General features: G+C 61.0%; 45 protein-coding genes, 1 pseudogene and 1 riboswitch. Of the genes and pseudogenes, 25 read left to right on the top strand and 21 right to left on the bottom strand.

Annotation, left to right across the window (positions count from 1 at the left end; translation table 11 throughout):
* Positions 1-145: 145 nt before the first annotated feature.
* Together RRF55_RS06225 and dld are read right to left on the bottom strand one after the other, a co-directional pair.
* Complete coding sequence (locus RRF55_RS06225) at positions 146-700, bottom strand: GNAT family N-acetyltransferase (RefSeq protein ID WP_002912829.1); 555 nt, start codon at positions 698-700, stop codon at positions 146-148.
* An 85-nt stretch (positions 701-785) separates the two neighbouring features.
* Positions 786-2,531: a D-lactate dehydrogenase gene (gene dld / locus RRF55_RS06220; RefSeq protein ID WP_004200481.1), complete on the bottom strand. Its 1,746-nt coding sequence runs from the start codon at positions 2,529-2,531 to the stop codon at positions 786-788.
* 194 nt (positions 2,532-2,725) lie between these two features.
* Here dld and bglX point away from each other — a divergent pair, with 194 nt between their 5' ends.
* The 5 genes from bglX to RRF55_RS06195 all read left to right on the top strand — a co-directional run bounded on the left by bglX (position 2,726) and on the right by RRF55_RS06195 (position 8,903).
* Positions 2,726-5,023, top strand: a complete 2,298-nt coding sequence (gene bglX / locus RRF55_RS06215; protein ID WP_083565406.1) for a beta-glucosidase BglX — start codon at positions 2,726-2,728, stop codon at positions 5,021-5,023.
* A gap of 136 nt (positions 5,024-5,159) precedes the next feature.
* On the top strand, positions 5,160-6,077 hold the full coding sequence (gene osmF / locus RRF55_RS06210) for a glycine betaine ABC transporter substrate-binding protein OsmF (protein WP_002912823.1): 918 nt from the start codon (positions 5,160-5,162) through the stop codon (positions 6,075-6,077).
* Between the two features lie 7 nt (positions 6,078-6,084).
* Positions 6,085-7,242 (top strand): ABC transporter permease, encoded by a 1,158-nt coding sequence (locus RRF55_RS06205; protein WP_004144224.1) that lies wholly within the window; start codon positions 6,085-6,087, stop codon positions 7,240-7,242.
* Positions 7,235-8,182 carry an ABC transporter ATP-binding protein gene (locus RRF55_RS06200; RefSeq protein WP_038435518.1) on the top strand — a complete coding sequence of 316 codons (948 nt, stop codon included), beginning with the start codon at positions 7,235-7,237 and terminating at the stop codon, positions 8,180-8,182. Before RRF55_RS06205 ends, RRF55_RS06200 begins: the two co-directional genes overlap by 8 nt.
* Entirely contained in the window at positions 8,166-8,903 is a 738-nt protein-coding gene (locus RRF55_RS06195) for an ABC transporter permease (protein WP_004151128.1), read from the top strand. The genes RRF55_RS06200 and RRF55_RS06195 overlap by 17 nt, the downstream gene beginning before the upstream one ends.
* Here the strand turns inward: RRF55_RS06195 and RRF55_RS06190 are convergent.
* On the bottom strand, positions 8,878-8,991 hold the full coding sequence (locus tag RRF55_RS06190; RefSeq protein ID WP_002912762.1) for a protein YohO: 114 nt from the start codon (positions 8,989-8,991) through the stop codon (positions 8,878-8,880). The two genes, RRF55_RS06195 and RRF55_RS06190, sit on opposite strands and share 26 nt — an antisense overlap.
* Positions 8,992-9,220: 229 nt before the next feature.
* On the opposite strand from RRF55_RS06190, the gene RRF55_RS06185 reads away from it, so the two are divergent.
* From RRF55_RS06185 to RRF55_RS06175, 3 genes are read left to right on the top strand one after another with little or no spacing between them, the layout of a single operon-like run.
* Entirely contained in the window at positions 9,221-10,909 is a 1,689-nt protein-coding gene (locus tag RRF55_RS06185) for a sensor histidine kinase (RefSeq protein ID WP_002912760.1), read from the top strand.
* Complete coding sequence (gene btsR / locus RRF55_RS06180; RefSeq protein ID WP_004144215.1) at positions 10,903-11,622, top strand: two-component system response regulator BtsR; 720 nt, start codon at positions 10,903-10,905, stop codon at positions 11,620-11,622. Before RRF55_RS06185 ends, btsR begins: the two co-directional genes overlap by 7 nt.
* 47 nt (positions 11,623-11,669) lie before the next feature.
* The gene (locus RRF55_RS06175) at positions 11,670-12,140 is read left to right on the top strand and encodes a DUF1456 family protein (RefSeq protein ID WP_002912756.1); all 471 of its coding nucleotides are present in this window, start codon (positions 11,670-11,672) and stop codon (positions 12,138-12,140) included.
* 114 nt (positions 12,141-12,254) lie between these two features.
* Here RRF55_RS06175 and metG read toward each other — a convergent pair whose 3' ends face one another.
* Positions 12,255-14,288: a methionine--tRNA ligase gene (gene metG / locus RRF55_RS06170; protein ID WP_040181413.1), complete on the bottom strand. Its 2,034-nt coding sequence runs from the start codon at positions 14,286-14,288 to the stop codon at positions 12,255-12,257.
* Positions 14,289-14,441: 153 nt separating this feature from the next.
* Between metG and apbC the strand changes: the two genes are divergently transcribed.
* A complete protein-coding gene (gene apbC / locus RRF55_RS06165; protein WP_002912751.1) occupies positions 14,442-15,551 on the top strand; it encodes an iron-sulfur cluster carrier protein ApbC in 1,110 nt (369 codons plus the stop codon).
* Here apbC and RRF55_RS06160 read toward each other — a convergent pair.
* A pseudogene (locus RRF55_RS06160) lies at positions 15,548-16,012 on the bottom strand (GNAT family N-acetyltransferase). The gene apbC and the pseudogene RRF55_RS06160 overlap by 4 nt on opposite strands.
* Positions 15,984-16,301 (bottom strand): RcnB family protein, encoded by a 318-nt coding sequence (locus RRF55_RS06155; protein WP_032104243.1) that lies wholly within the window; start codon positions 16,299-16,301, stop codon positions 15,984-15,986. Before RRF55_RS06155 ends, RRF55_RS06160 begins: the two are co-directional and overlap by 29 nt.
* Before the next feature lie 183 nt (positions 16,302-16,484).
* On the opposite strand from RRF55_RS06155, the gene RRF55_RS06150 reads away from it, so the two are divergent.
* A complete protein-coding gene (locus RRF55_RS06150; protein WP_004149074.1) occupies positions 16,485-17,384 on the top strand; it encodes a LysR family transcriptional regulator in 900 nt (299 codons plus the stop codon).
* On the opposite strand, the gene RRF55_RS06145 is transcribed toward RRF55_RS06150, so the two are convergent.
* Positions 17,374-18,717, bottom strand: coding sequence for an NCS2 family permease (locus RRF55_RS06145; protein WP_002912743.1), 1,344 nt, complete (start codon positions 18,715-18,717; stop codon positions 17,374-17,376). The two genes, RRF55_RS06150 and RRF55_RS06145, sit on opposite strands and share 11 nt — an antisense overlap.
* 2 nt (positions 18,718-18,719) lie before the next feature.
* Complete coding sequence (locus RRF55_RS06140; RefSeq protein WP_032415250.1) at positions 18,720-20,531, bottom strand: adenine deaminase; 1,812 nt, start codon at positions 20,529-20,531, stop codon at positions 18,720-18,722.
* A gap of 120 nt (positions 20,532-20,651) precedes the next feature.
* Here RRF55_RS06140 and RRF55_RS06135 point away from each other — a divergent pair, with 120 nt between their 5' ends.
* Entirely contained in the window at positions 20,652-21,566 is a 915-nt protein-coding gene (locus RRF55_RS06135) for a LysR family transcriptional regulator (RefSeq protein WP_004175111.1), read from the top strand.
* Here RRF55_RS06135 and RRF55_RS06130 read toward each other — a convergent pair.
* On the bottom strand, positions 21,563-21,985 hold the full coding sequence (locus tag RRF55_RS06130; protein WP_004189084.1) for a universal stress protein: 423 nt from the start codon (positions 21,983-21,985) through the stop codon (positions 21,563-21,565). The two genes, RRF55_RS06135 and RRF55_RS06130, sit on opposite strands and share 4 nt — an antisense overlap.
* A 185-nt stretch (positions 21,986-22,170) precedes the next feature.
* Positions 22,171-22,268, top strand: a riboswitch (TPP riboswitch).
* A gap of 34 nt (positions 22,269-22,302) precedes the next feature.
* On the opposite strand from RRF55_RS06130, the gene thiM reads away from it, so the two are divergent.
* From thiM to fbaB, 3 genes are all read left to right on the top strand, one after another.
* Complete coding sequence (thiM, locus tag RRF55_RS06125) at positions 22,303-23,076, top strand: hydroxyethylthiazole kinase (protein ID WP_004175113.1); 774 nt, start codon at positions 22,303-22,305, stop codon at positions 23,074-23,076.
* Entirely contained in the window at positions 23,073-23,873 is an 801-nt protein-coding gene (gene thiD, locus RRF55_RS06120) for a bifunctional hydroxymethylpyrimidine kinase/phosphomethylpyrimidine kinase (protein ID WP_002912707.1), read from the top strand. The genes thiM and thiD overlap by 4 nt, the downstream gene beginning before the upstream one ends.
* Before the next feature lie 147 nt (positions 23,874-24,020).
* Positions 24,021-25,073: a class I fructose-bisphosphate aldolase gene (gene fbaB / locus RRF55_RS06115; protein ID WP_002912704.1), complete on the top strand. Its 1,053-nt coding sequence runs from the start codon at positions 24,021-24,023 to the stop codon at positions 25,071-25,073.
* 58 nt (positions 25,074-25,131) lie between these two features.
* Here the strand turns inward: fbaB and RRF55_RS06110 are convergent, their stop codons facing one another.
* From RRF55_RS06110 to RRF55_RS06100, 3 genes are all read right to left on the bottom strand, one after another.
* Complete coding sequence (locus RRF55_RS06110) at positions 25,132-26,415, bottom strand: RbtT/DalT/CsbX family MFS transporter (RefSeq protein WP_004175116.1); 1,284 nt, start codon at positions 26,413-26,415, stop codon at positions 25,132-25,134.
* 81 nt (positions 26,416-26,496) lie between these two features.
* On the bottom strand, positions 26,497-28,104 hold the full coding sequence (locus tag RRF55_RS06105; protein WP_048332205.1) for an FGGY-family carbohydrate kinase: 1,608 nt from the start codon (positions 28,102-28,104) through the stop codon (positions 26,497-26,499).
* A gap of 26 nt (positions 28,105-28,130) precedes the next feature.
* Positions 28,131-28,880: an SDR family oxidoreductase gene (locus RRF55_RS06100; RefSeq protein WP_004175119.1), complete on the bottom strand. Its 750-nt coding sequence runs from the start codon at positions 28,878-28,880 to the stop codon at positions 28,131-28,133.
* A 254-nt stretch (positions 28,881-29,134) separates the two neighbouring features.
* On the opposite strand from RRF55_RS06100, the gene RRF55_RS06095 reads away from it, so the two are divergent.
* Complete coding sequence (locus tag RRF55_RS06095) at positions 29,135-30,136, top strand: LacI family DNA-binding transcriptional regulator (protein ID WP_064153689.1); 1,002 nt, start codon at positions 29,135-29,137, stop codon at positions 30,134-30,136.
* A 22-nt stretch (positions 30,137-30,158) separates the two neighbouring features.
* Here RRF55_RS06095 and RRF55_RS06090 read toward each other — a convergent pair whose 3' ends face one another.
* Entirely contained in the window at positions 30,159-31,100 is a 942-nt protein-coding gene (locus RRF55_RS06090) for a sugar-binding transcriptional regulator (protein WP_002912679.1), read from the bottom strand.
* Positions 31,101-31,306: 206 nt separating this feature from the next.
* On the opposite strand from RRF55_RS06090, the gene dalD reads away from it, so the two are divergent.
* The 10 genes from dalD (at position 31,307) to RRF55_RS06040 (ending at position 42,952) form a co-directional block, all read left to right on the top strand.
* A complete protein-coding gene (gene dalD, locus RRF55_RS06085) occupies positions 31,307-32,674 on the top strand; it encodes a D-arabinitol 4-dehydrogenase (RefSeq protein ID WP_004184846.1) in 1,368 nt (455 codons plus the stop codon).
* 9 nt (positions 32,675-32,683) lie between these two features.
* Complete coding sequence (gene xylB / locus RRF55_RS06080; protein ID WP_064153690.1) at positions 32,684-34,147, top strand: xylulokinase; 1,464 nt, start codon at positions 32,684-32,686, stop codon at positions 34,145-34,147.
* A 70-nt stretch (positions 34,148-34,217) separates the two neighbouring features.
* On the top strand, positions 34,218-35,492 hold the full coding sequence (gene dalT, locus RRF55_RS06075) for a D-arabinitol transporter (protein ID WP_064153691.1): 1,275 nt from the start codon (positions 34,218-34,220) through the stop codon (positions 35,490-35,492).
* Positions 35,493-35,540: 48 nt separating this feature from the next.
* The gene (locus tag RRF55_RS06070; protein WP_014343330.1) at positions 35,541-36,203 is read left to right on the top strand and encodes an HAD family hydrolase; all 663 of its coding nucleotides are present in this window, start codon (positions 35,541-35,543) and stop codon (positions 36,201-36,203) included.
* A 297-nt stretch (positions 36,204-36,500) separates the two neighbouring features.
* The gene (locus RRF55_RS06065) at positions 36,501-37,655 is read left to right on the top strand and encodes a mandelate racemase family protein (protein WP_064153693.1); all 1,155 of its coding nucleotides are present in this window, start codon (positions 36,501-36,503) and stop codon (positions 37,653-37,655) included.
* Positions 37,656-37,774: 119 nt separating this feature from the next.
* Positions 37,775-39,397, top strand: coding sequence for an ABC transporter substrate-binding protein (locus tag RRF55_RS06060; protein WP_004180553.1), 1,623 nt, complete (start codon positions 37,775-37,777; stop codon positions 39,395-39,397).
* A complete protein-coding gene (locus RRF55_RS06055) occupies positions 39,394-40,431 on the top strand; it encodes an ABC transporter permease (RefSeq protein WP_004149062.1) in 1,038 nt (345 codons plus the stop codon). The genes RRF55_RS06060 and RRF55_RS06055 overlap by 4 nt, the downstream gene beginning before the upstream one ends.
* On the top strand, positions 40,428-41,333 hold the full coding sequence (locus tag RRF55_RS06050; protein ID WP_004200464.1) for an ABC transporter permease: 906 nt from the start codon (positions 40,428-40,430) through the stop codon (positions 41,331-41,333). Before RRF55_RS06055 ends, RRF55_RS06050 begins: the two co-directional genes overlap by 4 nt.
* Complete coding sequence (locus RRF55_RS06045; protein WP_004180551.1) at positions 41,305-42,168, top strand: ABC transporter ATP-binding protein; 864 nt, start codon at positions 41,305-41,307, stop codon at positions 42,166-42,168. Before RRF55_RS06050 ends, RRF55_RS06045 begins: the two co-directional genes overlap by 29 nt.
* A 10-nt stretch (positions 42,169-42,178) precedes the next feature.
* A complete protein-coding gene (locus tag RRF55_RS06040) occupies positions 42,179-42,952 on the top strand; it encodes an ABC transporter ATP-binding protein (RefSeq protein WP_004899467.1) in 774 nt (257 codons plus the stop codon).
* A 242-nt stretch (positions 42,953-43,194) separates the two neighbouring features.
* Here RRF55_RS06040 and yegS read toward each other — a convergent pair whose 3' ends face one another.
* From yegS to RRF55_RS06000, 8 genes are all read right to left on the bottom strand, one after another.
* Positions 43,195-44,091, bottom strand: coding sequence for a lipid kinase YegS (gene yegS, locus RRF55_RS06035; protein ID WP_004151134.1), 897 nt, complete (start codon positions 44,089-44,091; stop codon positions 43,195-43,197).
* A gap of 242 nt (positions 44,092-44,333) precedes the next feature.
* Positions 44,334-45,695 carry a prephenate-dependent tRNA uridine(34) hydroxylase TrhP gene (gene trhP / locus RRF55_RS06030; protein ID WP_004144192.1) on the bottom strand — a complete coding sequence of 454 codons (1,362 nt, stop codon included), beginning with the start codon at positions 45,693-45,695 and terminating at the stop codon, positions 44,334-44,336.
* 318 nt (positions 45,696-46,013) lie between these two features.
* Positions 46,014-46,736, bottom strand: coding sequence for a two-component system response regulator BaeR (gene baeR / locus RRF55_RS06025; RefSeq protein ID WP_004175198.1), 723 nt, complete (start codon positions 46,734-46,736; stop codon positions 46,014-46,016).
* A complete protein-coding gene (baeS, locus tag RRF55_RS06020) occupies positions 46,733-48,211 on the bottom strand; it encodes a two-component system sensor histidine kinase BaeS (RefSeq protein ID WP_032412692.1) in 1,479 nt (492 codons plus the stop codon). The genes baeR and baeS overlap by 4 nt, the downstream gene beginning before the upstream one ends.
* Positions 48,208-49,623: an MFS transporter gene (locus RRF55_RS06015; protein ID WP_004151136.1), complete on the bottom strand. Its 1,416-nt coding sequence runs from the start codon at positions 49,621-49,623 to the stop codon at positions 48,208-48,210. The genes baeS and RRF55_RS06015 overlap by 4 nt, the downstream gene beginning before the upstream one ends.
* 1 nt (position 49,624) lies before the next feature.
* Positions 49,625-52,702 (bottom strand): multidrug efflux RND transporter permease subunit MdtC, encoded by a 3,078-nt coding sequence (gene mdtC / locus RRF55_RS06010; protein ID WP_064153694.1) that lies wholly within the window; start codon positions 52,700-52,702, stop codon positions 49,625-49,627.
* Entirely contained in the window at positions 52,703-55,825 is a 3,123-nt protein-coding gene (locus RRF55_RS06005) for an MdtB/MuxB family multidrug efflux RND transporter permease subunit (RefSeq protein ID WP_064153695.1), read from the bottom strand. It lies immediately after the preceding gene.
* On the bottom strand, positions 55,825-56,932 hold a 1,108-nt coding region (locus RRF55_RS06000; protein WP_439419104.1), incomplete at its 5' end, for an MdtA/MuxA family multidrug efflux RND transporter periplasmic adaptor subunit. The genes RRF55_RS06000 and RRF55_RS06005, both read right to left, overlap by 1 nt.

Here is a 56,932-nt window from a genome sequence, read left to right as displayed (position 1 = left end):
AGGCCCGGCAAGCGCAGCGCCGCCGGGCAATCAGGCCGAGTGCCGGTGTTTGTGCAGGATGGCGGCTGACGCCTCTACGGAACCGCGCTGAACGGTAGCCCGGCTAAGGCGTTTACGCCGCGAGCCGGGGATTTGGCGCCGGATATCACTCCGGTAGCGTCCAGTCGCCGTCACCCAGCGCGCGCTGCATAATCAACGTATCCCGCCAGTCGCCCATCTTGTAGCCGACGCTGCGCAGCTGACCCGCCACGGTAAAGCCGAACTTTTTATGGATCGCCAGCGAGCCGGCATTGTTATGGCCATCGCCGATGATCGCCAGCATCTGCCGCCACGGGCCTTTCTCGCACTCAGCGATTAGCCTGGACAGCAGCGCGCTGCCGATGCCGCGTCCGCCCATTCCGGATTCCACGTATATCGATTCCTCGAGGGTGTAGCGATAGGCCGGACGCGGGCGATAGAAGGTGGCATAGCAGTAGCCGACGATAGCCCCGCGCCACAGTGCTACCAGCCACGGCAGCCCGTTGTCGCGCACGGTCTGGATCCGTTTACGCATTTCGTCAACGGTGGGGGGGATCTCTTCGAAGGAGGCGCGGCCATTAAGTACGTGCCAGACATACAGCGCGGCGATGGCGTGCGCATCGTCGGGCAGCGCTTCGCGAATTTCTAAATCACTGTCGAGTAACGGGGCCTCTGCGGGCATGGCGGCGCTCCTGAATCTGCCGGAGAAACATTCTCCGGCGTGCAGCGTAATACAGAAGCGCCAGGCTGAATAGTCCTGCCGTCGATTATTGCGGATCCGCCGGAGAGGCTGGCGTCGGGGCCGCTTCACCCCAGTATTTCTGCTTGCTGGTTTTACCAATCCCCGGGTTCATGCTGTTGGTGGGATCGTTCTGGCGATAGAACTGCTGCAGGCTCTCCGGGGCCTCATACAGATGACCCACGTTATGCTCCGCCGGATACTGGGCGCCGCGCGCTTTCAGTAACTCCAGCATTTTTTCCTTCAGCGCGTGGGCGTCGACCCCTTTCCTGACGATGTAATCCTGATGGAACACATGGCACATAAAGTGGCCATAGTAGAGCTTATGCACCAGCTGGCTGTCGATCTCCGGCGGCAGATGTTCGAACCACTCGGTATCGTTACGCCGCAGGGCGATATCCAGCGCCAGAATATCTTCGACTTCGTCGGCATGCACCGCCTGATAGCGGATCGCCGCGCCGGCGGCGGCAAAGCGATGGAGGAACGCCTTGCTGCCTTCCTCCGGCGTACAGGCGAAGAAATCCCCCTCGGCCTGCTGAAAGTACTCCGTCAACCAACGCTGCGCTTCTTCGATGCCGTCGCCAGCCATCTTCAGCAGCAGATGATGTTCATATTTATCACGCCAGGTTTTCATCCGCTCCGGTAAATGCGCCGGAAAGACGTGGCCGAGTTTCTGCATAAAGCGGTCGGTAAAGTGCGGCTTAAACAGCGAGACTTTCTCCAGCATCGCGTCGGTGCGCCCCTTCATGGTGAAGAAGAACGGCATTTTGTCGGTGCCGAGCTTGTCGATCATCAGGAAGGTGTCTTTGCCATACTTCTCGGCGATATCGTAAATATCGCGGTGCATATATTCCCCCGCCACCGGCAGATGCTGGAACTCGGCGAGGATATGGCGGCGGATCTCGGTCAATACCTGCGGCTGGTTGGTGCCAATGTAAAACACCTGCTGGCGCTTTTCCGCCGGGAAAGTATCGAGACGCACGGCGAAAACCGCCAGCTTGCCGGCGCAGCCGGAGGATTCGAACAGGCGGTCCGGGTCGGCGTTATAGCGCGCCGGGGTGTCGGCATCGACATCGCGCACGCGGGTGACATAGTCGTGATCGTGGGCGTGGCGGCCGTCGTGCAGGACATCGCTATCGCTAATCCGTTCGTCGTCGAGGCGGCTGAGGATCTGTTCCGGCGTGCTGCCGAGATCGATGCCCAGATGATTGACCAGCTTCAGCTTGCCGTCGGCGTCAATCTGCGCGAACAGCGACATCTCAGTGTAGGCCGGCCCGCGCTGCACCAGCGAGCCGCCGGAGTTGTTGCAGATCCCGCCGATGACCGATGCGCCGATGCATGACGAACCGATCACCGAGTGCGGTTCGCGTCCCAGCGGTTTGAGCGCTTTTTCCAGCGAATAGAGGGTGGTGCCGGGCCAGGCCAGCACCTGCTGGCCTTTGTCCAGCAGATGCAGTTTGTCCAGGCGCAGGGTGCTGATAATCACGATCTCGCGATCGTAATCATTGCCGTTGGGGGTCGAACCTTCGGTCAGGCCGGTGTTGGCCGCCTGCATCAGAATAATTTTATCGGCGTCTACGCAGGCGTTGAGCACGCGCCAGAGCTCCAGCAGGGTACCGGGAAAGACAACCGCCAGGGCCTCGCCCTGACCGGAGCGGAAGCCTTTGCGGTAGCGCTGGGTTTTTGCCGGGTCGGTCAGCAGATGCGAAGGGCCAACCAGGCGCGCCAGGTCAGCCAGAAACGTTTTATGGGTGTCAGTGGGTGCAGATGACATGTTCCACTCCTTGTGGTGGTGCGCGAAATATCGAGGATAAGCATAGCGCTTTGTATGACAATTTGATGCATGAATGTTTCGCAAAAATCAGAGAAGAACCTTAGCATTCTGCGGGCGCGTTGTTTATATATATGGCAAACTGCGGTTTTTATTATGTTTTACCGAGTCCCCGTCTGAGATAAAGCGAGATAACAATGAAATGGCTCTGCACTGTAGGCGTCGCCGTGAGTCTGGCGCTGCAACCCGCGCTGGCGGATGAACTGTTTGGTAACCACCCCCTGACCCCGCAGGCGCGGGATGCCTTTGTCACCGACCTGCTGAAAAAAATGACGGTGGACGAGAAAATCGGCCAGCTGCGTCTGATAAGCGTTGGCCCGGATAACCCGAAAGAGGCGATCCGTGAAATGATCAAGAACGGTCAGGTGGGGGCGATTTTTAACACCGTTACCCGCCCGGATATCCGTGTAATGCAGGATCAGGTGATGCAGCTTAGCCGCCTGAAGATCCCGCTGTTCTTTGCCTACGATGTGCTGCACGGTCAGCGCACCGTGTTTCCGATAAGCCTCGGCCTGGCCTCGTCGTTTAACCTTGATGCGGTGAAGACCGTGGGCCGCGTGTCAGCTTATGAAGCCGCCGATGACGGCTTGAACATGACCTGGGCGCCGATGGTCGACGTCTCCCGCGACCCGCGCTGGGGACGCGCTTCCGAAGGGTTCGGGGAAGACACCTATCTGACCACGATGATGGGCCAGGCGATGGTGGAGTCGATGCAGGGCAAGAGCCCGGCGGACCGCTATTCGGTGATGACCAGCGTCAAGCATTTCGCCGCCTACGGCGCGGTGGAGGGCGGGAAAGAGTACAATACGGTCGACATGAGCCCGCAGCGCCTGTTCAACGACTATATGCCGCCGTATAAAGCCGGGCTTGATGCCGGCAGCGGCGCGGTGATGGTGGCCCTGAACTCGCTGAACGGCACCCCGGCGACCTCTGATTCCTGGCTGCTGAAAGACGTCCTGCGCGACCAGTGGGGCTTTAAAGGCATCACCGTTTCCGACCACGGCGCCATCAAAGAGTTGATTAAGCACGGCGTGGCCTCCGACCCGGAAGACGCGGTGCGCGTAGCGCTGAAGTCCGGCATCAACATGAGCATGAGCGACGAGTATTACAGCAAGTACCTGCCGGGGCTGGTGAAGTCCGGCAAGGTGACCATGGCCGAGCTGGATGATGCCACCCGACACGTGCTCAACGTGAAATATGATATGGGACTGTTCAACGATCCCTACAGCCACCTGGGACCGAAAGATTCTGACCCGCAGGACACCAATGCGGAAAGTCGTCTGCATCGTAAAGAGGCGCGCGAAGTGGCTCGCGAGAGCCTGGTGCTGCTGAAGAACCGTCTTGATACGCTGCCGCTGAAAAAATCCGGCACTATCGCGGTGGTGGGCGCGCTGGCGGACAGCAAGCGCGACATGATGGGCAGCTGGTCCGCGGCCGGGGTGGCCGACCAGTCGGTGACCGTCCTGACCGGCATCAAAGAAGCGCTGGGCGATAACGGCAAAGTGATTTACGCCAAAGGGGCGAACGTTACCGATGACAAAGGCATTGTCGATTTCCTCAATTTGTATGAGAACGCGGTGCAGGTTGACCCACGCTCGCCGCAGGAAATGATCGACGAAGCGGTCGCGGCGGCGAAGCAATCCGATGTGGTGGTCGCCGTGGTGGGCGAGGCGCAGGGCATGGCGCATGAGGCCTCCAGCCGGACCGATATCACCCTGCCGCAAAGTCAGCGCAATCTGATTGCCGCTCTTAAAGCCACCGGCAAACCGCTGGTGCTGGTGCTGATGAACGGGCGTCCGCTGGCGCTGGTGAAAGAGGATCAGCAAGCCGATGCGCTGCTGGAGACCTGGTTTGCTGGCACCGAAGGCGGTCACGCCATCGTCGACGTGCTGTTTGGCGACTACAACCCGTCGGGCAAGCTGCCGATGTCTTTCCCGCGCTCGGTGGGCCAGATCCCAACCTACTACAGCCACCTGAATACCGGCCGGCCGTATAATCCGGAGAAGCCGAACAAGTACACCTCGCGTTACTTCGATGAAGCCAATGGCCCGCTGTATCCGTTTGGTTACGGTCTGAGCTACACCACCTTTAGCGTCTCCGATGTCACCATGTCGTCGGCCACCATGCCGCGCGATGGCAGCGTGACCGCCAGCGTGCAGGTGACCAACACCGGCAATCGCGAAGGGGCGACGGTGATCCAGCTCTACCTGCAGGACGTCACCGCCTCCATGAGCCGGCCGGTGAAAATGCTGCGCGGCTTTAAAAAGGTCACCCTCAAACCGGGCGAAACGCAAACCGTTAGCTTCCCAATCGACGTCGACGCGCTGAAGTTCTGGAATCAGCAGATGAAATACGTTGCTGAGCCGGGCAAATTCAATGTCTTTATCGGCGTGGACTCCGCCCGCGTGAAGCAGAGCGAGTTTGAGCTGCTGTAAGGCATCGCTCTTAAGTCCAACGTCACGCTTTAAAGGCCGATTAATCGGCCTTTTCTTTTTCGCATCGCTGGCAAATGGGCTACGCTTTTCTCTTAAGCTTCTGTAAGCGAAGCGCAAAAGAACTGAGGGAAGCGGGATGAAGATGGCAACGACATGGTCCGGCGCGCTGGCGCTGGCCGCCCTGATAAGTTTACCGCTGCAGGCGGCGGAGCCGGTGAAGGTCGGCTCGAAAATTGATACCGAAGGCGCGCTGCTGGGCAATATGATCCAGCAGGTGCTGGAAAGCCACGGCGTAAAAACGATTAATAAAATCCAGCTCGGCACCACGCCGGTGGTGCGCGGGGCGATTGTCGCCGGCGAGCTGGATATCTACCCGGAATATACCGGCAATGGCGCCTTCTTCTTCAAAGATGAAAACGACCCGGCGTGGAAGAATGCCCAACAGGGCTATGAGAAGGTGAAGCGCCTCGATCAGGAGAAACATCAGCTGGTATGGCTCACCCCGGCGCCGGCCAACAACACCTGGACTATCGCCGTGCGCCAGGACCTGGCGGAGAAAAATAAGCTGACCTCGCTGGCCGACCTCAGTCGCTACCTGAAGCAGGGCGGCGAATTTAAGCTGGCGGCTTCGGCGGAATTTATTGAGCGCCCGGACGCGCTGCCGGCGTTTGAAAAAGCGTATGGCTTCAACCTCAACCAGAACCAGCTGCTGTCGCTGGCCGGGGGCGATACGGCGGTGACCATCAAAGCGGCGGCGCAACAGACCTCCGGCGTTAACGCGGCGATGGCCTACGGCACCGATGGCCCGGTGGCGGCCCTGGGGTTACAGACGCTGAGCGACCCGCAGGGCGTGCAGCCGATATATGCCCCGACGCCGGTGGTGCGCGAGGCGGTGCTGAAGGCCTACCCGCAGATCGCCGACTGGCTGCAGCCGGTCTTCGCCAGCCTCGATGAAAAAACGCTGCAGCAGCTGAACGCCCGCATTGCGGTGGAGGGCCAGGATGCGAAGCGCGTGGCGGCAGATTATCTGCAGCAGAAAGGCCTGCTGAAGTAAGCCACCGGTGACCATTCGCTGTACTCATCGCGTCGGCCTGCTGCTGACAGGTCTGCTGCTGGTTACGCTGGCGCTGCCGTTTATTACTTACGCGCCGAATCGCTTACTCTCCGGCGAAGGGCGCGGGCTGTGGCAGGTAATGCCCTGGCTCGCCGGCGTTCAGCTGGCGGCGGCCCTTGCCGGGATGCTGCTTTGCTGGCTGCCAGGCAGGGCCGCGCCGCTTCTTCACCTGCTGCTGGCCGAACTGCTCTTCCCGCTGCTTATCTGGGGCAGCGGCCAGGCGGCGCTTGAGCTCTCCCGGCACGGCTCGCCGCTGGCGCGCACCTCGCCCGGCAGCGGCCTGTGGTTGTCGCTGGCGCTTTGTCTGCTGCTGGCCAGCGAGGCCATCCGTCATCTTACCGTCCGGCCGCTCTGGCGCTGGCTGCTCAATGCGCAAGTCTGGCTGTTGCCCATCATCCTGCTCGCTATCGGGGCGCTCGATCAGCTCTCCTTGCTGAAGGAGTATGCCAACCGTCAGGAGGTATTTGATGACGCCCTGCGCCAGCATCTGCTTCTGCTGTTCGGCACCCTGCTGCCGGGCCTGCTGATTGGCCTGCCGCTGGGGGTATGGCTGTGGCGGCGTCCGCGCTGGCAGGCGCCGGCTTTCACCGCGCTCAATGTGATCCAGACTATTCCGTCGGTAGCGCTTTTTGGCCTGCTGATTGCGCCGCTTGCCGGTCTGGCGCGTTATTTCCCGACGCTGGGCGAGCTGGGCGTCTCCGGGACCGGCGTGGCGCCAGCCCTGATCGCTCTCACTCTCTATGCGCTGCTGCCGCTGGTGCGCGGGGTGGTGACCGGCCTGCAGCAGGTGCCGCAGGATGCCCTGGAAAGCGCGACGGCAATGGGCATGAGCGCCGGGCAGCGCTTTCGTCAGGTGCAGCTTCCGCTGGCGATGCCGGTACTGCTGCGCAGCCTGCGGGTGGTCAGCGTGCAAACCGTCGGCATGGCGGTAGTGGCCGCGCTGATCGGCGCCGGCGGCTTTGGCGCGCTGGTTTTTCAGGGGCTGCTGAGCAGTGCGCTGGATCTGGTGCTGCTGGGCGTGGTGCCGACCATTGCCCTGGCGGTGGTGGTGGATGCCCTGTTCGCCCTGTGGGGCGCCTGGCTAAAAGGAGAGGCCAATGATTGAATTTCAAGGGGTCAGCAAAGTGTTTGCCGGCCACCCGGCGGTGAAGGACCTGACCCTGGAGCTGCGCGAAGGCGCTTTCTCGGTGCTGGTGGGGACTTCCGGCTCGGGCAAGTCGACGACGCTGAAGATGATCAACCGTCTGCTGGAGCCGGACCGGGGCACCATTCGCTTTGCCGGCGAGGACATTCGCCAGCAGCCGGTCCTGACCCTGCGGCGGCGGATGGGCTATGCCATCCAGTCCATCGGCCTGTTTCCCCACTGGACGGTGGCGCAGAATATCGCCACCGTGCCGCAGCTGCAAAGATGGCCGCGGGCAAGGATCGCCGACCGGATCGACGAGCTGATGGCGCTGCTGGGGCTGGAGGCGACGCTGCGCGACCGTTACCCGCATCAGCTCTCCGGCGGCCAGCAGCAGCGGGTGGGGGTGGCGCGGGCGCTGGCGGCAGATCCGGAGGTGCTGTTGATGGATGAGCCCTTCGGCGCCCTCGACCCGGTGACCCGCGAGGCGCTGCAGCAGGAGATGCTGCGCATCCACCGTCTGCTGGGACGGACGATTGTGCTGGTGACCCATGATATTGACGAAGCGCTGCGTCTGGCGGACCACCTGGTGCTGATGGACGGGGGCGAGGTGGTCCAGCAGGGGGCGCCGCTGGAGATGCTCCTGCGACCGAAAAATAGCTTTGTACAGACCTTTTTTGGCCGCAGCGAGCTGGGTGTGCGCCTGCTGTCGCTGCGCGAGGTGGGGGACTATTTGCGTCCCGACGAACGGCTGGCGGGCGAGGGGCTGACCGTCACCATGACCCTGCGGGAAGCGCTGTCGCAGTTTGTCGCCCGGCGCAGCGAGACGCTGCCGGTGGTCGATGCCGAAGGCAGGCCCTGCGGTACGCTGCATTTTGCCGATCTGCTGCGCCAGGAGATGAGCCATGAAGGCGCTTCGTGAGCCGCTGTGGTGGCTTATCGCGCTGTTTATCGGCCTGCTGGCAGGGCTGCCCTACAGCGCGCCGCTGTTCAGTCGGCTGTTCCCGGAACTGCCGCGGCCGGTCTACCAGCAGGAGAGCTTCTGGGCGCTCACTCTCGATCACGGCTGGCTGGTGGTGGCGTCCAGCCTCGCGGCAACGGCAATCGGGCTGGGGGCTGGGGTGGCGGTCACCCGGCCCGCCGGCAGCGCGTTTCGTCCGCTGGTGGAGACCATCGCCGCTATCGGGCAGACCTTTCCGCCGGTGGCGGTGCTGGCGATGGCGGTGCCGGTGCTGGGCTTTGGCTGGCTGCCGGCGCTGATAGCCCTCGCGTTGTATGGCATACTGCCGGTGCTGCAGGGGACGCTGGCCGGGCTGGGTTCGATACCGCCGGGGGTGTCAGGTGTGGCTGAAGGGATGGGAATGACCGGCTGGCAGCGTCTGTATAAGGTGGAGCTACCGCTGGCGGCCCCGGTGATCCTGGCGGGGATCCGCACCTCGGTCATCGTCAATATTGGTACCGCGACCATTGCCTCGACGGTGGGGGCCAGTACGCTCGGGACGCCGATCATCATCGGCCTGAGCGGCTTTAATACCGCCTATATTGTTCAGGGGGCGCTGCTGGTGGCCCTGGCGGCGATTATCGTCGACCGCGCGTTTGAGCGTCTGACCCGCTGGATCAGCCGACACCGCCACGCACAATAAAGGAATAGCCGGCCAGCATTACGCCGCTGATCCCGCCGATGGCCATAAGTAAGAAGAGAGTGACGACCGCGATTTTCGCTGGCTTCATAATAGGCTCCTGATGTTAACAGGGGGATTATACGGTGAAGCGCAGGTGTTAATGAAACATTAATTGCGGTTTAGCGCGCCGCGCCGGGCTTTTTGCCGCGTTTGCTGCGCAACGCGCCGCAAAAAAGTGTGATCCTGGCCGTCATTTTTCATTTTTATGCAGGGCTTCAAAGAAAGTTTTCGCCAGGCAGGGTATGGTACGCGCTTTCAGGCATGTGTGGTTTGCGGGTATGTACGAGTTTGATCTGGTGTTGCTGCTGCTTCAGCAGATGTGCGTATTTTTGGTCATCGCGTGGTTGATGAGCAAAACCCGACTGTTTATCCCCCTGATGCAAGTCACCGTTCGCCTGCCGCACAAGCTGCTGTGCTACGTCACCTTCTCCATTTTCTGCATTATGGGGACCTATTTCGGTCTGCATATCGAAGACTCCATCGCCAACACCCGCGCCATCGGCGCCGTGATGGGCGGCCTGCTCGGCGGGCCGGTGGTCGGCGGGCTGGTAGGGCTCACCGGCGGCCTGCACCGCTACTCGCTGGGGGGAATGACCGCCTTAAGCTGCATGGTCTCCACCATCGTTGAGGGGCTGCTGGGCGGTCTGGTGCACAGCGTGCTGGTCAAACGCGGCCGGCCGGACAAAGTCTTTAGCCCGCTGACCGCCGGGGCGATCACCTTCGTGGCCGAGCTGGTGCAGATGATGATCATTCTGCTGATTGCCCGCCCGTTCCAGGACGCCCTGCATCTGGTGCAGAGCATTGCCGCGCCGATGATGGTCACCAATACCGTCGGAGCGGCGCTGTTTATGCGCATTCTGCTGGATAAACGGGCGATGTTTGAGAAGTACACCTCCGCCTTTTCCGCCACGGCGCTGAAGGTGGCGGCGTCCACCGAGGGGATCCTGCGTCAGGGATTCAACGAAGAGAATAGCATGAAGGTGGCCCAGGTGCTGATCCAGGAGCTGGACATCGGCGCGGTGGCGATCACCGATCGCGACAAGCTGCTGGCGTTTACCGGCATCGGCGACGACCACCATCTGCCGGGCAAGCCTATTTCCTCCTCGTATACGCAACGGGCGATTGAGACCGGGGAGGTGGTCTACGCCGACGGCAACGAGGTGCCTTACCGCTGCTCGATTCATCCGCACTGTAAGCTGGGGTCGACGCTGGTGATCCCCCTGCGCGGCGAGAACCAACGGGTGATAGGCACCATTAAACTGTATGAGGCGAAAAATCGCCTGTTCAGTTCGATCAACCGCACCCTCGGGGAGGGGATTGCCCAGCTGCTGTCGGCGCAGATCCTCGCCGGACAGTACGAGCGGCAGAAGGCGCTGCTGACGCAATCCGAAATCAAGCTCCTGCACGCCCAGGTCAACCCGCACTTCCTGTTTAACGCGCTTAACACGCTGAAGGCGGTGATCCGCCGCGACAGCGATCAGGCCGGCCAGCTGGTGCAGTATCTGTCGACCTTCTTTCGCAAGAACCTGAAACGGCCGACGGAAATTGTCACTCTTGCCGATGAGATCGAGCATGTTAACGCCTATCTGCAGATTGAGAAGGCTCGCTTTCAGGCTAACCTGCAGATCCAGATGGCGGTGCCGGAAGGGCTGGCGCATCACCAGCTGCCGGCCTTTACCCTGCAGCCGATCGTGGAGAACGCCATTAAGCATGGTACATCGCAACATCTTGGCGTCGGCGAAATTACCATCCGCGCCAGCCAGGACGATCGCTGGCTGCAGCTGGATATCGAAGATAACGCCGGGCTGTACCGGGCCAACCCCCAGGCCAGCGGGCTGGGGATGAATCTGGTGGACAGGCGGCTGCGGGCGCGTTTTGGCGCCGACTGCGGCATCAGCGTCACCTGCGAGCCGGAGCGCTTTACCCGTGTCACCCTACGTCTGCCCCTGGAGGAGAATGCATGCTGAGAGTATTGATCGTCGATGATGAGCCGCTGGCGCGGGAAAACCTGCGCATTTTGCTGGAGACACAGCGCGATATCGAGATCGTCGGCGAGTGCGGCAACGCGGTGGAGGCCATTGGCGCGGTGCATAAGCTGCGTCCCGACGTGCTGTTTCTCGACATCCAGATGCCGCGCATCAGCGGTCTGGAGATGGTCGGGATGCTCGACCCGGAGCACCGCCCCTATATCGTGTTTCTCACCGCCTTTGATGAATACGCGGTGAAAGCCTTTGAGGAGCATGCCTTTGACTATCTGCTGAAGCCGATTGAAGCTGCCCGGCTGGAGAAAACCCTCGCCCGCCTGCGCCAGGAGCGTAATCTGCAGGATGTGTCGCTGCTGGATGATGCTCAGCAGACGCTGAAATACATTCCCTGTACCGGCCACAGTCGTATCTGGCTGCTGCAGATGGAGGATGTGGCCTTCGTCAGCAGCCGGATGAGCGGCATCTACGTGACCGACCGCGAGGGCAAGGAGGGCTTTACCGAACTCACCCTGCGCACCCTCGAGAGCCGCACGCCGTTGCTGCGCTGCCATCGCCAGTATCTGGTGAATATGGCGCACCTGAAGGAGATTCGCCTGGAGGAGAATGGTCAGGCGGAGCTGCTGATGCGCGCCGGGCAAACGGTGCCGGTGAGCCGGCGCTATTTAAAAAGCCTGAAAGAGGCGATTGGCCTGTAAAGCTGGTACACTGCGCCCCATTGCATCATCGACAGTAAAAGGCCCTCATGCTCAGTAATGATATTCTTCGTAGCCTGCGCTACACCCTGAAAGTCAATAATAACGATATGGTGCGCATTCTCGCGCTCTCCGCTATGGAATCCACCGCCGCCAGCTTCGACACCTGGACGACGAAAGAGGATGAAGAGGGCTTTGTTCGCTGCCCGGACATTATCCTGTCGGGTTTCCTTAACGGCCTTATCTATGACAAGCGCGGCAAAGATGATTCGGCCCCGGAGCTGGCGCTGGAGCGTCGGGTGAATAACAACACGGTGCTGAAAAAGCTGCGGATCGCCTTCTCGCTGAAAACGGACGATATCCAGGCGATTATGAGCGAGCAGAAATACCGGGTGTCGGTGCCGGAGATCACCGCCATGATGCGCTCGCCTGACCACAAAAACTACCGCGAGTGCGGCGACCAGTTTCTGCGCAATTTCCTGCGCGGACTGACCCAGCGGGTGCATAACCCGAAGGCATGATTTTTTGCCGGGTGGCGGCTTCGCCTGACCCGGCCTACAACGACTGCCCCCGGGCGCGTGCTAGCATAGCGCCGCCGGGCAAAAAAAAGCCGGAGATACTCTCCGGCTTTTTTGTTATTTCACCTGCTGACCCGGCTTGGCGCCGTCGTCAGGGCTTAACAGGAAGATATCCTTCCCGCCAGGGCCGGCGGCCATCACCATGCCCTCGGAGATGCCGAAACGCATTTTGCGCGGCGCCAGGTTGGCGACCATCACCGTCAGGCGACCAATCAGCGGCTGCGGATCCGGGTAAGCGGAGCGGATGCCGGAGAAGACATTGCGTTTTTCGCCGCCGAGATCCAGCGTCAGGCGCAGCAGCTTGTCGGAGCCCTCGACGAATTCCGCGTTTTCAATCAGCGCCACGCGCAGATCGACTTTGGCGAAATCGTCAAAGGTGATGGTCTCCTGAATCGGATCGTCCGCCAGCGGACCGGTGACCGGCGCCGCGGTGGCTTTCACCTCTTCTTTAGAGGCTTCCACCAGGGCTTCCACCTGTTTCATCTCGATGCGGTTGTACAGCGCCTTGAACGGATTGACCTTATGCGCCAGCAGCGGCTGCTGAATGGCGTCCCAGTTCAGTTCGCTGTTGAGGAACGCTTCCGCACGCGCGGCCAGCTGCGGCAGGACCGGCTTCAGCCAGGTCATCAGCACGCGGAACATATTCAGGCCCATGGTGCAGATGGCCTGCAGGTCGGCGTCGCGGCCTTCCTGTTTCGCCACCACCCACGGCGCCTGCTCATCGACATAGCGGTTAGCCACGTCGGCGAGGGCCATGATTTCGCGGATGGCTTTACCGAACTCGCGGCTGTCCCATGCTTCGCCGATGCTTTCCGCCGCGTCGGTGAAGGTTTTGTACAGCGCCGGGTCGGCCAGCTCAGCGGCCAGCACGCCGTCGAAACGCTTGCTGATAAAGCCGGCGTTGCGTGAGGCGAGGTTAACCACCTTGTTGACGATGTCGGCGTTCACGCGCTGCACGAAATCTTCCAGGTTCAGGTCGATGTCATCGATGCGTGAAGAGAGCTTGGCGGTGTAGTAGTAGCGCAGGCTGTCGGCATCGAAATGATTTAACCAGGTGCTGGCCTTGATAAAGGTGCCGCGCGACTTGGACATCTTGGCGCCGTTAACCGTCACGTAGCCGTGCACGAACAGGTTAGTCGGCTTACGGAAGTTGCTGCCTTCCAGCATCGCCGGCCAGAACAGGCTGTGGAAGTAGACAATGTCTTTGCCGATAAAGTGATACAGCTCGGCCGTAGAATCTTTCTTCCAGTATTCGTCGAAGCTGGTGGTGTCGCCGCGCTTGTCGCACAGGTTCTTGAAGGAGCCCATGTAGCCGATCGGCGCGTCCAGCCAGACGTAGAAATATTTGCCCGGCGCGTTGGGAATTTCGAAGCCGAAGTACGGCGCATCGCGGGAGATGTCCCACTGCTGCAGGCCGGATTCGAACCACTCCTGCATCTTGTTCGCGACCTGCTCTTGCAGGGCGCCGCTGCGGGTCCACGCCTGCAGCATTTCGCTGAACGACGGCAGGTCGAAGAAAAAGTGCTCGGAGTCACGCATCACCGGCGTGGCGCCGGAGACCACCGATTTCGGGTCGATAAGCTCGGTAGGGCTGTAGGTCGCGCCGCACACTTCGCAGTTATCGCCATACTGGTCCGGAGATTTGCACTTCGGACAGGTGCCTTTCACAAAACGGTCCGGCAGGAACATGCCTTTTTCCGGATCGTAGAGCTGAGAGATGGTGCGGTTTTTAATAAAACCGTTCTCTTTCAGGCGGGTGTAGATAAGCTCCGACAGCTCGCGGTTCTCGTCGCTGTGCGTCGAGTGATAGTTATCATAGCTGATGTCGAAGCCGGCGAAATCGGTCTGATGCTCCTGACTCATTTCGCCAATCATCTGCTCCGGTGTGATACCGAGCTGCTGCGCTTTGAGCATGATCGGCGTGCCGTGGGCGTCGTCGGCGCAGATGAAGTTGACCTCGTGGCCGCGCATTCGCTGGTAACGGACCCAGACATCAGCCTGGATGTGCTCCAGCATGTGGCCGAGGTGGATGGAGCCGTTGGCGTACGGCAGGGCGCACGTTACCAGAATTTTCTTCGCGACTTGAGTCATAGTGAGCATTACATCTTCTGTTGTAAAAAGGGCTTCCGATATTACCAAAAGGGCTGTGGGTGCGCCATAAATGGCTGCCCATATATGGATAATCGTTACCTGTGATAAACTCTGTGATTACTGAAAGCATCTCAAAACAACAAAGGAGTCGGGATGAATTCGCAATCCCAGGCCAAATCCCCTGAGCGCCTACGTGCGATGGTCGCCGGGACGCTGGCCAATTTCCAGCACCCAACCCTGAAGCATAATCTCACCGCCCTTAAGGCGCTGCACCATGTCGCCTGGCTGGACGATACCGTCCATATTGAACTGCAAATGCCGTTCGTCTGGAGCAGCGCTTTCGAAGCGCTGAAAGAGCAGTGCAGTGCCGAACTGCTGCGCATCACCGGCGCGAAGGCCATCGACTGGAAGCTGACCCACAGCATCGCGACCCTCAAGCGGGTGAAAAACCAGCCCGGGGTCAACGGCGTGAAAAACATTATCGCCATCAGCTCCGGCAAAGGCGGCGTCGGTAAATCTTCTACTGCCGTAAACCTGGCGCTGGCCCTGGCGGCGGAAGGGGCGAAGGTGGGCATTCTGGATGCCGATATCTATGGTCCGTCGATTCCGACCATGCTGGGTGCGGAAGACAGCCGCCCGACCTCGCCGGACGGCACCCATATGGCGCCGATCATGAAATATGGTCTGGCGACCAACTCCATCGGCTACCTGGTGACCGACGACAACGCCATGGTCTGGCGTGGGCCGATGGCCAGCAAGGCGCTGATGCAGATGCTGCAGGAGACCCTGTGGCCGGATCTTGATTACCTGGTGCTGGATATGCCGCCGGGCACCGGCGACATCCAGCTGACCCTGGCGCAGAACATTCCGGTGACCGGCGCGGTGGTGGTCACCACGCCGCAGGACATCGCGCTGATCGACGCCAAAAAAGGCATCGTGATGTTCGAGAAAGTGGAAGTGCCGGTGCTGGGGATCGTGGAAAACATGAGCATGCATATCTGCAGCAACTGCGGGCATCACGAGCCTATCTTCGGCACCGGCGGCGCGCAAAAACTGGCCGAGAAATACCATACCCAGCTGCTGGGCCAGCTGCCGCTGCATATTACGCTGCGGGAAGATCTGGATAACGGCACGCCGACGGTGGTGGCGCGTCCGGACAGCGAATTTACCGACATCTACCGCCAGCTGGCGGGCCGGGTGGCGGCCCAGATGTACTGGCAGGGAGAAGTGATCCCGGGTGAGATTGCCTTCCGCGCCGTTTAAGGCCGCGGCGAGCGCATCAGCCAGTATCTGCCCTCGGGCGACGCGCCCTGTGCTTCAATGGTCCAGCCATGACGCTGGTAGAAGCGCAGGGCGTTTTTATTTTCCATCAGGCATTTCAGCGTTCCGCTGGCGGTAAAGCTCCGTTCGACCTGCGCCAGCAGCGCGCTGCCGATATGTTTGCCCTGCCAGTCGGGGTCGACAAACAGATGGTGAAGGAAATTATCGGCGGTCCATACGGCGGCAAAGCCCACCGGCTGGCCGTCGCATTCCGCGACTCACAGCTGTTCATCCGCGGTGGCGGCATCGAAATCTTCCAGCCGCCACGCCGCGGCGGGAAGCCAGGTCCACGATAAACTGCGCGCCCGCAGGAAGATCTGGCGCAGCGCCGGAGAGTCCGCTGGCTCGCCGGGGCGGACGTGGAGATTGCGCGGATCAACGATGGTAGAAGATCTCGCCATCATACACTTTGAGGATTTTGCCTTCGGTATCGGTAATCAGCACGTAGTTACCGCCCATATAGGTCCAGTGGCTGCCGGCGTCCGGCGCAGGCAGGTTACGCTGCTGCCACTGTTTAATGTTGTATTCCGGGGTGAGGTACATCGCCGGAACGGTGTCGCCGATGTGAAACTGGGTGAAATCGGCGGTGAATTCTTTCAGCGCATACTGATCGATCCCCGCGGCAGTAGCCGTCCAGTTGGCGCCAGCGGTGGCAAGAAGTACGCCCAGAAGCATCATTTTTGTTTTACGCATAGTTTCCTCAATATTACCTGGACTCAAAATAGCAGCCTCGTATCATTCCTGATGCGTTGCTGAAATGGCAAGCACTGGATTTTTAAAAAGTGTAAGCAAAACGCGGCGCAAGTCTTGTGCCGCTTGCGTTGCAGCGACGGTGATGCGTATTTTGGGAGCAATCTGAAGCAGGGGAGAATCAGCATGTTCAGGCTGGAAGATCTGACCTTATTTGTCCGCGCCGCGGCGCTGGGCAGTTTTAGCGACGCGGCGCGCGAGGCCGGGCAGCAGCCGGCGCAGGTCAGCGCGGCAATTAAGCGTCTGGAGACGATCCTCAATATTCGCCTGTTTGCCCGTTCGACCCGCAGCCTGCGCCTGACGCCGGAGGGGGAGACCTGGCTGCCCTACGCCACCCAGATGCTCGATACCCTCGAGGCCGGTCTGCAGAAGATCCAGACCCCGGATGATGAAGTTCGCGGCATGTTGCAGATTGCCGTGCCGTCGGACCTCGGGCGTAACCTGCTCCTGACCCTGTTCCGCGATTTCCGCCAACGCCATCCGGCGCTGCGCCTGCGGCTGCTCTTTTCCGATCAGCTGACCGACGTGTTTAAAGATCCGGTGGACGTTGCGTTTCGCTATGGCAATAACGACGATGCCTCGTTTATCTCGCTGCCGGTGGCGCCGGAAAATCGTCGGGTGCTGGTGGCCTCGCCTGAGTGGATCGCCCGCCATGGCGAACCGCAGACCCTCGAGGAACTCAGCCAGCACAATGCGTTGATCTACATTTTGCGCGGCCGTCCGTTCGACCGCTGGTCGCTGAGCCTCGACGGCGTGGTTCAGCAGCAGAAGGTTTCCGGCACGGTGATGAGCGACGACGCCGAGGTGATCCGTCGGCTGGCGATCGCCGGGGAGGGCATTGCCTATAAATCGATGCTCGACGTCAGCGACGATCTGCGGGCGGGGCGCCTGCGGCGCCTGCTGCCGCGTTATCAGGGGGATGTAGTGCCGTTGAATCTGATTTGTCCGCACCGCAAACAGCTCTCTGCCGCGGTGCGTTTGTTATATGAAGAGGTGAAATCACATTGTGAAGGGCTTAATGCCTGACTAAGGTCGCGAAGTAATACACCAGCGGGACGGCCAATACCCACAGGCCAATCGGGATCTCCCGCCACTTACCGGCGATAGCCTTGATCACAATGTAAAACAGCAGCCCGCCGGCAATCCCGGTGCCAAAGCTGTTGGCGATAAGGGTGATCATCACCATCATCAGCACCGGCAGCCCGTCGGTGAAGTTGGCAAGATCCACTTTGCGCAGGCCGCTGAACATGTTCAGGCCAATCAGGATCAGCGCCGGGGCGGTGGCTTCTTTCGGGATCATTAACGCCACCGGCGTGAACAGCAACATCAGCAGGAACATTACCGCCGCTGACAGCGCGGTGAGGCCGGTTTTGCCGCCCGCTTCCGCTGCCGCCGAAGATTCAATCAGCGCCGTCGCCGCCGGAATGCCCACCCACGGGCCGAGCGCGGCGGCAATCGAATCGACCATGAACGGGCGATTAATCTGCGGCATGTTGCCTTCTTCATCCAGCAGACCCGCCTCGCCGCCCACCGCCAGCGTTGTCCCCATGGTGGAGAAAAACTCAGATGCGAAAAAGACGAACAGGAACGGCAGGAAGGCGATGTTTAACGCCCCCAGCAGGTCAACCTGTCCCAGCACCGGCGCCAGCGAGTGGGGGGCATCGATAAAATGCGTCGGCAGTTTAGTCACGCCGAACGGGATACCCACCAGCGTGGCGCACAAAATAGCCCACAAAATGGCGCCCGGTACCTTACGCGCCTGCAGGGCTATCGCCAGGAACAGGCCGCACAGCGCCACCAGCGCGCCGGGGGCGAGAAAGTCGCCGAGCATCAGGGCGTTGGTTTTCGCATTGGCCAGCACCAGCCCGGCATTGCGAAAACCGAGGACGGCGACAAACAGGCCGATGGAGGCCGTCAATCCCAGCTTGATCGACTGCGGCACCGAGCGGGTGACCACTTCGCGCAGGCCAAAGCGGGTCAGCAGGAAGAAGAGGATCCCCGACCAGCAGGCAATTCCGAGGCCAGTCTGCCAGCCAATCCCTTCGCTACCGGCCAGCGTCACCCCCACCAGCACCGAGCCGCCAATGCCCGGGCCGACGATAAACGGCAGGTTGGCATAAAACGCCATCAGCAGCGAGCCGACGACGAAGACCAGAATGGTGCCGGTGGTGGCGGCGCCTTTATCCATCCCGCCGATCGCCAGCAGCCCCGGGATAACCACCAGTAAATAGGCGGCGGCGAGAAAGCCGGTGATCCCGGCCAGGCATTCGGTGCGTAGCGTGCCGCCGCGCGAGCGCAGCGCAAAGCGGCGCTCCAGCCAGTTAGCGCGGGCGGAAGAGTGAAGTGTGTTATCGGCCATGCTCAGGCTCCCTGAGGATTATTGTTGTGATCGGTTGGCTCCGGGATCTCCCGGCAGGCTATCAACGGGTCGACTATCTGGCGGCTGCCGCCGTCGGTCAGACCCAAATCGGTTAAATGCGGCCCGGCGTTACAGGCAAGGCAGGTGCCTTCAATGGCCTTGAAGACCCGGTACGGCGGCTCCCAGTCGGCGACTTGGCTGCTCAGATCGCGCAGCTCGCGGAACTGACGCGCCAGTTCCGCGGCCGGGAGATCCGACAGCATGCCGGCAATCGGCATCGCCACATGGGCGAGGATCTCGCCCTGTTGCGCCAGCGCCATCCCGCCGCCGGAGGCGATAAGCTGGTTGGCCGCCAGCGCCATATCATTAGCGTCGCGCCCGAGCACCACCAGATTATGCGAGTCGTGGGAGTAGCTGGTGGCGATGGCGCCGCGCAGCTCACCCCAGCCTTCAAGCAGGGCGATTTGCGGCGTCGCCTGATGGCGGCCGTGGCGGTGCTTGACCCAGATCAGACTGAAGCCGGCGGGCAGCTGGACTATCCCGTCACGAACCTGCACTTCCACTTCGCCCCACTGGGTGAAGCGCGCGCCGCGGATATGGCGCAGGCGGGCGATGCCGTGACGAATGCCCTGGACGCGCAGAATAAAGTCATCGGCGCGGAGGGGGGCGATCTGCAAAGTATCGCGCGGCGGCGTGACGCCCGCGGCGGGCGCGATCGGTGTCAGCAGGTTGCCCGCGCGGGCCAGCAGCTTACCGCCTATGTAGACTTCGCGGGCCACCAGTTTCTCCAGGGAATCAAACACCACCAGATCGGCGCGCCGCCCGGCGGCAATCAGCCCGAGATCGTGGCGCTGCAGGCGAATAGCGGCGTTGAGGGTGGCGAATCGCAGCGCATCGACCGCCGGTAAACCGTGCTCGATCAGCAGGTTAAGCAGGGCGATGATGCCGCCTTTCTCCAGCAGCATATCCGGCGGCACGTCATCGGTGCAGACGGTGATCTGCGAGGAGAGGTGCGGCAGCGTTTTTAACGCCGCGACGATATCTGGCAGCAGATAGGGGTGCGAGCCGCGGATCTCGATCGTCAGCCCGGCGCGCAGTTTTTCCAGCGCGTCGTCCGCCGAGGTAAGTTCGTGATCGGAGGTGACGCCGGCGGCGAGGTAGGCCTGCAGGTCAGCGCCGCTCAGGCCGCGGGCGTGGCCTTCAATCAGTTTGCCGCTGTTGAGACCGGCCTGGACAATCTCCTGCATCCGCTCGCTACCGTGCAGCACGCCGTGCATATCCATCACCTCCGCCACGCCGCGCACTTCCGGCCAGCCGAGCATGGTCTCCATCTCCGCGCCGGCAAAATCGGCGCCGGACATTTCGAGACCCGGCGTGGAGGGAACGCTGGACGGCGCGGCGACCATCACCTGCAGCGGCAGATGGCGGCTGGCGTCCACCGCATAGCGCACGCCAGCGACGCCGAGGACGTTGGCCAGCTCATGCGGATCCCAGAACACCGCGGTGGTGCCCTGGGTGAGGACGATTTCCGCATAGCGCTCCGGTGGCAGGTGCGAGCTTTCGAGGTGCACGTGGGTGTCCATCAGGCCGGGGGACAGGTAGCCACCGGCCAGGGAACGCACTTCATGGGCGTCTTCGCGACTGCCGCGCGGGTGGACGCTGGCGATCATCTCGCCGACGATACCGACGTCAGCGGGGCGAATTTCGCCCGTGGCCATATCGATGATCTGCGCATCGATCAGCAGCAGATCAAACGGGGATTCACCGCGCGCGGCCTGCACGGCGCGACGGCGGACTTGAGCATTGCTGGACATAACCACTCCGGCACAAGGATAATGCGGATACTCTAGGGGCACAGCAAACGTTTGCCCAGATGAATAAATTTATCACCCGATAAGCTCGGGTTATTGTGCAGGACCACCGTAGCGAACCCGATGATGAACGAACCCTGGCAGCGGCTGCCCGCGCTCTCTCTTAAACAGCTTCAGTATTTCGTCACCCTGGCCCAGCTGCGCCATTTTACCGATACCGCCAGTCGGCTGGCGATTAGCCAGCCGGCGCTGAGCAGCGCCCTGCGGCAGATTGAAACGGTACTCGGCGGTAAGCTGGTCAACCGTACCGCTGCGACGGTCACTCTGACTGAACTGGGGGCGGCGATTTTACCCCACGCCCAGCGGATCCTCAGCGTGGCGCAGGCGGCCTTTTCCGATATGCAGCAGATTGTCGAGGCGGGTGGCGACGGGACGGTGCGTATCGGTCTGGTGCCGTCGGTCAGTTCGCTGCTGTTTCCGCTGCTGCCGCAGACCCTGGCTGAGGCCTTTCCGCGTCTGCGCATTGAATTTCACGATCAGACCAACGATGCGCTTATCCAGGCGCTGCAGCGCGGCGAGATTGATTTCGGCATCGGGGCGATCGACAGCTCACTGCCCGCAGAACTGCTGGTCTATCCGCTGCGCGAAGATCCCTTCGTGGCGGTGCTGCACCGCGACGATCCGCTGGCCGCGCAGGCACATCTGCCGTGGAAACAGCTGGTGGGGCGGGATATTGCTGTGTTCTCGAAGGGCAATATCCAGCGGCTGGTGGCGGCATTAGTGGAGAGCCATCGCCTGACGCTGACCACCCGCTACCAGGTGGACTATATCGAAACCCTGTATGGTCTGGTGCGCTCGCGCTTAGCGGTGGCGATTCTGCCGGCGCTGTACACCACCCATCTGCAGGACCCGGCGCTCAGGGTCGCCCACCTGCAGCAGCCGGCGCTCGCCCGCACAGTGGCCCTGATGCGCGGCCCGCAGGCGCTGCCCCCGCTTATTGAAGACTGTTTTTCTCTGCTGCAGGCCGCCTTGCGCTAGGGCAGGTGCTTGATCAGCACGTCTACGGTTAAGTGGTTGATGTACTCCAGCGAGTGTGAGGAGAGGACGCCCAGCAGCCGGTTATGGTGCCCGGCAATAATTAAATCGATCTGCCGCTGCCGAACGCAGGTTTCCACGTCTTCAAACCGGCGGGTGGTCACCAGCGAGAGGGTATCCACCGGCAGGGAGACGGTGCAGGCCAGCTCGTTGAGCAGGGCTTTGGCCTGGATCACCTCCTGCGAGACCCGATCGTCGCGCAGGCTGTCGGAAACATAGTTCAGCGCCCGGTAATCGGTGCTGATGTGGGCGATGGTGATGCGCATGCCGTTCTCTTCTGCCATTCTGGCGGCATGCTGGAGCAGCGGGACGCCGTCCTGACTGCTGTTAATCAGTACCAGCGCATGGTGATAAACGGCCATGGCGTATATCCTCGGTAGGCTAAATAGCGCATGATGTCATTATTTTCCGCCCGCCAGCAGCGGAATGCAATCCCGCCCGGTCGCCTGATGAGCATGATGGCCGCGAAGGTGTCGTATCCAGGGCTAAAGGCTTGTTGTATGAACCGGTGAGTTGCGGTAAATTCCACAACGCTTAACAATTTCACTATTTTGACTCGGGGTGCCCTTCTTCGTTGAAGGCTGAGAAATACCCGTACCACCTGATCTGGATAATGCCAGCGTAGGGAAGTCAGAGACCGCAGGGTCATTGCTTCTACCTCGTCTGGCGGGAGCAAACTATGCCTGAGCTGTTGAATCCCGCGCCTGTCGCGCACCTGCGCCATCTGCTGCGCGCCCATTCCCCCCTTGTGCACTGCATGACTAATGACGTGGTGCAGACCTTTACCGCCAACGTTCTGCTGGCCGTCGGCGCCTCGCCGGCGATGGTGATCGATCCCCGCGAAGCGGCGCAGTTTGCCGCTATCGCTGATGCGCTGTTAATTAACGTCGGTACCCTGACCGAAGATCGCGCCGTGGCGATGCGCGCCGCGGTGGAGCACGCCCGTCAGGCCGGCAAGCCCTGGACGCTGGATCCGGTGGCGGTCGGCGCCCTGACCGTGCGCACGGCCTTTTGTCACGAGCTGCTGGCCTTCCAGCCGGCGGCCATTCGCGGCAATGCCTCTGAAATTCTGGCGCTGGCCGGGATGAGCGCCGGCGGGCGCGGGGTGGATACCACCGATACGGCCGCCGCGGCGCTGCCGGCGGCCCAGGCGCTGGCTCGTCGGCTGGCTACCGTGGTGGCGGTCACTGGCGAGGTGGATTACGTCACCGACGGCGAGCGGGTGCTCAGCGTGGCGGGGGGCAATCCGCTGATGACCCGGGTGGTGGGCACCGGCTGCGCGCTGTCGGCGGTGGTGGCGGCGAGCGCGGCGCTGCCGGGAGACCGGCTGGAAAACGTGGCCGCCGCCTGCGGGCTGATGAAGCAGGCCGGGGAGATCGCCGCCCGTCAGGGAGGCCCAGGCAGCTTTATTCCGGCGTTTCTCGACGCGCTGTATCAGGAGGTGCAGGGATGAAACGCATCAACGCCCTGACCATCGCCGGCACCGATCCCAGCGGCGGGGCCGGTATCCAGGCCGATCTGAAAACCTTCTCCGCGCTGGGGGCCTATGGCTGCTCGGCGATCACCGCCCTGGTGGCGCAGAATACCCGCGGCGTACAGTCGGTCTATCGCATCGAACCAGATTTTGTGGCCGCGCAGCTCGACTCGGTGTTCAGCGATGTGCGTATCGATACCACCAAAATCGGCATGCTGGCGGAGACCGATATTGTGGAAGCCGTGGCCGAGCGGCTGGCGCGCTACCGGGTGGCCAACGTGGTGCTGGATACCGTCATGCTGGCGAAAAGCGGCGATCCGCTGCTGTCGGCTTCGGCGGTGGAGACCCTGCGTCAACGATTGTTGCCGCAGGTGTCATTGATCACCCCGAACCTGCCGGAAGCGGCCGCGCTACTCGATGCCCCCCATGCGCGTAACGAACGGGAAATGCTGGAGCAGGGGCGGGCGCTGCTGGCGCTGGGCTGCGGCGCGGTATTGATGAAGGGCGGCCATCTCGACGATGCCGAAAGCCCGGACTGGCTCTTCACCCGAGAAGGGGAACAGCGGTTCACCGCGCCGCGAGTGCAGACCAAAAATACCCACGGCACCGGCTGTACGCTCTCCGCCGCGCTGGCGGCGCTGCGCCCGCGTCACGCGGACTGGGCGGCCACCGTTATCGAGGCGAAGGCCTGGCTGTCGGCGGCTCTGGCGCAGGCCGACTCTCTGGAGGTGGGCCACGGTATCGGGCCGGTGCACCATTTCCACGCCTGGTGGTAAATGGCAGCGCAACGGGACAGCAGAATCTCCTGAAAAAATGGCCCCCCGGCTGGAAAATAGGCTAAGTCGGTACCAGGCTTAACCTGCCCAAAAAAATTGGGTTGGGATAATGCATGCCGGCTTCGGCCGGCCTTACGGGAGATTGCTATGACTGATATTACGCAGTTGCTGGGCAAAGATGCCGAGAGCCTGTTGCAGCACCGTTGTATAACCATTCCGTCCGACCAGCTGTATCTGCCTGGCGCAGATTATGTTGATCGGGTGATGGTGGATAACAACCGACCACCGGCGGTGCTACGCAATATGCAGACCCTGTACAATACCGGACGCCTGGGGGGAACCGGCTACCTTTCCATTCTGCCGGTTGACCAGGGCGTGGAGCACTCGGCGGGCGCCTCCTTTGCCGCCAACCCGCTGTACTTTGATCCGAAAAATATCGTCGAGCTGGCGATCGAAGCCGGCTGTAACTGCGTGGCGTCGACCTACGGCGTGCTGGCCTCGGTGTCGCGCCGCTACGCGCATCGCATCCCTTTCCTGGTGAAGCTCAACCATAACGAAACGCTGAGCTATCCCACCGAATACGACCAGACCCTCTACGCCAGCGTTGAGCAGGCGTTCAATATGGGGGCGGTGGCCGTGGGAGCGACGATCTATTTCGGCTCGGAACAATCGCGTCGTCAGATAGAAGAGATTTCCGCCGCCTTTGAGCGGGCCCATGAGCTGGGCCTGGTCACCGTGCTGTGGGCCTATCTGCGCAATTCGGCGTTCAAGAAAGACGGCGTCGACTATCATGTTTCCGCTGACCTGACCGGTCAGGCCAACCACCTGGCGGCCACCATCGGCGCCGATATCGTTAAGCAAAAGATGGCGGAGAATAACGGCGGCTACAAAGCGGTTAACTTCGGCTATACCGACGATCGGGTATACAGCAAACTGACCAGCGATAACCCCATCGATCTGGTGCGCTACCAGCTGGCCAACTGCTATATGGGCCGCGCCGGGCTGATCAACTCCGGCGGCGCGGCGGGCGGGGAGACCGACCTTGCCGACGCGGTGCGCACGGCGGTGATCAATAAACGCGCCGGCGGCATGGGGCTGATCCTGGGCCGCAAAGCGTTTAAGAAATCGATGGCCGACGGTGTGAAGCTGATCAATGCCGTGCAGGATGTTTATCTGGATGGCAAAGTGACTATCGCATAAGGCAAAAATCCGGGCGGCACCGCCCGGATTGCTCGTTGTTTGTACCAGATGCGGTTTATTAAGACTCTGCCGCGTTGGCGGTAAACGGTTTCGCATGCTGATCGCTGGTAAAGCCAGGCTGTTCAACGCGGATTAACGGGCACAGGAAGAAGGCCAGAATATATAAGGCGGTATAGGCTATTACCACGCCGATAGTGCTGAAATAGGGCAGCAGTACCACGGCAATCGCCGGCGCCAGAAAGTTCGACAGCCCGGCTGACAGGTTATAGACCGAAATCGCCGCGCCTTTATGGTTCGGCTCCAGCGCCGGGAACACCGCCGCCATCGGCACAAACGCGGCGACAAAAATCCCCAGGGCAATAGCCGGTACCAGCGCCATGGCAAAATTATGGCCGAAGTGCTGGGGCAGGTAATAGAACGCCAGGCTGGAAAGCGCCATCCCGATGCAGCCGAACCAGCGGATAACCTTCATCCAGCCCATTTTCTCCGCCACAATCCCCCAGAAAACGTTCGAAAAGATCGTGGTGAAGAAGAATGCCGCCCATACCTGCAGCCATTCCGAGGTGGTAAATCCCAGCTCATCAACAAACATCATCGGCATGATCACCGCAAAACCAAACAGCGACAGGGTGTTGATAATGCGCACAATGCTCGAGAACAGAATGCTGCGGTTGGTATAGAGCAGCGTCGCGGCGCGCCCCAGTTCGGCGAATTTTTCACGAGTGGTCAGGTTCTGCATATGGCGCGGCGTTTCGGTATGACGCATCGACACCAGCGCAATAATGCCGCCGGTGGCGCAAAAGAGCAGCGCCAGCCACAGGGTGCCCATTTCGCCAATGTGGGGAATGGTAAAACTCGGAATATAGCTGCCGAACACGCCGATACCCACCGAGTAGACCGCCCAGAACCAGCCCAGCGCGGAGCTGGAACTGTCGCTGCGGACGTTGTGGATAATGGCGACGATAAAGGAGTAGAGGAACAGCGGGTAGGCCAGGCCGCGGATGCCATAAAACAGCAGGATCAGCGCATAGTTGGCGCGACCGAGGCCGAAGACGAGGAACAGTACGTGGAATACACACCACAGCACGAAGCCAATCAGCATAGCTTTACGTGGGGTAATGATTTCCGCCACCACGCCGGAGACCCACGCCGACAGGGCGGCAGCCAGACCGTAGAGAGTAAAGGCAAAGGAAGCCTGCGCCGGGGTGAATCCGAGTGCTTTGATGTAGTGCGACAGAAAAGCCAGCTCAAAGCCGTCGCCGGTCATAAACACGGCGATGGCGACATATCCCCAGATGAGGTTGAGCGGTAGACCGTACCACTGTTTGTTATTAACGGACATGTTGACCTCGATTTCAGAGTGCAGATGAGTGTCTCCGCTGCACAGCAGCGGAGCATTATTGTTATAAAATAAGGAGGTATGTTATTCGCGAATCAGCCTGCCGGCCTGTTGTAGCGCCTTATAGGCCGCATACCTGCGCTGATGAAGCGGGCTAAACGCCGTCTCGCTGTGATAGGTGGCATCCACCTGAGTAAACTGCTTCATGGCCTCCGGCAGCGAAGCCGCGACTCTGCCCGCCACCGCGCCGAGGATGGCGGAACCTAACAGCACCGGCTCGCGGCTGGCGGTGCTCACGATGCTAACGCCGCAGGCGTCGGCCAACAGCTGACGCACCAGCGGATGCTGCCCGGCTCCGCCGCTGATGACGATATTTTCACTCTCAATTCCGCAGGCGCGCTGGGCGTCAATGATCTGTCGCAGACCATAGCCAATCCCGCATAGCCCGGCAACGTACAGCGCGGTCAGGTTATCCAGGTCCCGCTCCATCCCCAGCCCGGCAATCAGCGCTTTCGCGTGGGGATCGGCAAGCGGCGCGCGATTACCGAGAAACTCCGGAACGACGTGCAGACCGGCGGCCAGCGTTACCGCCTCAGAAGGGGAAGCAACTTGCGTCAGAACGCGATCCGCCAGCCAGACCGGTAGAGGGACGCCTGCGGCTTTCGCTTGCTCGCGCGCTTGCGCCGCCGCCGGATGGAAGCTCAGCAGCTGGTCGATAGCCGCGCCGGCGGCGCTTTGCCCGCCTTCACTTAGCCAGTAGCCCGGCACCATCGCCGAATAGTAAGGGCCCCAGACGCCCGGGACGAATACCGCTTCCTGAGTGGTGGTCATGGTGCAGGAAGAAGTGCCGAAGACATAGGCCATATTGTTGACCGCGCCGTTAAGCACGCCGACGGTACCGATGCCGCCCGCGTGGGCGTCAATCATCCCCACCGCCACCGGCGTACCGATCGGCAGGCCCATCTCCTCTGCCGCCGTGGCGCAAAGGCCCTCGCCGCAGGGGGTGCCTGGATCGACAATCCGCTGGCCGATGCGGACAAAATCTTCATCCGCCAGCTCTGCGAGGCCAATCTGGCGGAAGTAACCGGCATCCCAGCGTTGTTCATGCGCCAGGTAGGTCCATTTACAGGTCACCGTGCAGACCGAGCGGGCTTCATCGCCGGTTGAGCGCCAGGTGAGGTAATCGGCGAGGTCGAAGAAGTGGCGCGCCTGCTGATAGATGTGCGGGCGATTCTCTTTCAGCCACAAAATTTTCGGCGTTTGCATCTCCGGCGAGATTTTGCCGCCAACGTACCGCAGTACCGGGTGGCCCGTGGCATTGATCTTTTCCGCCTGCCCGGTGGCGCGATGATCCATCCAGACAATAATGTTGCGGTCCGCATCGCCCGAAGGCCCGACCGCCAGCGGCGCATCGTTATCGCCAATCACCACCAGCGAGCAGGTGGCATCGAAGCCGATCCCGGCTATCGACGACGGCGAAACGCCGGCGTTGGCCACCGCCGTTTTAATGCAGTAGCACACCGCCTGCCAGATCTCACGGCTCGACTGCTCGACCTTGTTTCCGGCGCTGCGAAACAGGGTTATTTCCCGGGTCGCGTGGGCGAGGAGCTCGCCCCGCAGATTGAATACCCCGGCGCGCACGCTGCCCGAACCGACATCCACGCCAATAATGTTTTGCGTATCGTTTTGCATCACATCCTCTCACAGGTTGGCCAGGGTCAGAGATCCACGCTGTTCGGCAGGATCACAATGTCGCGCACGGTGACGTTTTTCGAACGCGTCACCATAAACAGCACCGACTCCGCCACTTCAATCGGCTGCATCAGGCTGCCGTTGGCCAGCGCTTCGTCCATTTTGGCTTTTGGCCAGTCGTCCAGCAGAGCGGTAACCACCGGGCCCGGCAGTACGGCGCCGACGCGCACGCCATACTGCGCCACCTGGCGACGAGTGGTGTGCACAAATGCCTGCACCGCGAATTTCGACGCGGTATAGACAGGCTCCCAGATCACCGGCACCACGCCCGCGATCGAGCTGGTGAAGATAATATCCCCGGATTTTTGCGCGATCAGATGCGGCAGGACGCTGCGCACGCAGCGGAAGGCGGCGTTGATATTAAGGTGCAGCACGCGGTCCCAGACGTCCGGGTCGCCCTCGGCCACCGGCCCGCCGATATAGGCGCCGGCGTTGGCGTGGAAGATATCGAGACGCCCGGTAAGCTGCAAAATGCCCTGCAGTAGGTTATCGACCTGGTCCGCCTGCATCAGGTCGACCTGCAGGGCGAAGGCGTTTTCGCCAAGTTCGGCGACCAGTTTGTTGAGCTTTTCGCCTTCGCGGTCGATCAGTACCACTTTTGCGCCAGCTCCCAGCAGGGTCCTCGCGCACTCGAGGCCGATACCGGACGCCGCGCCGGTGATCGCGGCGACTTTACCGCTGAGGGAAGTATTCATAGAGGAGACAGAGTGCTTCATTTTATAATCCTTTGCCGTGTCTGGTTAAAACTATCGAACGCGAGGGCATCACGTTCGAGGTGATAGACTAAAACTGGTAACATATTGAATATCAGCATCTTAATTCAGGCTTGCTGGCATGTTGAGGCGGTATGCGCGCGTACTTCCTGGCGTGAAAAGGATGCTCAATCGATGAAGCTATGTTGCTCTCGCTTCATCGATTGAGCAAGTGGGGAAATTAACAGCGACATGATTTTGTGACGCAAGTTGGAAAAATGAAGAAGATAACGATTTACGACCTGGCGGAACTTTCCGGCGTTTCGGCGAGCGCGGTGAGCGCTATCCTCAACGGTAACTGGAAAAAGCGCCGCATCAGCGCCAAGCTTGCGGAAAAGGTGACGCGGATTGCCGAGGAGCAGGGCTATGCGATTAACCGTCAGGCCAGCATGCTGCGCAGTAAAAAATCACACGTCATCGGTATGATTATCCCCAAATATGATAACCGCTACTTCGGTTCCATCGCCGAACGCTTTGAGGAGATGGCCCGCGAGCGCGGCCTGCTGCCGATTATCACCTGTACGCGCCGGCGTCCGGAACTGGAGATCGAAGCGGTAAAGGCGATGCTCTCCTGGCAGGTTGACTGGGTGGTCGCGACCGGGGCGACCAATCCGGATAAAATTTCCGCGCTATGCCAGCAGGCGGGCGTGCCAACGGTCAATCTCGACCTGCCGGGCTCTCTCTCGCCGTCGGTGATTTCGGATAACTACGGCGGCGCGAAAGCGCTGACTCATAAGATCCTGGCTAATAGCGCCCGCCGCCGCGGAGAGCTGGCGCCGCTGACCTTTATCGGCGGGCGCAGCAGCGACCATAACACCAGCGAGCGTTTACGCGGCTTCCACGATGCGCATCGCGAGCTGGGGCTTAGCGTGCCGCAGGCGAATATTCTGGCTCCCGGCTATTCGAAAGGACACGTTGAGGACTGCCTGCAGGAGCGGTTTGGCAGCGTGAAGACGTTGTTGCAGGGGATATTTGTTAACTCGACGATATCCCTGGAAGGGGTTGTGCGCTGGCTGTCGCAGGTGGGTCTGACCGGCAGCGAGCAGCCGCCGATGGGCTGCTTCGACTGGGATCCTTTTGTCTACCTGCTGGGGCACGATATCGACATGGTGCAGCAGGACGTGCCGGCGATGCTGGACGCTGTTTTTTCGATTATTGACGCCGGCGAAGCCAGCCAGCAGCGGATTGAAATTCCCCCGCGACTGATGAGCAGCAGCTGAGTCGCTGTCTGGCTGTTAAACGTTACCGCGTCAGCAGCCAGCGGGCGGTATGCTCATCGGTCACCAGGCCATTGATCCAGCCGCCTTTAAGGGCGGCCAGGATCGCCGGTCGTTTATGTTCTCCACAGGCAGCGGCAATCCGCGGGCAGTGGCTCTGGCGGATATCATAGCTGGTGATCATGCGGTTGATCTCGCTGTCTACCACGTCGCCTTGCGCATCAATAAACCGCCCGAGGATTTCCCCGATGCCGCCGCGGGCGGTCAGCTCATCCATCTGCGCCTGATTGATAAAGCCGTCTTTAAAGATCGGACTTTGCGTGCCCAGCGGACCAATGCCGACAAAAATCACGTCCGCCTCTTGGGCGACGCCGGAGACGCTGCGGAATAAGCGGTTGGTGCACCACATCTCATGCTCCTCCGCGCTCTGGGCGTAGCGCGGCGCCGGCCACTGATAGTACTTGGCCTTAATTTTGCGGGTCAGCAGCAGGGGCACGTCATCGTAATAATTGCACTGCCCGTCGGCGTTCATGGCGCTGATCAGCGCCACGCAGCGGGTATTCAGGCTGTCAAAATCGATGCGCTGCAGCGCTTTTTTCAGGGTCAGGCCCGAGCCCAGACCGATAATTTTCTCTTTATCATCCTGCAGATAGCGAGCCATCAGCTGATAGCAGCCAAATGACACACTGTCGAGGGTGCTTTCTTCGCTAAAGGCGGGGACCACATTGCACTCGATCAAGCGGTATTTTTCCTGCAGCAACTGCGCATAATCGAGGCAGTTCGCTACCGGATGGTGCAGATTAATTGACACAATCCCTTCTTCTTTCGCGGCGGCGATCAGCCGTTGCACCACCGGTCTGGAGGTGCCCAGCTGGCTGGCAATCTCGCTCTGATTCTGGCCGGCGATGTAGTACATCCATGCGGCACGCACCTTCTGATCCAACCGGATATCGTCTTCTTTACTCATGGTTTCCCGCCCTAAGTTGCTGGCCAGGGCACGCAATTGGCCCGGCGAATACCCGCATTCTCGCCGTGGTTGGCATAACTGGCAAGCTTTTGCTCTTTTCTGGTCATTTGTAATTTAATTGGGTAATTGCTCTTTTGTGATCTATGGCTCTTATTTTGGTCAAATGATCAATTACAGTGGCGCCATCAACTCAAGGAGAGCAGAACATGAACAATCAATTCACATGGCTTCATATCGGTCTGGGTTCTTTTCATCGCGCGCATCAGGCGTGGTATCTGCATCGTCTGATTGCTTCCGGGGATAATCGCTGGCGCATCGCGGCGGGGAATATTCGCAACGACGCCGAGCAGGTGGTCCAGGCGCTGGCGGCGCAGGGAGGACGTTACGTCCTCGAGACCGTCAGTCCGGAAGGGGAGCGCGAATATGAAGAGATCACCTCAATCCAGAAACTGCTGCCGTGGCAGGCCGGGCTACAGCCGCTGATTAACGAAGGGGCAAACCCGCAGACCAAAGTTATCGCCTTTACCGTGACGGAAGGGGGGTACTACCTGAACACTCGCCATCGTCTGGAAACCAGCAACCCCGATCTGCAGGCCGACCTGCAAGGCGAGTGCAAAACCATTTACGGCACCCTCGCGCGGATCCTGGAAAAGCGCATGGCCGACAACGCCGGGCCGCTGACCCTGCTCAACTGCGATAACGTGCGCCATAACGGCGAGCGTTTCCACGACGGCATGGTCGAGTTCCTGCAGCTCACCGGCAAACAGGCGGTGATTGACTGGATGGCGGCCAACACCACCTGTCCGAACACCATGGTGGACCGCATCACCCCGCGTCCGGCGGCCGATCTGCCGGCCCGCATCAAAGCGCAAACCGGAATTGATGACAAAGCGCCGGTGATGGGGGAGACCTTTATCCAGTGGGTAGTGGAGAACAACTTCCGCGATGTCCGCCCGAATCTGGAGGCAGTCGGCGTGGAGATGGTGGAGTCGGTCATCCCGTATGAAGAGGCGAAAATCCGTATTCTGAACGCGTCGCACAGCTGCATTGCCTGGGCGGGAACCTTAATCGGCCAGCAGTATATTCATGAAAGCACGCTGACCGATGTTATCTACGCCATTGCCGACCGCTACGTTACGGAGGACGTTATTCCGTGTCTCGGCGACAACGGCATTGATCTGCCGACCTACCGGGATGTGGTGCTTAAGCGCTTTACCAACCCCTATATCCAGGACACCAACCAGCGCGTCGCCGCCGACGGCTTCTCGAAAATTCCGGCGATGATCGCGCCAACCTTGCAGGAGTGCTACCAGCGCGGCGTCCGCCCGGAAGCGACCGCCATGCTGCCGGCGCTGTTCTTCGTCTTTATGGAGCAGTGGCACAAGGGAACTCTGCCGTATCAGTACCAGGACGGCATCCTGGATGCGCAGGCGGTGCATGAGATGTTCGAGGCTCAGGATCCGGTGGCTGTCTACGCGCGCGATAAAGCCCTGTTTGGTGATCTCGCCAACAACGCGGATTTCCTGGCGCTGATGCGCGAGAAAGTCGCCGCCGTTTACACGCTGATTAACTAAGAGGTGGCTATGTATCTGGGTATCGATCTCGGCACATCGGAAGTCAAAGCGCTGGTCATTGATGAGAACCATGAGGTTATCGCCAGCCATAGCGCGCCGCTGAGTATTCAGCGGCCTCATCCGCACTGGTCAGAACAAGCGCCGGAGCTATGGTGGGAGGCGACGGAGTACCTGATGGCCACGCTACGGGAAAAATGCGCCCAGCATTGGCCGGCTATTAAGGCGATTGGCCTCTCCGGGCAGATGCACGGCGCGGTGTTGCTGGATGCAGAGGGGAAGGCGATCCGTCCGGCCATTCTTTGGAACGACACCCGCTGCGCCGCAGAGTGCGCCGAGCTGGAGGCGATGGCGCCGGAGCTGCATCAGGTGGCGGGCAACCTGGCGATGCCGGGCTTTACCGCGCCGAAGCTGTTGTGGGTGCGCCGTTACGAGCCGGAACACTTTCAGCGCACCGCCACGGTGCTGTTGCCCAAGGATTATCTGCGCTACCGGATGACCGGGAAGAAAGTCTCCGATATGTCGGACGCCGCCGGGACGCTGTGGCTGGACGTGGCGAAGCGCGACTGGTCCGACGCTCTGCTGGACAAGTGCGGCTTGTCGCGTAGCCAAATGCCGACGCTGGTGGAAGGCTGCGAGGTTTCCGCCACCCTTGACCCGCAGGTGGCTGCCCGCTGGGGGCTGAACGCCTCGGTGGTGGTGGCCGGGGGCGGGGGGGATAACGCGGTCAGCGCCATTGGCGTCGGCGCGGTCTCGCCGGGGGATGCGTTTATTTCGCTCGGCACCTCTGGGGTGCTGTTTGTGGTGACCGATGCCTATCGTCCGGCGCCGCAGTCGGCGGTACATGCGTTTTGTCACGTGCTGCCGAACCTGTGGCACCAGATGAGCGTCATGCTGAGCGCTGCCAGCTGTTTGCAGTGGTTCTGCCGCCTGACCGGCACCACGGAGGTGGCGCTGCTGGCGGAGATTGCCGAGCTAAGCGAGGAGGATAAAGCCAACGCGCCGTTCTTCCTGCCCTATCTCTCCGGGGAACGAACCCCGCATAACGATCCTGACGCGCGCGGCATCTTCTGGGGCATGACCCACGCCAGCCTGCGCGCGCAGCTCGGCTACGCGGTGCTGGAGGGGGTGAGCTTTGGGATCAACGACGGCCTGCAGGCATTGAAAGAGAGCGGGACGCCGATCGCGCAGTGCTCGCTGGTGGGCGGGGGCGCCCGCAGCCCGTTCTGGGCCCAGCTGCTGGCCGATATTCTCGCTATGCCGGTGGTGACCCACAAAGGCGGAGAGACCGGAGGCGCGCTGGGCGCGGCGCGGCTGGCCTGCCTGGCGGCGGGCAAACCGGTTGCCGCGGTGTGTGAAAAACCGGAAGTCTGGCAGACCTGGCGTGCGGATCCCATTCGCCACCACATCCTGATGCAACGCTACGCGCAGTTTAAAGCCCTGTATTTAAACGATCTGCACTATCGACAGCACTGATTTTCATCATAACCGCCGCTTCGTTGCACGTCGCGGCGCGGCCACCCTGTACCCTGAAAACGAGGTCATTATGTCTATCAATAATAAACAGTGGCTCGGTTTACCCCTGAACCTGCTCTGGGGATACATCGCCATTGCCGTATTTATGACCGGCGACGGTTTTGAATTAGCCTTTCTGTCGCACTATATCAAAGCGCTCGGCTTCTCTCCGGCGGAGGCCTCCTTTGCCTTTACCCTCTACGGCCTGGCCGCTGCGCTGTCGGCGTGGATTTCCGGGGTGGTGGCGGAAATTATCACCCCGCTGAAAACGATGATGATTGGCTTCGTGCTGTGGTGCGTATTCCACATGCTGTTCCTCGTTTTCGGCCTCGGTCACGCCAACTATGCGCTGATCCTGCTTTTCTACGGCATCCGCGGCTTCGCCTATCCGCTGTTCCTCTACTCGTTTATCGTGGCGATTGTCCATAACGTCAAAAGCGACAACGCCAGCTCGGCCATCGGCTGGTTCTGGGCGGTGTATTCCATCGGCATCGGGGTCTTCGGCAGCTATATTCCGAGCTTTACCATTCCGCACATTGGCGAAATGGGCACCCTGTGGCTGGCGCTGGCCTTCTGCCTTACCGGGGGCGTGATTGCCCTGGTTTCCCTGCGCCATATTCAAACGCCGCAGCATATGCAGAATCTCACCACCCGTGAGAAGTTTTCCGAGCTGGGACGCGCCGCGACGCTGCTCTATACCAACCGCAATATTCTGCTGTCGAGCATGGTGAGGATTATCAATACCCTCTCGCTGTTCGGCTTTGCGGTGATTATGCCGATGATGTTTGTCGATGAGCTGGGCTTCAGCACTTCAGAATGGCTCCAGGTATGGGCAGTCTTCTTCTTCACCACCATTTTCTCTAACGTGCTGTGGGGGATCCTCGGGGAAAAACTGGGCTGGATGAAGGTGGTGCGCTGGTTCGGCTGCATCGGGATGGCGCTCTCCAGCCTGGCGTTTTACTACATTCCTCAGCACTTTGGCCATAGCTTTGCGATGGCGCTGATCCCCGCCATCGCCCTCGGGATCTTTGTCGCCGCCTTCGTGCCGCTGGCGGCCGTGTTCCCGGCGCTGGAGCCGAAGCATAAAGGCGCGGCCATTTCGGTCTATAACCTGTCGGCGGGGATGTCGAACTTTCTCGCGCCGGCGATTGCCGTGGTGCTGCTGCCGTTCTTCAGCACCATCGGGGTGGTGATCGCCTATACCGCATTGTACGTGGTGGCCTTTTTCCTCTGCGCCTTTATCCGCGTGGAGCAGCCGGGGTTCTCCCACAAGGAAGCAGCCCGCGAGCAGGTTGAATTCTCGTAGGTACTGCGGCTGGCATGCGCTTCATGCCAGCCTTAATGAGGTGAACGAATGAGTATGCAGGCGGTTATTTTTGACATGGATGGCGTGATTATTGATTCCGAGGCGCTGTGGCGTCAGGCGCAGATTGACGCCCTCGCGCAGTGGGGGGCAACGGCGAGCGTTGCTGAATGTGAAACCCTGACCAAGGGCAAGCGCCTCGACGACATTGCCGGCACCTGGTGCCGCTATTTTCAGCTTGATCTCGCTCCGCAGCGGCTTGAAGACGCCATCCTGCAGCGCATCACCCGCCTGATTGCCGCGAAAGGCGAACCGATGCGCGGGGTGCAGGAGGCGTTACGCTATTTTCGCGAAGCGGGTTATAAGATTGCGCTCGCCACGTCATCATCTCGTCAGGTTATTGCCGCTGTGCTGAACAAGCTTTCGCTCTGGCACTTTTTTGACGCGATCTCCAGCGCGGATGATGAACCATGCGGCAAACCGCACCCGGCGGTGTACCTCACGACGCTGCGGAAGCTCAATCTCAACGCCAGCCAGTGTCTGGTGATTGAGGATAGCTTTACCGGCTTTTGCGCGGCCCAGTCGGCGGGGATTGCCACGATAGTGATTGCAGAAGATAGCCAGCACGCGCGTTTTCAGGCCGCCGCTGGCCGCTATCAAACCTTACCTGAACTGCTGGAAGCGCTTAGCGCGGAGCCAGCGGCGGTGGTATAAGTCAGCCATTTGTGGGCGCAGACATTCCCGGGATGTAGCTGGTCGGTTAATCTCTTCTCTGCGCTCACGCCCTTTTTTCTCCTGGTCGATCTGCCTCACATTTCGCTCATCTTTTGTGAAAACAGTCAAGTCTTGTTGTGCCAATGCCCAAATTTATGGCCTTGCTTAGCGGTGTTTGTCCGAGGCACTACTACGAAGTTGTGCTTAGATTATATATTGAAACGTATTTTCAATAATGTAAAACCGCTTTGCCGATCTGCTTATGTCGATCGGATTTGGCCGTGATAAGGACCGAGCATGAAAATTGAATCTGTGAATGTCACCGTTTTCCAATATCCCACTCGTCGGGTTTCCGACAGCGCCGGGCACTCCCATCCGGGGGTTGAAAGCATGGCCAAAATGGCGATGCTGACCATCACCGCTGATGATGGGGCGCAGGGCTTTTCGTTTGCGCCTCCGGAAGTCGTGCGCCCGTTCGTGGTGAATACTTTTTTTCGCAAAGTGCTGGTGGGACAGGACCCGTTTAACCGTGAGCGTCTCTGGCAGGATCTTAACCACTGGCAGCGCGGCAGCGCACATCAGCTAACGGAGCGCGCGCTGTCGTTTGTTGAACAGGCGCTGTGGGACCTGATCGGCCGCAGCCTTAAGATGCCGGTTTATAAGCTGCTCGGCGGCTATCGCGACACTGTCCCGGCTTACGGTAGCACCATGTGCGGCGACGATCTGCCGGGCGGCCTGTCGACCCCGGAAGAGTATGCCGCTTTTGCTGAGAAGCTGGTCGCCCGCGGCTACAAGGCCATCAAACTGCACACCTGGATGCCGCCAATCTCTTTTGCGCCCAATCCCAAAATGGACATTAAAGCCTGCGCGGCGGTGCGCGAAGCCGTAGGGCCGGATATTGACCTGATGATTGATGGCTATCACTGGTACAGCCGCGCCGAGGCGCTGTGGATCGGCAAAGAGCTGGAAAAACTCAATTTCGCCTGGTTTGAAGAGCCGATGGAGGAGGATTCGATGTCTTCCTATGCGTGGCTGGCGGAAAACCTGTCGATTCCCATCGTCGGGCCGGAGAGCTTCGGCGGCAAGCACCACATGCGCGCCGAATGGGTGAAAGCCGGTGCCTGCGACATTCTGCGCGCCGGCGCTAACGGCGTGGGGGGGATTACACCGACCATGAAGGTGGCGGCGCTGGCGGAATCTTTCGGCATGGATTGCGAAGTCCACGGCAACGGAGCGGCAAGCCTGGCGGTGGTGGGCGCGATCCGCAACTGCCGCTGGTACGAGCGCGGCCTGCTGCATCCGTTCCTCGACTACGATGAACCGGCGGCCTATCTCAACAGCATTGTCGACCCGATGGATGACCAGGGATTTGTGCATTTGTCACAACGTCCGGGTCTCGGTGAAGACATTAATTTTGCGTATATCGAAGCCAATACCGTTAGCCACGACTGATTTAAAAAAATAAATACCCGATGGCGCTGCGCTTATCGAGCCTGCGGCCCGGTAGACCGGATAAGCCGAAAATGCCGCCATCCGGCAACATGTACCCTACAGTACAGGCAAACAGAGATATGAAAAAAACCTCCTTACTGGGAGCGTGTATTCTCGCGCTCGCCATGTCGATGGGGAGCGGGGAGGCGGTGGCGAAAACGCCGCCCGACCAGCTGATCATCGGCATGAATATGAATAACCTGCTCACCCTTGACCCGGCGGCGATGACCGGTAACGAAGTGGTGGGGATCGTGGTCAACCTCTACGACTCGCTGGTGGAGCTTGACCCTGAGCAGCTCACCACCGTCAGGCCCGCGCTGGCGAAATCCTGGGATATCAGCCCCGACGGCAAAACCCTGACCTTTCATCTGCGCGATGACGTTAAGTTTCACTCCGGCAACCCGCTGACCGCCGCCGACGTCGTGTGGTCAATGCGGCGCATCCTGCACCTCAACCTGGCCCAGGCCTCAGTATGGAAATCCTATGGCTTCAGTAAGAAAAATATCGACAGCCAGGTCAGCGCGCCGGACCGCTTCACGGTGCAAATCGTATTACCCAAAGATAACGATCCGCAGCTGGTGATTTACTCGCTGGCGGCGCTGGGCAACCTCGGAGTGCTGGACAGTAAAACGGTGCAAAGCCACCAGCAGGATAACGACTGGGGTAACCGCTGGCTAACCACCCATGAAGCCGGTTCCGGGCCGTTTATCCTCGAAACCTGGCAGGCGAAAGATGTGCTGCGCATGAAGCGCAACCCTGACTACTGGCGCGGCGAGGCGAAAATGAGCCGCGTGGTACTGCGTCATTTCCAGGAGTCGCAAACTCTGCGCCTGATGATCGAAAAAGGCGACCTTGATATTGCCAACAATATGGCGGTTTCCGATATCAACGCCCTGCGCAGCGACCCGCAGCTGACCGTCGATGCGGTGCAGCGCGGCACCATGTACTACGTGGCGATGAGCATGAAAGAGGCGCACTTCGCCAATCCGAAAGTGCGCGAGGCGGTGCGCTATCTGATTGATTACCAAGGTATCAATAAAGCGCTGATGCCGGGCTACGGCGTGCTGCACCAGCGGCCTATCAAAGCGGGAATGCCGTCCACGCTACCCGATCCCGGCTACAGGCTGGACGTGGCGCGGGCGAAAAAGCTGCTGGCGGAAGCGGGATATCCCAACGGCTTTGATACCACGCTGCGGGTACTCTCCGATCAGCCATTTCTTAACATCGCTATCGCCGTGCAGTCGACGCTGATGCAGGCGGGGATTAACGCCAAAATCATCACCGGCACTGGTAACCAGATCTACGGCGCAATGCGCGAGCGTAAATTTGACCTGCTGGTAGGTCGCGGCGGCAGCGGGATGGAGCCGCATCCGCACTCCAGCCTGCGCGCGCTGGTCTATAACCCGGATAACAGCGATAAGGCGCGCCTGACCAACTTCCAGGGCTGGCGTACCGGTTTTTACGACCCGCAACTGAATACGATGATTGACCAGGCCCTGCTGGAACGCGATCCGCAAAAACAGGTGGCTGACTACCAGGCCATCCAGACACGCTACGACCAGCTGGTTCCGGCTTTAATTCCGCTTTCGCAGATGGTTGATTCGGTCGTCGTGCGCAACGAGGTACGGGAGTATCAGCCGCACCCCTCCGCCACCACTTTTCTGCGTGACGTCTATAAAGTCCGCGAAGGAGAGAAAGGATGAGTACCGCAATCCTTGCGCCCGGCTCACGCGGCCGGCGCTTATCAAAACGGCTACTGCAGGTGGTGATTACACTGTTCGGCCTGCTGCTGCTGACCTTTACCATTGGCCGCGTCATGCCCATCGACCCGGTGCTGGCGATTGTCGGCCCGGATGCTGACCAGAGTACCTATCAGCAGGTTTACCAGCAGCTGGGGTTTGATAAATCGCTGACCACCCAGTTTGGCATCTATTTCGTCAACCTGTTGCACGGCGATCTGGGCAACGCGCTGCTGACCGGGAAACCGGTGGTGGACGATATTATCCGCGTCTTCCCGGCCACCATGGAGCTGGCAACGATGGCGATTATTGTCGGCGCGGGTCTTGGTATTCCGCTGGGCGTGTTGGCGGCGGCGCGGCGCAATAGCGTCTCCGATTATGTGGTACGCATTATCAGCCTGGCGGGCTACTCGACGCCGATCTTTTGGGTCGGGATGATGGGGCTGCTGGTGTTCTATGCCTGGCTTGGCTGGGTAGGCGGCGCCGGGAGGGTAGATCTCGGGCTGGATGGTGTGGTGCCGCGCCGCACCGGGCTGATGACCGTTGATGCGCTGCTGGCCGGCAACGGCCAGGTGTTCTGGAACGCCATTAATCATCTGATTCTTCCCGCCTCGCTGCTGGGTTTTCACTCGCTGGCTTATATCAGCCGTATGACCCGCAGCTTTATGCTGGCCCAGCTGTCGCAGGAGTTCATTATTACCGCCCGGGTGAAAGGGCTGACCGAGCGCCAGGTTATCTGGAACCATGCGTTTCGTAACATCCTCGTGCAACTGCTGACGGTGGTGGCGCTGGCCTACGGCGCGCTGCTGGAAGGCGCGGTGCTGATTGAAACCGTCTTCTCATGGCCGGGGTTTGGCTCCTACCTTACCGGAAGCTTGCTGCTGGGCGATATGAATGCGGTGATGGGCTGCGTGCTGCTGGTGGGGGTGATCTTCGTGATGCTCAACCTGCTCTCCGACATGCTGTATCAATTCTTTGACCCGAGGACAAAATCATGACCGTTTCTCTGGATTCGCCGCTTTCGGGTGGTGCGGGCGAAGGCCGTCAGCGGCTGCAACGCGCGGCGGCGCGGGCCGTCGGGTTTATCGGCAAAATGGCGCGCAATCCGCTCACGGCCATCGGCGGAGGAATTATCTTTATGCTGCTGGTGGTGGCGATTTTCGCGCCGCTGATTGCGCCTTATAACCCGCTGGTACAGGACCTGAATAGTGCGCTGGTCGCGCCGAATGCGCAGCACTGGTTCGGCACCGATGAGTTTGGCCGAGATATCTTTAGTCGCCTGGTGTACGGCTCCCGCATCACGCTCTATATCGTGCTGCTGGTCTCAGTGACCGTCGGTCCGCTCGGACTGCTGCTGGGCGTCAGTGCCGGCTATTTCGGCGGTAAAGTCGATATGGTGCTGATGCGCGTCACCGATATTTTCATCTCCTTCCCGAGTCTGGTCCTGGCGCTGGCGTTTGTCGCCGCTTTAGGACCGGGGCTGGAGCACGTGGTTATCGCCATCACGCTGACCGCCTGGCCGCCGATTGCCCGTCTGGCGCGCGCCGAAACGCTCTCTCTGCGCCAGGCTGATTTTATCTCCGCCGTGCGTCTGCAGGGCGCTTCATCGGCCCGCGTCCTCTGGCGCCATATCGTGCCGCTGTGTCTGCCCTCGGTCATTATCCGTATCACCATGAATATGGCCGGGATCATTCTGACCGCGGCCGGTCTAGGCTTTCTCGGCCTCGGCGCGCAGCCGCCAGAGCCGGAGTGGGGAGCGATGATCTCCAGCGGGCGCACTTATATGATGGAGTGCTGGTGGGTCGTAACCATTCCGGGGCTGGCGATTCTGATCAATAGCTTAGCGTTCAACTTCTTAGGAGATGGCCTACGTGACATCCTCGATCCCCGTAGTGAATAATGCACCGCTGCTCGACGTGCGCGATTTGTGCGTCGACTTTGTTAACGGTAGCGCGGTGACCCACGCCGTGCGCGGCGTTTCCTTCCAGCTGGGGCATGAGAAGCTGGCCATTGTCGGCGAGTCCGGTTCGGGTAAGTCCACCGTTGGGCGCGCGCTGCTGCAGCTGCATCCGAAAAAGGCCCGCGTCAGCGCCAGCCGGATGCAGTTTGCCGACCTCGATCTGCAGCATCTTAGCGAAGCGCAGATGCGCGGCGTACGCGGCAAACGTATCTCGATGATTATGCAGGATCCGAAATATTCGCTGAATCCGGTGGTCTGCGTGGGTAAGCAAATCGCCGAGGCCTGGCTTACTCATCATCCCGGGCGCAAAGATGAGGCGAAAGCCAGGGCGCTGGAGATGCTGGAGGTGGTGCGTATTCGCCAGCCGGAGCGCGTTTATCAGCTTTATCCGCATGAAATATCCGGCGGACAGGGACAGCGCATCATGATCGCCATGATGCTGATTACCGACCCGGAGCTGATCATTGCCGATGAGCCCACCTCCGCGCTGGACGTGTCGGTGCGCCTGCAGGTGCTGGGCCTGCTGGATGACCTGGTTCAGTCGCGCGGGCTGGGGCTGATTTTTATCAGCCACGATATCAACCTCGTGCGCAGCTTCTGCGACCGGGTGCTGGTGATGTACGCCGGACGGGTAGTGGAGTCCATCGCCGCTAAAGATCTCGATAACGCCCGTCACCCCTACACTCAGGGATTGATTAACTCGCTGCCGGATATGCAGCATCGTCGCCCGATACTGCCGGTGCTGCAGCGTCAGGCCAGCTGGTTAACGGATTAAGGAGCGGATAATGATTGAAGTTCAACATCTCAACCTCGCGTTTGGCGAGGGGGAGAAGCGTAACCAGGTGCTGTATGACGTCAGTTTCCACGTTAAGCCCGGCGAGATCTACGGTCTGGTAGGAGAGTCCGGTTCCGGTAAAACGACGGTGCTCAAGTGCCTGGCGGGGCTGTTTACCCACTGGCAGGGGGAACTGACCATCGATGCTCAGCCCTTAGGGCATGAAATTAGCCGCGAGCGCTGCCGTCAGGTGCAGATGGTATTTCAGGACCCCTACGGATCGCTGCATCCCCGTCACACCATTGGCGATATCCTCGAAGAGCCGCTGCAGATCCATCGTATCAACGACCGCGACCGGCGGATCAATGTGCTGCTGGATAAAGTAGGCCTCAACCGCGCCTTTCGCGAGCGCTATCCGCATCAGCTCTCCGGCGGGCAGCGGCAGCGCGTGGCAATAGCCAGAGCGCTGATTCTTGAGCCTCAGGTGCTGCTGCTGGATGAGCCGACGTCGGCGCTGGATGTGTCGGTGCAGGCTGAGATCCTTAACCTGCTGGCAGAATTGCAGCGGGAGGCTAAGCTCACTTACCTGATGGTCACCCACGATCTTGGGGTTATTGCCCACTTATGCCAGAAAGTGGCGGTGATGCAGTACGGGAAGATCCTCGAAACCCTGACGGTCGATGCGCTGGTCAGCGGCCAGGCGCAGATGGCCTATACGCAGATGCTGGTTAACGCCAGTCGGCAATATACGCGCGAAATGGCGCGCGAGGTGGCGGAATACTAAGCTTTATGGCGCATTGTCTCACGGCAGATGTGCCCATTTTAATAGGTAACTATTTGATGTTATAGGTTTTTTGTGGTTGTGGGTATCGTCTGTTAATGTAAGCGCGGTGTTTGGATCGATATCCTGCCCAGGTTTTTTCCCTGCAGCCGCAGGTGCCGTTTTACCTTAACATTCAGAGGCTCAATCAACGAACCCGGCTGCTGTATACCAGCCGGGCGCCGTCTTTGCTTTGCGAAGCCTGATCAGCGTAGCAGCGGGCAGTCGGGCGGCAGCCGGCAGCGCAGGGCCGCCGGTAACAGCTCCATACGGAAGGTTTTGCCGCTGAGCGGCTCGCCGTCGAGATTAAAGGTCATCTCATGGGGGGCGGTGATCTCAAACCACGAGGAGACACCGTCAACAATATTCGGCGAGTTTTCCGGATTCGCCAGGGTGCTGAACAGGGCAGGGATCAGCTCTTCGCCGGTGAAAATGCGCAGATGCAGCAGACCATCGTTAATCAACGCCTCCGGACACAGCTGCTGACCGCCGCCGGCCTGGCGGCCGTTGCCGATGCCGATGACCAGCGCATCGCCCTGCCAGTGAAAGTTCTCCCCGCGGATCTCGCAGCGGTCCGGCTTCAGGGTATCCATGCGCATCAGACCGTGGATTAAATAAGAGACACCGCCGAGCGCGGCCTTGAGTTTTTCCGGCGTTTCGGTGGTGATCCGGGTGCCGAACCCGCCGGTCGCCATATTAATAAAGCCGGTTTTATCATTCACCCGGGCGATATCTATCGGCACATCGCGGCCGACGATCGCCAGCTTGAGGGCGCTGGCCAGGTCCTGCGGAATACCGACGCTGGTGGCAAAGTCGTTAGCCGTGCCCAGCGGTAAAATCCCCAGCGCCATCTTGCCGCCGCGCTCCACCAGCGCGGTCGCCACTTCATTAATGGTGCCATCGCCACCGCCGGCGATCACCGTTTCAACGTTCAGCTGCAGGGCTTCATCGATAAACCGAGCGGCATCGCCCTTTTCCCAGGTGACGCGGACGTGAATATCGATCCCTTCGTCGCGTAACAGGTTAACCGCCTCGCGTAACTGCGGTTCATTGGCACCTTTGCCGTTAAGGATCAGTAAGCTGGCAGGAAACGTAGACATCATCAAGGGAACCTTTATTGCTTAATGTTGCATAAAGTGTACCGCATGACGCAAGCGAAGACCGGAGGAGAGGCAAAAAAATAAGCCCGCGTAAGGGAGATTACGCAGGCTAAGGAGGTGGTTCCTGGTACAACTAGCATTTATGGGTTATGTTTTTCAGCGAAATGGATGATACCTGTTTCGATCGAAACGGTATGTGATCCGATTCTAATATCCTTACATCGTGAAAAAATAACGCAAATTAACTAGTTACCGTGCGGATTTCTGGTTGTTTGACCAGTAAAGTTGCGCATCAGCAGGGCATACTGCAGGGGCAGGTCATCCGGCACAGGCAACCAGACGGTATAGCCATCGCCCGGGGCCACCGGCATGGTTTCGCCTTTGCCATTCTCCATATGCTCAAGGGTGAAGTTGACGTTACCTTGCGGGGTCATCAGCTCAAGGCTGTCGCCGACGCTGAACTTATTTTTGACCGCCACGGCCGCCAGCGGGCCGTTACGCTCTCCGGTGAATTCGCCGACAAACTGCTGGCGCTCGGAGACGGAGTAGCCGTACTCGTAGTTCTGATAATCGTCATGGGTATGGCGGCGCAGGAAGCCTTCGGTGTACCCGCGGTGGGCCAGCCCCTCCAGGGTCTCCAGCAGGCTGGTATCGAACGGTTTGCCGGCGGCGGCATCGTCGATCGCCTTGCGGTAAACCTGAGCGGTGCGCGCGCAGTAGTAGAAGGATTTGGTGCGGCCTTCGATCTTCAGCGAGTGAACGCCCATCTGGGTCAGACGCTCAACGTGGGCGATAGCCCGCAGATCTTTCGAGTTCATGATGTAGGTGCCGTGTTCGTCCTCAAAGGCGGTCATGTATTCGCCCGGACGTTTGGCTTCCTCAATCATAAAGACTTTATCGGTCGGCGCGCCGATGCCGAGGGTAGGCTCCACGGTCTGCACCGGGATCGGCTCATATTTGTGGACGATGTTGCCGACGTCGTCCTCTTTGCCTTCCGCCACGTTGTATTCCCAGCGGCAGGCGTTGGTGCAGGTCCCCTGGTTCGGGTCGCGCTTGTTGATATACCCGGAGAGCAGGCAGCGGCCGGAGTAGGCCATGCACAGCGCGCCGTGGACGAAAATCTCAATCTCCATCTCCGGCACCTGGCGGCGAATCTCTTCGATTTCATCCAGCGACAGTTCACGCGACAGGATCACGCGGGTGAGCCCCATCTGCTGCCAGAATTTGACCGTCGCCCAGTTGACGGCGTTGGCCTGCACTGAAAGATGGATCGGCATCTCCGGGAAGTGTTCCCGCACCAGCATGATTAAACCCGGATCGGACATGATCAGCGCGTCCGGACCCATCTCCACCACCGGCTTCAGATCGCGAATAAACGTTTTCAGCTTGGCGTTATGCGGGGCGATGTTGACCACCACATAGAATTTTTTACCCAGCGCGTGGGCTTCATTGATGCCGAGCTGCAGATTTTCGTGATTGAATTCGTTGTTACGCACGCGCAGCGAGTAGCGCGGCTGGCCGGCATAGACGGCATCGGCGCCATAGGCGAAAGCGTAACGCATATTCTTCAGCGTTCCCGCCGGGGAGAGGAGTTCTGGTTTAAACATGGTGTTCTCGTTCTGATGACAGGTCAGATTCGCCGCACCTGGTGCGGCGAGTTGGGGAGTGTCCCCACATTAAGGGCGGGCATTGTAGCGCCGCGGCGAAGGGGAGTAAATATCAGATAGGTATCTTTCAGTATGGCTAATTTGTTTGCCATTTTGAACCTGGGCAGTACTCACACTGACAGCGTTAATAACGCCTGGTGGGATAGGCTCTAGGGAGTTCCCCGGGTTGCGGCGTAAACGCCTTACCCGGGCTACGGATTGCAGATGGCGGTGAACGTGTAGCCCGGCGAAGCGCAGCGCGAGCCGGGAAAAGGCTAACTACGCCAGCCGGCAGGCGTCCGCTTCCCAGCGGTAGCCAACGCCATACACCGCGCGGATAAACGACTGCTCGGCGTCCAGCGCCTCCAGCTTACGCCGCAGGTTCTTGATGTGGCTGTCGATGGTGCGATCGGTGACTACCCGATAATCGTCATACAGATGGTTGAGTAGCTGTTCGCGGGAGAACACTTTGCCCGGCTCCTGGGAGAGGGTTTTCAGCAGCCGGAACTCGGCGGGAGTGAGGTCCAGCAGCTTGTCGCGCCAGGAGGCCTGAAAACGACCTTCGTCGACAATCAGCGGGCTCTGGGCGTCCAGCGCCTGCAGATCGCGCTGCGGCTTGCAGCGGCGGAGGATGGTTTTTACCCGGGCGACCACTTCCCGCGGGCTGTAGGGCTTGCAGATATAGTCGTCGGCGCCTATTTCCAGCCCCAGCAAACGGTCGATCTCTTCGATTTTCGCCGTCACCATTACCACCGGAACATCGGAGAAGCGGCGAATTTCCCGGCACAGCGTCAGACCGTCGGTACCGGGCAGCATCAGATCCAGCAGGATCAGATGCGGCGGCGTCTGGCGGACGTAGGGCAGGACCTTGTCGCCGTGGTTAATCAACGCAGGCGCATAGCCGGCGGCCTGCAGATAATCAATCAGCAGCTGGCCGAGCTTCGGTTCATCTTCCACGATAAGGATGCGTGGGGTGTTTTCATCTACAGGCAATTCAGTCATACGTCTCTCGGTAAATCATGTTCCAGAGGTAACTCAACTTTAATGCTAACCCCGCCAAAAGGCGAATGGTCGGCACGCAGGGTGCCGCCGTGGGCCGCTACGATATTGAGGCAAATCGCCAGCCCGAGGCCGGATCCGCCGCTGGCGCGGTTGCGCGATCCTTCCGCCCGGTAAAAGCGTTCGCACAGGCGGGCCAGCTGCTCATCGCTGACGCCGGGGGCGCTGTCGGCGAAGTCAATCACCAGCATCTGGCCGCTGCGGCGGGCGGTGATGTGCAGGCTGCCGCCGCTGTCGGTATAACGCAGGCTGTTCTCCAGCAGATTGTTGAAGAGCTGCATCAGGCGGTCGCGGTCGCCGAAGATCATCGCCTGCTCCGGGAGCGACACCTGAATGCTTAGCTGCCGGCTGGCGAAGCGCTCGCGAAAAGCGCCCGCCGCCACTTCCAGCAGGGTGATAATATCCAGCGAGGTTTTCTGGTAGGCCAGCGCCCCCTCGTCGGACATCGACAGCTGATGGAGGTCGTCCACCAGCTTGGTGAGAGTAGCCACCTCGGCCTGCAGAGAAGGAATCGACTCGGGGGTAAAGCGCCGGACCCCGTCCTGAATCGCCTCCAGCTCGCCGCGCAGCACCGCCAGCGGGGTGCGCAGCTCATGGGAGATATCGGCCATCAGATCGCGACGCATCTGCTGGTTGCGCTCCAGGGTGCTGGCGAGCTGGTTAAAATCCTGCGCCAGGCGGCCGAGCTCATCGCCGCCGGTCACCGTCACGCGGGTGGAAAAGTCGCCTGCCGCCAGCTTATGGGTGCCTTCCACCAGCCGCTTCACCGGCGCCAGCAGACCGCGGGCCAACGGGAAAGTGGCCAGCGCGGCAAGCAGGGTGGCAAGGGCGACAATCAGCCAGCTGGTGCGCTTTTGCTGCCGGTCGAAGTTAATGTCGGTATTGCGCGTCAGCCGCTCTACCGGCGAGGCGATCACTTTGCCCACCTCCGCGCCGTTGACCACGATGCTGCGCTGGGTGCCGTCCTCCGGGACGCGCTCACGCGGCCCCACCAGCACGCGCCCCGACTGATCCACCACCCAGAACATGGTGCGCCAGCCGTGGGGCGGCATTTCCGGCCTCGGGCGCGGGCCGTCAGGGGGGCCATCCGGCGGCGGCCCGTCCGGGGCGGCGTCCGGCTTCATGGCGTGCCCCGGCGGCGAGCGGTCGTCGTTATCCCGTTCGAAGGTGCGCAGCAGCTGGAAGATAAAGCGGTCATTATTGCGCAGAAACGCCCAGCTGCCATGCTGGGCATACTGCTCGCTCAGCGCGTCGCTGAGCATGGTTAAGCGTTGCTCATTGCCGCGCTTGATATAGTCGATAAACCCGCGTTCAAAACTAATGCGCACCGCCCAGTGCATGCTGATCAGCAGCACGATGCAGGTGGCGAATATAGCGAGGAACAGCTTGCCGGTAATACCCGGGCGCCAAAATTTCACGATCCACTCCTGTTGCGTCGACGGAGGACGGTATTACTGCCGACGTCATCCGGTACCCGGGAAAAGATGAGCGCCGGCAGGGCGATGATCGCCGCCATGCTCAGATAGGTGTAGAGAAAGACCTGATGGGTGCTGGCGGCGTCGAGGCTCATATGCTGCTGGCCATACAGCCCCAGCAGCAGCCCGGCGATGGTCACGCCGATACTCATCGACAGCTGCATCACCATCGACAGCAGGCTGTTGCCGCTGCTGGCCAGATCGTCCGGGAGATCTTTCAGCGTCAGGGTATTCATTGAGGAGAAGCGGCTGGCGTTGATCATCCCCTGCAGAAACAGGACCAGCGGCAGCGCGTAATACCACCCGGCCAGGGCGCTAAACATAAACAGCAGGCTGACCGCCGCCAGGCCCAGGGTGCTGGCGACCAGCACCCGACGGTAGCCAAAGCGGTTGACCACCTGGACCACGATCCGCTTCATGCCCATGCTGCCGAGCACCATCGGGATCATCATCAGCCCGGCGTGAAAGGGGGAGAAGCCGAGGCCGATCTGCAGAAACACCGGGGTCATAAACGGCAGCATGCCGCTGCCGATGCGTCCCGCGAAGCTGCCGCCGAGGCCGAGAGAGAAAGTGCGGTTGCGAAACAGGTTAAGGCTAAACAGCGCCCGGGCGTTGCCGCGGGCGTGCCACAGGTAGAGCAGCAGGGCGCAGAGGCCGACGGCCACCAGCCCCGCCAGCCAGGCAGGGGAAATGCCGAGCCCTTTCTGGCCGTCGAGCGCCAGGGTCAGGGTCGCCATTCCGGCGGCCAGCAGCAGAAAGCCGGAGAGATCGAAGCGCCGGGTCTGCATGGTGTAGTTGGGCATCAGACAGAGGGTGGCGATAGCGCCGACGATCCCCACCGGGATATTGATGAGGAAGATCCAGTGCCAGGAGGCGTACTCCACCAGCACCCCGCCCAGCGCCGGGCCGAGCAGCGGACCGACCTGGCCCGGCAGGGTGACGAAGGTCATCGCCGCCATATACTGATCGCGCGGGACGATCTTCATCACCGTCAGGCGGCCGACCGGCACCATCATCGCGCCGCCGACCCCCTGCAGCACCCGCGCCATCACCAGCTGGTCGAGGGTGCTGGCCTGGGCGCAAAACAGCGATCCGGCGGTAAACAGCACGATGGCGGTGAAGAAGATATTGCGCACCCCGACCCGGTCGGCCAGCCAGCCGCTGGCCGGCAGCATCACCGCCACCGTTAACACATAGGAGACGATAATCATATGCATATGCAGCGGACTCTCCCCGAGGCTTTTGGCCATCGAGGGGAGGGCGGTGTTAACGATGGTGGTGTCCAGCGACTGCATAAAGAAGCCGAACGCCACTATCCATAGCTGCCAGCGCACGCTGGCCGGGAGGTCTGTCATGTTATTCGCTTACCGGTTGAGAGGAGTGACGCGAAAAACGCTGCCGCAGTCGGTCAAAGAAAAGATAGACCACCGGCGTGGTGTAGAGCGTTAACAGCTGGCTCATCACCAGACCGCCGACGATGGTGATCCCCAGCGGCTGGCGCAGCTCAGAGCCATCGCCCCCGGAGAGCACCAGCGGCAGGGCGCCGAACAGCGCGGCGAGGGTGGTCATCATAATCGGCCGGAAACGCAGCAGGCAGGCCTGGAAAATCGCCTCTTCCGGCGTCAGGTTGCCGTTGCGCTGCGCCTCCAGGGCAAAATCAACCATCATGATGGCGTTTTTCTTAACGATGCCAATTAATAACATAATCCCAATCAGGGCGATTAGGCTGAACGGGGCATCGAAGATCTCCAGCGCCAGCAGAGCGCCCACCCCGGCGGAGGGCAGCGTCGAGAGGATGGTCAACGGATGCACATAGCTCTCATATAGCACCCCCAGCACGATATAGACCGTGGCGATAGCCGCGAGGATCAGGATCACCTGCGCGTTCATGGTCTGCTGGAACACCTGAGCGGTACCGGCAAAGGAGCCGCGCACGCTCGACGGCACCCCGAGCTGGGTCATCGCGCGGTCAATGGCCTCGCTGGCTTCCGACAGCGAGCGGCCGGTGGGCAGGTTAAAGGAGATAGTGGATGCCGCCGACAGCCCCTGGTGGTTCACCGACAGCGGGGCATTGGCCGGCTGCCATTTAGCGAAGTAGGCCAGCGGGATCGGCTTGCCGTCGCTGTTAATGACGAACATCTTATCCAGGGCGCTGACGTCCTGGGTGTAGGCCGGATCCACCTCCATCACCACCTTATACTGGTTGAGCGGCTGGTAGATGGTAGAGATCTGCCGCTGGCCAAAGGCGTTGTTCAGCAGGTTGTTGGCGTCCTGGACGCTGATGCCGAGGCGCGACATGGTATCCCGGTCATAAACCAGGTCCATTTCGGCGCCATTGTCCTGCTGATCCGAGTTGACGTCCGCCAGCTCCGGCAGCGCCGCCAGCGCTTTGCGGATCTTCGGCTCCCACTCGCGCAGCGCCGACAGGTCGTCGGACAGCAGGGTGTACTGATAGCTGGCGTTCGACTGCCGGCCGCCGACGCGGATATCCTGCACCGCCATCAGAAACAGGTTGGCCCCGGGCTCGTTGGCCAGCTTTTTGCGCAGCCGGTCGATCACCTGCTGCGCCGTCTCGTGGCGCTGGTCGCGCGGCTTGAGGGTGATAAACATCATCCCGCTGTTGACCCGCGAGCCGCCGGTAAAGCCGGTGACGTTATCCACCGCCGGATCTTCGCGAATGATCTTCATAAAGTCCTGCAGCTTGCCGCGCATCGCCTGGAAGGAGATGCTCTGGTCGGCCTGAATGCCGCCCATCAGCACCCCGGTGTCCTGCTCCGGGAAGAAGGTTTTCGGGATCGAAATGTAGAGCCAGACGCTGAGGGCGATGGTGCCCAGCACCACCAGGCCGGTCAGGCGGCTATGCTTCAGCACCCATTTTAACGATTTACCATAGCCGCCCTGCACGGCCACCAGCAGGCGGCCAAAGCCGCGGTTGCGCGTCGGCTGGTGGGGCTTGCCGCTTTTCAGCAGCCAGCCGCACATCATCGGCGTCAGGGTGAGGGAGACCGCCAGCGAGATGCCGATCGCCACCGACAGGGTGACGGCGAACTCGCGCAGCAGGCGGCCGGGCAGGCCGCCCATCAGCAGCAGCGGCAGGAACACCGCCACCAGCGACAGGCTCATCGACAGCACGGTAAAGCCGACCTCGCGGCTCCCCTGCAGCGCCGCCTGCAGCGGTTTCATCCCCGCCTCCAGATGGCGGGAGATATTCTCCAGCACCACGATAGCGTCATCCACCACGAAGCCGGTGGCGATGGTCAGGGCCATCAGCGACAGGTTATTGAGGCTGAAGCCGCACAAATACATCGCGGCGAAGGTGCCGATTAAGGAAACCGGGACGGCGACGGCCGGGATCAGCGTGGCGCGCCCCGAGCGCAGGAACAGGAACACCACGAGGATCACCAGCGCCACCGAAATCACCAGCGTCTGCTCCACCTCCTCCAGCGAGGCGCGGATGGTCGGCGAGCGGTCCTGGGCGATCTGCAGGTCGATAGCCGCCGGAATGGTCTGCTGCAGCTCCGGCAGGCGGGCGCGGATGCTGTCCACCGTCTGAATGATATTGGCTTCCGGCAGTTTGCGGATCATCAGCAGGATCGCCGGTTTGGCGTTGGTCATCCCGGCGTTGCGTACGTCCTGCACCGAATCCGAGACGGTGGCGACATCTCCCAGCCGCACCGCGGCGCCATTTTGATAGTGGACGATCAGCGGCTGATAGTCGGCGGCGGTCTTCAGCTCATCGTTGGTCTGCACCTGCCAGCGGTGCGCGCTGTCCTCCAGCGCCCCCTGCGGTTTGCGCACGTTGGCGTCGCTGATGGCGGTGCGCACCGCGTCCAGCGACACGCCCTGGTTGAACAGCGCCTGCGGGTTGAGGTCGACGCGCACCGCCGGCAGGGAGCTGCCGCCGACGTCGACATCGCCCACGCCGTCGATCTGCGCGATGGTCTGCGCCAGCTGGGTGGAGGCGAAATCATACAGCTCACCCTGGGAGTAGGTGTCCGAGGTCAGCGTCAGGATCATGATCGGCGCATCCGACGGATTGGCTTTGCGATAGGTCGGCCGGCTGGGCATTCCGCTCGGCAGCAGGCTTTGCGCGGCGTTGATCGCCGCCTGAACGTCGCGCGCCGCGCCGTTGATATCGCGGTCGAAGTTAAACTCGAGAATGATGCGGGTACTGCCCAGCGAACTGGAGGAGGTCATCTCATTGACCCCCGCAATCCGCCCCAGGGAGCGCTCCAGCGGGGTGGCCACCGACGAGGCCATGGTCTCCGGCGAGGCTCCCGGCAGCGAGGCGCTAACCATGATCACCGGGAAGTCCACCTGCGGCAGCGGGGCTACCGGCAGCAGCCGGAAGCCGAGAATGCCGCACAGGGTGATGGCCAGCGAGATGAGGATCGTCGCCACCGGGCGGTAAATGAAGAGGGCGAAAAACTTCACTTACGCCTCCTCTTCCTGACGCGGGAAGCGGCGCTTCAGGTGCAGCGACAGGCGGTCGAACAGCAGATAGATCACCGGGGTGGTGAACAGGGTCAGCACCTGGCTGAGCATCAGACCGCCGACCATGCCGATCCCCAGCGGACGCCGCAGCTCGGCGCCGACGCCGGTGCTCAGCATCAGCGGCAGGGCGCCGAGCAGGGCGGCGAGGGTCGTCATCAGGATCGGCCGAAAACGCAGCAGACAGGCCTGGTAGATCGCCTCCCGCGGCGGCATGCCCTGCTCGCGCTCAGCGGCCAGCGCGAAGTCGATCATCATGATGGCGTTCTTCTTCACGATGCCGATCAGCAGAATGATGCCGATGATGGCGATCACGTCCAGCTCGCTGCCCGCCAGCCACAGCGCCAGCAGCGCCCCGACCCCGGCGGTGGGCAGGGTGGAGAGAATCGTGATCGGGTGGATAAAGCTCTCGTACAGCACCCCCAGCACGATATACATCGCCACCACCGCGGCGACCACCAGCCAGACGGTGCTGCCGAGCGCCGACTGGAAGGCCAGCGAGCTGCCCTGGAACTGGGTGCGAATATCGGTCGGAAAATCGAGCGACTGTTCGGCGGCGAGGATCGCCTCCACCGCTTCGCCCAGCGAGTAGTTGTCCGGGACGTTAAACGAGATGGTGGTCACCGGGAACTGATCGAGGTGGTTCACCGACAGCGGGGTAAAGCGCTGCTCCACCGTGGCGATGGCGGTCAACGGCACGATGCCGCCGTCGCTGCTGGTGAGACGGATATTCTCCAGCGCCGCCAGGCCCGGCGTCGCCTCGGTATCCTGCTCGAGCACCACGCGATACTGATTCGCCTGAGTGTAAATAGTGGAGATCAGCCGCTGGCCGAAGGCGTTGTACAGCGCGTTATCGACATCGGCCATTGAGATGCCGAGGCGGCTGGCGCTGTCGCGATCCACCTTGATATAGGCGGCCAGGCCTTTGTCCTGCCAGTCGCTGCTGACGTCGGCCAGCTGCGGCTGGGCCTGCAGGCGGCTGAGCAGCGGCGGCACCCAGGTGCTCAGCGCCTCGAGGGAGTTTGCCTGCAGGGTGAATTGATACTGGGTGCGGCTCACCGTGGTGTCGATGGTCAGGTCCTGGGTCGGCTGCAGGTAGAGCGCCACGCCGGGGACGCCGTCCACCGCCTGCTGCAGACGGCTAATCACCGTCTGGACGCGGTCGTCGCGTTCGTCCAGCGGCTTGAGGTTGATCTGCAGGCGGGCGCTGTTCAGCGCCGGGTTGGTGCCGTCGACGCCGACGAAGGAGGTCAGACTCTCCACCGCCGGATCCTTAAGGATAATGCTGGCCACCTGCCGCTGGCGCTCGGCCATGCTGGTGAAGGAGACCGACTGCGGCGCCTGGAGGGTGCCCTGGATAATGCCGTTATCCTGGATCGGGAAAAAGCCTTTCGGGATAAAGACCCACAGGATAATCGACAGCGCCAGGGTGCTCAGGGCGACGCCGAGCGTCAGCCACGGATGGTTCAGCACCCGGCTCAGCCAGCGGCCATAGACGGCGATCACCCGTTCGAAGAAACGCTCGCTGGCCCGCGAGAATCGGTTCTGCTTGCGCAGCGATTCGTGGCTTAACATGCGGGCGCACATCATCGGCGTCAGGGTCAGGGAGACCACCGCCGAGATAAGAATAGCGACGGCAAGGGTGACGGCGAATTCGCGGAACAGGCGGCCGACGATATCGCCCATAAACAGCAGCGGGATCAGCACCGCGATCAGCGAGAAGGTGAGGGAGATAATGGTGAAGCCGATCTCCCCCGCGCCCTTCAGCGCGGCGGCCAGCGGCTTCTCGCCTTTTTCGATATAGCGCGAGATGTTCTCGATCACCACGATGGCGTCATCCACCACGAAGCCGGTGGCGATGGTCAGGGCCATCAGCGTCAGGTTGTTGATCGAGAAGTCGAGGAACACCATCACCGCGAAAGTGCCCACCAGTGACAGCGGCACCGCGACGCCGGGAATAATGGTCGCCGGCACGTTGCGCAGAAACAGGTAGATGATCATCACCACCAGGGCGATGGCCAGCATCAGCTCAAACTGGGTGTCGCGCACCGAGGCGCGGATGTTAGTGGTCCGGTCGGAGAGGACCTGCACCTTCACCGATTTCGGCAGGCTCTCGGTGAGCTGCGGCAGCATCTGGCGAATGCTGTCGGCGGTGTCGATGATGTTGGCCCCCGGCTGGCGCTGGACGTTCATCACGATGGCCCGCTGCTGGTTGGCCCACGCCCCGAGCCAGCTGTTTTCGGCCCCTTGTTCGACGCTGGCGACATCGCCGAGCCGGATCGGCGCCCCGTTCTGATAAGCGATAATCAGCCGGCGATAATCCTCAGCGGACTGCATCTGATCGTTAGCGGAAAGCGTCACCGCGCGGGCCGGACCGTCGAGGCTGCCTTTCGCGGAGTTAACGTTGGCGCTGGTGATAGCGGTGCGCACGGTTTCGCTGGTCAGGCCGAGGGCGGCGATGGCCTGGGCGTTAAGCTTCACCCGCACCGCCGGGCGCTGGCCGCCGGCGAGGGTCACCAGACCGACGCCGGAAACCTGGGAGATCTTCTGCGCCACCCGGGTCTCCACCATGTCCTCAACCTGGGTCATCGGGATGGCGGAGGAGGTGACGGCGAGAGTCATGATCGGCGGATCCGCCGGGTTCACCTTGCTGTAGACCGGCGGGTTGGGCAGATCGCTTGGCAGCAGGTTGGTGGCGGCGTTAATGGCCGCCTGCACTTCCTGCTCGGCGACGTCCAGCGGCAGGGTCAGCTGGAACTGCAGCGTGACTACCGAGGCGCCGCCGGAGCTTTGCGACGACATCTGCTTGAGGCCTGACATCTGGCCGAACTGGCGCTCCAGCGGGGCGGTGATGGCGGAGGTCACCACGTCCGGGCTGGCGCCCGGATAGAGGGTGACTACCTGAATGGTCGGGTAATCAACCTCCGGCAGGGCGGAGACCGGCAGAAAGCGGTAGCCGATGATCCCGGCCAGTAGGATAGCCACCATCAGCAGAGTGGTGGCCACCGGACGCATAATAAACAGCCGGGACGGGCCGCCGGTGCGGCCTGGAGGTAACACCTGCATCAGGAACGCGCTCCGTGTTTACCGCTCTGGCGCGGGGCGGGCTGCGCCTGCTCGCCGCTGTTGGCGGTGACAACTTCCACCTTCGCCCCCTCGGTCAGGCGGTCAATCCCGTCGGTGACCACGCGATCTCCGGCGGAAAGCCCGGCGCTGATGACTACTTTCTGGCTGTCCTGGATGCCGGGCGTCACGCTGTGTTTGCTGACCTTATTCTCATCGTTCAGCACCCATACGAAATGCCCTTCGTTGCCCATCTGCAGCGCGGCGGCAGGGATCACCACCGCGTTCTGCTGGGTGTCCACCAGCAGGCGGGCGTTAACGAACTGATTGGGGAACAGCGCGTCGTCCAGATTGCTAAAGCGTGCCTTCAGCTTGATGGTCCCGGTGGTCGCATCGATCTGGTTATCGAGGCTCAGCAGCTCGCCGACGCTGATTTTCTGCTTATTGGTGCGATCCCAGGCTTCGACGCTGAGCGCTTTGCCCGCTTTCTGCGCCTGCACCACCGTGGCGATGCTGCTTTCCGGCAGGGTAAAGACCACGTCGATCGGGTGCGTCTGGGTAAGGACTACGATCCCGGTGGTATCCCCGCTGGAGATCTGGTTGCCGATATCGACCTGCTTTAAGCCGACGCGGCCGTCAATTGGCGCGGTAATGCGGGTCCAGTCGAGCTGCAGCTGGGCGCTGGCGACGGCCGCTTCATCAGCTTTCACCGTGCCGGCGGATTCCACCACCAGCGACTGCTGAGTGTCGAGCTCCTGGCGGGAGACGAGGTTGGTCTTCACCAGCTGCTGGTAACGAGCGAGATCGCGGCGGGCGTTGGCAAGGGTGGCCTGATCTTTCGCCAGCTGACCCTGCGCCTGGGCGAGAGCGACTTTAAACTGGCTGGGGTCGATCTGCGCCAGCAGGTCGCCGGCTTTGACCTGCTGACCCTCATGGAAGTGAAGGCTCAGCAGTTGGCCGTCGACCCGGCTGCGGACGGTGACGGTGTTGGCCGCCGTCACCGTACCCAGCCCGGTGAGATAGCGCGGGACCGCTTCTTCGGTGGCGGTGGCCGCCTGCACCGGCGCCAGCGCGGCGCCAAAGCGGCCATGGCGTGCGCCGCCCGGCCCC

The organism is Klebsiella sp. K47 (assembly GCF_051858335.1).
GTDB classification, from domain to species: Bacteria; Pseudomonadota; Gammaproteobacteria; order Enterobacterales; family Enterobacteriaceae; genus Klebsiella; species Klebsiella pneumoniae.
This window is presented reverse-complemented; position numbering and strand designations above follow the sequence as displayed.

Coding starts and splice junctions, on each gene's coding strand:
- RRF55_RS06225 (WP_002912829.1), bottom strand. CDS start 700: ATGCCCGCAGAGGCCCCGTTACTCGACAGTGATTTAGAAATTCGCGAA.
- dld (WP_004200481.1), bottom strand. CDS start 2,531: ATGTCATCTGCACCCACTGACACCCATAAAACGTTTCTGGCTGACCTG.
- bglX (WP_083565406.1), top strand. CDS start 2,726: ATGAAATGGCTCTGCACTGTAGGCGTCGCCGTGAGTCTGGCGCTGCAA.
- osmF (WP_002912823.1), top strand. CDS start 5,160: ATGAAGATGGCAACGACATGGTCCGGCGCGCTGGCGCTGGCCGCCCTG.
- RRF55_RS06200 (WP_038435518.1), top strand. CDS start 7,235: ATGATTGAATTTCAAGGGGTCAGCAAAGTGTTTGCCGGCCACCCGGCG.
- RRF55_RS06195 (WP_004151128.1), top strand. CDS start 8,166: ATGAAGGCGCTTCGTGAGCCGCTGTGGTGGCTTATCGCGCTGTTTATC.
- RRF55_RS06190 (WP_002912762.1), bottom strand. CDS start 8,991: ATGAAGCCAGCGAAAATCGCGGTCGTCACTCTCTTCTTACTTATGGCC.
- RRF55_RS06185 (WP_002912760.1), top strand. CDS start 9,221: ATGTACGAGTTTGATCTGGTGTTGCTGCTGCTTCAGCAGATGTGCGTA.
- btsR (WP_004144215.1), top strand. CDS start 10,903: ATGCTGAGAGTATTGATCGTCGATGATGAGCCGCTGGCGCGGGAAAAC.
- RRF55_RS06175 (WP_002912756.1), top strand. CDS start 11,670: ATGCTCAGTAATGATATTCTTCGTAGCCTGCGCTACACCCTGAAAGTC.
- metG (WP_040181413.1), bottom strand. CDS start 14,288: ATGACTCAAGTCGCGAAGAAAATTCTGGTAACGTGCGCCCTGCCGTAC.
- apbC (WP_002912751.1), top strand. CDS start 14,442: ATGAATTCGCAATCCCAGGCCAAATCCCCTGAGCGCCTACGTGCGATG.
- RRF55_RS06155 (WP_032104243.1), bottom strand. CDS start 16,301: ATGCGTAAAACAAAAATGATGCTTCTGGGCGTACTTCTTGCCACCGCT.
- RRF55_RS06150 (WP_004149074.1), top strand. CDS start 16,485: ATGTTCAGGCTGGAAGATCTGACCTTATTTGTCCGCGCCGCGGCGCTG.
- RRF55_RS06145 (WP_002912743.1), bottom strand. CDS start 18,717: ATGGCCGATAACACACTTCACTCTTCCGCCCGCGCTAACTGGCTGGAG.
- RRF55_RS06140 (WP_032415250.1), bottom strand. CDS start 20,531: ATGTCCAGCAATGCTCAAGTCCGCCGTCGCGCCGTGCAGGCCGCGCGC.
- RRF55_RS06135 (WP_004175111.1), top strand. CDS start 20,652: ATGATGAACGAACCCTGGCAGCGGCTGCCCGCGCTCTCTCTTAAACAG.
- RRF55_RS06130 (WP_004189084.1), bottom strand. CDS start 21,985: ATGGCCGTTTATCACCATGCGCTGGTACTGATTAACAGCAGTCAGGAC.
- thiM (WP_004175113.1), top strand. CDS start 22,303: ATGCCTGAGCTGTTGAATCCCGCGCCTGTCGCGCACCTGCGCCATCTG.
- thiD (WP_002912707.1), top strand. CDS start 23,073: ATGAAACGCATCAACGCCCTGACCATCGCCGGCACCGATCCCAGCGGC.
- fbaB (WP_002912704.1), top strand. CDS start 24,021: ATGACTGATATTACGCAGTTGCTGGGCAAAGATGCCGAGAGCCTGTTG.
- RRF55_RS06110 (WP_004175116.1), bottom strand. CDS start 26,415: ATGTCCGTTAATAACAAACAGTGGTACGGTCTACCGCTCAACCTCATC.
- RRF55_RS06105 (WP_048332205.1), bottom strand. CDS start 28,104: ATGCAAAACGATACGCAAAACATTATTGGCGTGGATGTCGGTTCGGGC.
- RRF55_RS06100 (WP_004175119.1), bottom strand. CDS start 28,880: ATGAAGCACTCTGTCTCCTCTATGAATACTTCCCTCAGCGGTAAAGTC.
- RRF55_RS06095 (WP_064153689.1), top strand. CDS start 29,135: ATGAAGAAGATAACGATTTACGACCTGGCGGAACTTTCCGGCGTTTCG.
- RRF55_RS06090 (WP_002912679.1), bottom strand. CDS start 31,100: ATGAGTAAAGAAGACGATATCCGGTTGGATCAGAAGGTGCGTGCCGCA.
- dalD (WP_004184846.1), top strand. CDS start 31,307: ATGAACAATCAATTCACATGGCTTCATATCGGTCTGGGTTCTTTTCAT.
- xylB (WP_064153690.1), top strand. CDS start 32,684: ATGTATCTGGGTATCGATCTCGGCACATCGGAAGTCAAAGCGCTGGTC.
- dalT (WP_064153691.1), top strand. CDS start 34,218: ATGTCTATCAATAATAAACAGTGGCTCGGTTTACCCCTGAACCTGCTC.
- RRF55_RS06070 (WP_014343330.1), top strand. CDS start 35,541: ATGAGTATGCAGGCGGTTATTTTTGACATGGATGGCGTGATTATTGAT.
- RRF55_RS06065 (WP_064153693.1), top strand. CDS start 36,501: ATGAAAATTGAATCTGTGAATGTCACCGTTTTCCAATATCCCACTCGT.
- RRF55_RS06060 (WP_004180553.1), top strand. CDS start 37,775: ATGAAAAAAACCTCCTTACTGGGAGCGTGTATTCTCGCGCTCGCCATG.
- RRF55_RS06055 (WP_004149062.1), top strand. CDS start 39,394: ATGAGTACCGCAATCCTTGCGCCCGGCTCACGCGGCCGGCGCTTATCA.
- RRF55_RS06050 (WP_004200464.1), top strand. CDS start 40,428: ATGACCGTTTCTCTGGATTCGCCGCTTTCGGGTGGTGCGGGCGAAGGC.
- RRF55_RS06040 (WP_004899467.1), top strand. CDS start 42,179: ATGATTGAAGTTCAACATCTCAACCTCGCGTTTGGCGAGGGGGAGAAG.
- yegS (WP_004151134.1), bottom strand. CDS start 44,091: ATGATGTCTACGTTTCCTGCCAGCTTACTGATCCTTAACGGCAAAGGT.
- trhP (WP_004144192.1), bottom strand. CDS start 45,695: ATGTTTAAACCAGAACTCCTCTCCCCGGCGGGAACGCTGAAGAATATG.
- baeR (WP_004175198.1), bottom strand. CDS start 46,736: ATGACTGAATTGCCTGTAGATGAAAACACCCCACGCATCCTTATCGTG.
- RRF55_RS06015 (WP_004151136.1), bottom strand. CDS start 49,623: ATGACAGACCTCCCGGCCAGCGTGCGCTGGCAGCTATGGATAGTGGCG.
- RRF55_RS06005 (WP_064153695.1), bottom strand. CDS start 55,825: ATGCAGGTGTTACCTCCAGGCCGCACCGGCGGCCCGTCCCGGCTGTTT.